The sequence below is a fragment of the Micromonospora sp. LZ37 genome, from assembly GCF_059359015.1.
This window is the reverse complement of the sequence record NZ_JCADBL010000006.1, coordinates 281,024-338,694: the sequence shown is the minus strand read 5'-3', so window position 1 is coordinate 338,694 and position 57,671 is coordinate 281,024. Positions and strand designations below refer to the sequence as shown.

The 57,671-nt window shown below is 66.7% G+C and carries 43 protein-coding genes; 22 read left to right on the top strand and 21 right to left on the bottom strand.

Annotated elements, in window-relative coordinates; all coding sequences use genetic code 11:
- Positions 1 to 496 precede the first annotated feature (496 nt).
- Both AC5L3Z_RS15835 and AC5L3Z_RS15830 read right to left on the bottom strand, forming a co-directional pair.
- Positions 497 to 2,965 (bottom strand): S8 family peptidase, encoded by a 2,469-nt coding sequence (locus tag AC5L3Z_RS15835; protein WP_494842689.1) that lies wholly within the window; start codon positions 2,963 to 2,965, stop codon positions 497 to 499.
- A gap of 95 nt (positions 2,966 to 3,060) precedes the next feature.
- Positions 3,061 to 3,969 carry an AAA family ATPase gene (locus AC5L3Z_RS15830; protein WP_494842733.1) on the bottom strand — a complete coding sequence of 303 codons (909 nt, stop codon included), beginning with the start codon at positions 3,967 to 3,969 and terminating at the stop codon, positions 3,061 to 3,063.
- Between the two features lie 391 nt (positions 3,970 to 4,360).
- Here AC5L3Z_RS15830 and AC5L3Z_RS15825 point away from each other — a divergent pair, with 391 nt between their 5' ends.
- The gene (locus AC5L3Z_RS15825) at positions 4,361 to 4,687 is read left to right on the top strand and encodes a hypothetical protein (RefSeq protein WP_494842687.1); all 327 of its coding nucleotides are present in this window, start codon (positions 4,361 to 4,363) and stop codon (positions 4,685 to 4,687) included.
- A 214-nt stretch (positions 4,688 to 4,901) separates the two neighbouring features.
- Here AC5L3Z_RS15825 and AC5L3Z_RS15820 read toward each other — a convergent pair whose 3' ends face one another.
- The 3 genes from AC5L3Z_RS15820 to AC5L3Z_RS15810 form a co-directional block, all read right to left on the bottom strand.
- Complete coding sequence (locus AC5L3Z_RS15820) at positions 4,902 to 5,780, bottom strand: hypothetical protein (protein ID WP_494842685.1); 879 nt, start codon at positions 5,778 to 5,780, stop codon at positions 4,902 to 4,904.
- Positions 5,781 to 6,075: 295 nt separating this feature from the next.
- Positions 6,076 to 11,412, bottom strand: coding sequence for a sacsin N-terminal ATP-binding-like domain-containing protein (locus AC5L3Z_RS15815; RefSeq protein WP_494842683.1), 5,337 nt, complete (start codon positions 11,410 to 11,412; stop codon positions 6,076 to 6,078).
- A gap of 24 nt (positions 11,413 to 11,436) precedes the next feature.
- Entirely contained in the window at positions 11,437 to 12,099 is a 663-nt protein-coding gene (locus AC5L3Z_RS15810; RefSeq protein WP_494842681.1) for a hypothetical protein, read from the bottom strand.
- A 471-nt stretch (positions 12,100 to 12,570) separates the two neighbouring features.
- Here AC5L3Z_RS15810 and AC5L3Z_RS15805 point away from each other — a divergent pair, with 471 nt between their 5' ends.
- The 3 genes from AC5L3Z_RS15805 to AC5L3Z_RS15795 all read left to right on the top strand — a co-directional run bounded on the left by AC5L3Z_RS15805 (position 12,571) and on the right by AC5L3Z_RS15795 (position 16,914).
- A complete protein-coding gene (locus tag AC5L3Z_RS15805; protein WP_494842679.1) occupies positions 12,571 to 14,331 on the top strand; it encodes an SEL1-like repeat protein in 1,761 nt (586 codons plus the stop codon).
- Positions 14,280 to 15,440: a hypothetical protein gene (locus tag AC5L3Z_RS15800; protein ID WP_494842678.1), complete on the top strand. Its 1,161-nt coding sequence runs from the start codon at positions 14,280 to 14,282 to the stop codon at positions 15,438 to 15,440. The genes AC5L3Z_RS15805 and AC5L3Z_RS15800 overlap by 52 nt, the downstream gene beginning before the upstream one ends.
- Positions 15,441 to 15,573: 133 nt before the next feature.
- Positions 15,574 to 16,914, top strand: coding sequence for a hypothetical protein (locus AC5L3Z_RS15795; protein ID WP_494842676.1), 1,341 nt, complete (start codon positions 15,574 to 15,576; stop codon positions 16,912 to 16,914).
- A 965-nt stretch (positions 16,915 to 17,879) separates the two neighbouring features.
- Here AC5L3Z_RS15795 and AC5L3Z_RS15790 read toward each other — a convergent pair.
- From AC5L3Z_RS15790 to AC5L3Z_RS15770, 5 genes are all read right to left on the bottom strand, one after another.
- A complete protein-coding gene (locus tag AC5L3Z_RS15790; protein WP_494842675.1) occupies positions 17,880 to 19,376 on the bottom strand; it encodes a DNA phosphorothioation-associated putative methyltransferase in 1,497 nt (498 codons plus the stop codon).
- Positions 19,377 to 19,971: 595 nt separating this feature from the next.
- A complete protein-coding gene (locus AC5L3Z_RS15785; protein WP_494842674.1) occupies positions 19,972 to 20,811 on the bottom strand; it encodes a phosphoadenosine phosphosulfate reductase domain-containing protein in 840 nt (279 codons plus the stop codon).
- Positions 20,808 to 24,383: a hypothetical protein gene (locus AC5L3Z_RS15780; protein WP_494842673.1), complete on the bottom strand. Its 3,576-nt coding sequence runs from the start codon at positions 24,381 to 24,383 to the stop codon at positions 20,808 to 20,810. The genes AC5L3Z_RS15785 and AC5L3Z_RS15780 overlap by 4 nt, the downstream gene beginning before the upstream one ends.
- Positions 24,380 to 25,489, bottom strand: coding sequence for a DUF4007 family protein (locus AC5L3Z_RS15775; protein WP_494842672.1), 1,110 nt, complete (start codon positions 25,487 to 25,489; stop codon positions 24,380 to 24,382). Before AC5L3Z_RS15775 ends, AC5L3Z_RS15780 begins: the two co-directional genes overlap by 4 nt.
- Positions 25,482 to 26,702 (bottom strand): cysteine desulfurase family protein, encoded by a 1,221-nt coding sequence (locus AC5L3Z_RS15770; protein WP_494842671.1) that lies wholly within the window; start codon positions 26,700 to 26,702, stop codon positions 25,482 to 25,484. Before AC5L3Z_RS15770 ends, AC5L3Z_RS15775 begins: the two co-directional genes overlap by 8 nt.
- Positions 26,703 to 27,154: 452 nt before the next feature.
- Between AC5L3Z_RS15770 and AC5L3Z_RS15765 the strand changes: the two genes are divergently transcribed.
- Genes AC5L3Z_RS15765 through AC5L3Z_RS15755 form a run of 3 tightly spaced genes read left to right on the top strand, consistent with a single transcriptional unit; the run spans position 27,155 to position 31,589 of the window.
- Positions 27,155 to 28,720 carry a DEAD/DEAH box helicase gene (locus AC5L3Z_RS15765; protein ID WP_494842670.1) on the top strand — a complete coding sequence of 522 codons (1,566 nt, stop codon included), beginning with the start codon at positions 27,155 to 27,157 and terminating at the stop codon, positions 28,718 to 28,720.
- Positions 28,714 to 30,699: an ATP-binding protein gene (locus AC5L3Z_RS15760; protein ID WP_494842669.1), complete on the top strand. Its 1,986-nt coding sequence runs from the start codon at positions 28,714 to 28,716 to the stop codon at positions 30,697 to 30,699. Before AC5L3Z_RS15765 ends, AC5L3Z_RS15760 begins: the two co-directional genes overlap by 7 nt.
- Positions 30,696 to 31,589, top strand: a complete 894-nt coding sequence (locus AC5L3Z_RS15755; protein WP_494842667.1) for a phospholipase D-like domain-containing protein — start codon at positions 30,696 to 30,698, stop codon at positions 31,587 to 31,589. The genes AC5L3Z_RS15760 and AC5L3Z_RS15755 overlap by 4 nt, the downstream gene beginning before the upstream one ends.
- 603 nt (positions 31,590 to 32,192) lie before the next feature.
- Here the strand turns inward: AC5L3Z_RS15755 and AC5L3Z_RS15750 are convergent.
- Positions 32,193 to 32,621, bottom strand: a complete 429-nt coding sequence (locus AC5L3Z_RS15750; RefSeq protein ID WP_494842665.1) for a PadR family transcriptional regulator — start codon at positions 32,619 to 32,621, stop codon at positions 32,193 to 32,195.
- Positions 32,622 to 34,056: 1,435 nt separating this feature from the next.
- Between AC5L3Z_RS15750 and AC5L3Z_RS15745 the strand changes: the two genes are divergently transcribed.
- The 5 genes from AC5L3Z_RS15745 to AC5L3Z_RS15725 all read left to right on the top strand — a co-directional run bounded on the left by AC5L3Z_RS15745 (position 34,057) and on the right by AC5L3Z_RS15725 (position 36,932).
- Entirely contained in the window at positions 34,057 to 34,350 is a 294-nt protein-coding gene (locus tag AC5L3Z_RS15745; RefSeq protein ID WP_494842663.1) for a helix-turn-helix domain-containing protein, read from the top strand.
- A gap of 196 nt (positions 34,351 to 34,546) precedes the next feature.
- On the top strand, positions 34,547 to 36,007 hold the full coding sequence (locus tag AC5L3Z_RS15740; protein ID WP_494842661.1) for a tyrosine-type recombinase/integrase: 1,461 nt from the start codon (positions 34,547 to 34,549) through the stop codon (positions 36,005 to 36,007).
- A gap of 81 nt (positions 36,008 to 36,088) precedes the next feature.
- Positions 36,089 to 36,319, top strand: coding sequence for a hypothetical protein (locus AC5L3Z_RS15735; protein WP_494842659.1), 231 nt, complete (start codon positions 36,089 to 36,091; stop codon positions 36,317 to 36,319).
- Entirely contained in the window at positions 36,271 to 36,693 is a 423-nt protein-coding gene (locus AC5L3Z_RS15730) for a methyltransferase domain-containing protein (protein ID WP_494842657.1), read from the top strand. Before AC5L3Z_RS15735 ends, AC5L3Z_RS15730 begins: the two co-directional genes overlap by 49 nt.
- Positions 36,612 to 36,932 carry a hypothetical protein gene (locus AC5L3Z_RS15725; RefSeq protein ID WP_494842737.1) on the top strand — a complete coding sequence of 107 codons (321 nt, stop codon included), beginning with the start codon at positions 36,612 to 36,614 and terminating at the stop codon, positions 36,930 to 36,932. Before AC5L3Z_RS15730 ends, AC5L3Z_RS15725 begins: the two co-directional genes overlap by 82 nt.
- Before the next feature lie 147 nt (positions 36,933 to 37,079).
- Here AC5L3Z_RS15725 and AC5L3Z_RS15720 read toward each other — a convergent pair whose 3' ends face one another.
- The 7 genes from AC5L3Z_RS15720 to AC5L3Z_RS15690 all read right to left on the bottom strand — a co-directional run bounded on the left by AC5L3Z_RS15720 (position 37,080) and on the right by AC5L3Z_RS15690 (position 43,760).
- The gene (locus tag AC5L3Z_RS15720) at positions 37,080 to 38,111 is read right to left on the bottom strand and encodes a hypothetical protein (protein ID WP_494842655.1); all 1,032 of its coding nucleotides are present in this window, start codon (positions 38,109 to 38,111) and stop codon (positions 37,080 to 37,082) included.
- Positions 38,112 to 38,378: 267 nt separating this feature from the next.
- Complete coding sequence (locus tag AC5L3Z_RS15715; protein WP_494842653.1) at positions 38,379 to 39,029, bottom strand: GNAT family N-acetyltransferase; 651 nt, start codon at positions 39,027 to 39,029, stop codon at positions 38,379 to 38,381.
- Between the two features lie 60 nt (positions 39,030 to 39,089).
- Entirely contained in the window at positions 39,090 to 39,311 is a 222-nt protein-coding gene (locus AC5L3Z_RS15710) for a hypothetical protein (protein WP_494842651.1), read from the bottom strand.
- Positions 39,312 to 40,095: 784 nt separating this feature from the next.
- Positions 40,096 to 40,773, bottom strand: coding sequence for a GOLPH3/VPS74 family protein (locus AC5L3Z_RS15705; RefSeq protein WP_494842649.1), 678 nt, complete (start codon positions 40,771 to 40,773; stop codon positions 40,096 to 40,098).
- Positions 40,774 to 40,785: 12 nt separating this feature from the next.
- Entirely contained in the window at positions 40,786 to 41,802 is a 1,017-nt protein-coding gene (locus AC5L3Z_RS15700; RefSeq protein ID WP_494842647.1) for an acetamidase/formamidase family protein, read from the bottom strand.
- A complete protein-coding gene (locus AC5L3Z_RS15695) occupies positions 41,799 to 43,205 on the bottom strand; it encodes an APC family permease (protein WP_494842645.1) in 1,407 nt (468 codons plus the stop codon). Before AC5L3Z_RS15695 ends, AC5L3Z_RS15700 begins: the two co-directional genes overlap by 4 nt.
- A 207-nt stretch (positions 43,206 to 43,412) precedes the next feature.
- Positions 43,413 to 43,760: a helix-turn-helix domain-containing protein gene (locus tag AC5L3Z_RS15690; protein ID WP_494842643.1), complete on the bottom strand. Its 348-nt coding sequence runs from the start codon at positions 43,758 to 43,760 to the stop codon at positions 43,413 to 43,415.
- Positions 43,761 to 44,150: 390 nt separating this feature from the next.
- Here AC5L3Z_RS15690 and AC5L3Z_RS15685 point away from each other — a divergent pair, with 390 nt between their 5' ends.
- From AC5L3Z_RS15685 to AC5L3Z_RS15675, 3 genes are all read left to right on the top strand, one after another.
- Positions 44,151 to 44,759, top strand: coding sequence for a DUF5919 domain-containing protein (locus AC5L3Z_RS15685; RefSeq protein ID WP_494842641.1), 609 nt, complete (start codon positions 44,151 to 44,153; stop codon positions 44,757 to 44,759).
- Positions 44,760 to 44,762: 3 nt separating this feature from the next.
- Positions 44,763 to 45,233, top strand: a complete 471-nt coding sequence (locus AC5L3Z_RS15680) for an NUDIX hydrolase (protein WP_278149962.1) — start codon at positions 44,763 to 44,765, stop codon at positions 45,231 to 45,233.
- A gap of 92 nt (positions 45,234 to 45,325) precedes the next feature.
- On the top strand, positions 45,326 to 45,880 hold the full coding sequence (locus tag AC5L3Z_RS15675; RefSeq protein WP_494842638.1) for an HD domain-containing protein: 555 nt from the start codon (positions 45,326 to 45,328) through the stop codon (positions 45,878 to 45,880).
- 105 nt (positions 45,881 to 45,985) lie between these two features.
- Here AC5L3Z_RS15675 and AC5L3Z_RS15670 read toward each other — a convergent pair whose 3' ends face one another.
- Complete coding sequence (locus tag AC5L3Z_RS15670) at positions 45,986 to 46,870, bottom strand: phosphotransferase (protein ID WP_494842636.1); 885 nt, start codon at positions 46,868 to 46,870, stop codon at positions 45,986 to 45,988.
- A 7-nt stretch (positions 46,871 to 46,877) separates the two neighbouring features.
- On the bottom strand, positions 46,878 to 48,254 hold the full coding sequence (locus tag AC5L3Z_RS15665) for an NsdA family TPR-like regulatory protein (RefSeq protein ID WP_494842634.1): 1,377 nt from the start codon (positions 48,252 to 48,254) through the stop codon (positions 46,878 to 46,880).
- 95 nt (positions 48,255 to 48,349) lie between these two features.
- On the opposite strand from AC5L3Z_RS15665, the gene AC5L3Z_RS15660 reads away from it, so the two are divergent.
- From AC5L3Z_RS15660 to AC5L3Z_RS15630, 7 genes are all read left to right on the top strand, one after another.
- The gene (locus AC5L3Z_RS15660; RefSeq protein WP_494842632.1) at positions 48,350 to 49,588 is read left to right on the top strand and encodes a phytanoyl-CoA dioxygenase family protein; all 1,239 of its coding nucleotides are present in this window, start codon (positions 48,350 to 48,352) and stop codon (positions 49,586 to 49,588) included.
- A 73-nt stretch (positions 49,589 to 49,661) separates the two neighbouring features.
- The gene (gene serS / locus AC5L3Z_RS15655; protein WP_494842630.1) at positions 49,662 to 50,978 is read left to right on the top strand and encodes a serine--tRNA ligase; all 1,317 of its coding nucleotides are present in this window, start codon (positions 49,662 to 49,664) and stop codon (positions 50,976 to 50,978) included.
- Positions 50,979 to 50,996: 18 nt separating this feature from the next.
- On the top strand, positions 50,997 to 51,827 hold the full coding sequence (locus AC5L3Z_RS15650) for a nucleotidyltransferase domain-containing protein (protein WP_494842628.1): 831 nt from the start codon (positions 50,997 to 50,999) through the stop codon (positions 51,825 to 51,827).
- Positions 51,817 to 52,737, top strand: a complete 921-nt coding sequence (locus AC5L3Z_RS15645) for an NAD-dependent epimerase/dehydratase family protein (protein ID WP_494842626.1) — start codon at positions 51,817 to 51,819, stop codon at positions 52,735 to 52,737. Before AC5L3Z_RS15650 ends, AC5L3Z_RS15645 begins: the two co-directional genes overlap by 11 nt.
- 14 nt (positions 52,738 to 52,751) lie before the next feature.
- Positions 52,752 to 54,341, top strand: a complete 1,590-nt coding sequence (locus AC5L3Z_RS15640) for a B12-binding domain-containing radical SAM protein (protein WP_494842624.1) — start codon at positions 52,752 to 52,754, stop codon at positions 54,339 to 54,341.
- 35 nt (positions 54,342 to 54,376) lie between these two features.
- Positions 54,377 to 55,615 (top strand): aminotransferase class III-fold pyridoxal phosphate-dependent enzyme, encoded by a 1,239-nt coding sequence (locus tag AC5L3Z_RS15635; RefSeq protein ID WP_494842622.1) that lies wholly within the window; start codon positions 54,377 to 54,379, stop codon positions 55,613 to 55,615.
- On the top strand, positions 55,608 to 56,288 hold the full coding sequence (locus AC5L3Z_RS15630; RefSeq protein ID WP_494842620.1) for a TylF/MycF/NovP-related O-methyltransferase: 681 nt from the start codon (positions 55,608 to 55,610) through the stop codon (positions 56,286 to 56,288). The genes AC5L3Z_RS15635 and AC5L3Z_RS15630 overlap by 8 nt, the downstream gene beginning before the upstream one ends.
- On the opposite strand, the gene AC5L3Z_RS15625 is transcribed toward AC5L3Z_RS15630, so the two are convergent.
- Positions 56,236 to 57,051: a hydroxypyruvate isomerase family protein gene (locus AC5L3Z_RS15625; RefSeq protein ID WP_494842618.1), complete on the bottom strand. Its 816-nt coding sequence runs from the start codon at positions 57,049 to 57,051 to the stop codon at positions 56,236 to 56,238. The genes AC5L3Z_RS15630 and AC5L3Z_RS15625 overlap by 53 nt on opposite strands.
- Positions 57,052 to 57,671: the final 620 nt, after the last annotated feature.

The window sequence follows — 57,671 nt, the reverse complement described above, 5'->3', positions numbered from 1 at the left end:
TGCTGATGACCTGCGGGTTCCTATTCGATTTTCACGTTAGTGGGGCGCACACGCGCGTTGCTGTGGTCGCTTGCTGAAGATCAGCAGAGCTGACGTAAGTCCTGCTCAGGCCGTAGTTTGGTCGGTCCGACGCGTTCATGCCGGAATCCGACGAAGTTGCCGCGCCGCGTCAGTCTACGGTGCCGCGAGAGCCGGGGCCAGCAGCGTGACGGGTTTGGCTGCGCGTGCCGGGTGGTGGTGACCGACCCAGAGGGCTCGTCCGGTGAGATATTGGGCGAAGTCGGGGTGGCCGGTCCGGTTCTGCAGGGCGAGGCCGCTCCGGGCGGTTGTTGTGCAGGGCGGCACGGAGTTGGTCGTACTCGTCGCGTGGTGTGGCGGGGCTCGCTCGCTGGCGGTCAGCAATCGAGGCGGTGCGTGCGATTGGCCGCCCTCCTGCTGCGGGCTTGGTCAAGCCCGCGGGCTCTTGCGGGGGACGCGCAGGCAGTAATGAGTCCGATCAGACTTGGATCGCGACGGGAACGCCGATCTGCTGGGCGACGGGTGTCCAAATGTCGACGTCTTGTTCCGGGGTCTCGATGGATACGGCGAGAGCGTAGCGTGCGCCGGAGTCGCTGCCGTCACGCTTGGGGTTCTCCTTCCACCATCCAGTCACGGGGAAGATAGCTATGGCGCCGCATCCGGCGAGATCCGCCGCTGATCCTTCCCAGATATCGGTATGGAGGGAGCCTGCGGTTCGTTGATTACTCCCGAAGATCCACTGCTTGGCGTCATTGGTGCTACTCGGTCGGCGCTCCTCTTCGGCTAGCGCGCGTTGATTAATGCGCTTGCGGAAAAGATCAGTGGACTCTGTAGGCCGTCGGATGTCGAAGCGAAGGCCGTGGGATGCGTAGCTGTATCTCCGTTGCCAACCGCGGCGTCCGGGGTTGGGCTCGATGAAGTACGACAATGTCACGCGCATCCTGACCTGCGCGGCTCCGAGTCCTGTCAGGACGTCAGTGGGCCATGGCAGGTCGTGAAGGTGCATCTCCCTCATGGTTCCGTCGCGGTAAGGGTGGATTGTGTCCTGAACGATAAGGGTGAGTGCGTCGCTTGCGCTGCGGGTCGCACGATCTAGGCTGGGTAGGCCCATTCCGTATCGTCTGTGGAGCTGATGGACCGCGGCCTTGCCTACCCTGCGGGCTCGGTCGACGCGCTGCTGCATGGCAGTGGTCCACTCCGCAGAATGGACGATCAGGGCACGAACCGTCTCAGGCCAAAGTGTCGGGTAGTCAGCAAGGATCGATGCGGCTAGGTGAGCAGCCTGGGCGGTGGCGGCGCTGGTTGCGCAGGTGGTTGTGAGGAGGCGTGCATCGACGCCCGGGTGTCGGGTGGTCAGCACCTGCAGGGCCTCTGGAGTGTCATAGCTCGTTCCCGCGGGCGAGCAGGCGACGTTGCCGCCTTCGAGCACGATGTCGGGCTTGACCGGCCATCTACGGCTGAACGGGACGGAAGTTCGGCTGTGTGGTGATAGCTCACCGCGGGGGGCAAGCGGTATCCAGCCGTCCCACATTTGCCCTGCGGATGCGAGATTATCCAGGCTTGTGTAGGCCCCCACGGTCAACGCGTTCCACGCTTGTCCGGGGTCTTCGACCGGCTCGACATCGTTTCGGGTCAGGTAGTCCTGCTGCTGGAACTTGGTGCGCTCCACGTTCCCGGCGCTAATGAGGAAGAGGCGACGAGCTGCCTCCTCGGCCTGGTCAAGATAGACCAAGCCGTTGTCTGTGACGTCGATGCTTCTTCCGGCCGCGAGCGCATCGACAGCTGCAGACCACGACGTCGGTTCGCCCGTCATGCGACGGCGGCTGCCGTCCTCTTGGACCGGTCCTCCTTTTGCCGTAACAGCCATCGAGAATACCCGGCGACGCGCAGGGGCTTGAACCTCCACAAGGCTCGCCGCTGTGGCGGTAACTGCACCATGCAGCTCGGGTGGATGCGCCTGAGGAGGCGGCGGTACCAGCTTGACAGACTCTAGGCGGTGCCGAAGCCTTACTGGTCCCGCTGATCGTATGACCTTGCCAAGATCGCCATAGAGAGCGAGGCCGGCCATCTCTGTACCATGGCCACCGTGGTCGTCAAGCCGCCAATTCGGATCGCAAGAGTGGCAGTCGGTTAGGTCGAGTGAGTGTGTCAAGAGCGCATGGTTTTTGTGAACACCGGTATCGAGGATGCATACGGTGGGGGCTTCGGCTGAAGCGGCGCTTGTTCGGTCGACGAGTTGGTCTACCCACTCACGCTGTTCGCTGGCGGGCTCAGAGGCAATTTGTTGCGCGAGTTCATGAGGTTGACGTAGCTCAGCGAGGTCATCGAGCACGTCTAGGGCGGTTGCCAGATCCCGGGCGGTCGCTTCGACCAAGACGACCGTTCGGTCCGAGAATCCCAGGGTACGCGGGCCCATCCGGACTCTCGCCCGCTCGGCGAACTGCTGAAGACGGCCGATCTCGTTGCCGTCGCGGCGACGCAGCCACACTTCCCACCAGACACGGGCATCCGGCTCTGGAAATTGCTCTGGCGGATCGGTCCATAGCGCCTCGACTGAAGCTAGCCTAACCGCTGCGATCCGGTCGACGAGGTTGGCGTTCTTCGGCTTGGCGTCATTAGTGGTCTCAGCGTAGCCCTCGAGATTGGAGAAGAAGTGACCAAGTTTGCCGTCTGGGACGAAGACGGTCGCCTGCTCCACCGGTCCTGTTGGCGTTTCGACTTCATGGACCGAGACCAGTTCTGGTTGGAGACCCCTGCGCTGCGATTCCAGCGATTGGAGTGCTAGGCCGACGCCAGGAAAGCTCTCGAACACTAGATACAGGCCGTCGATTGCTCCTTCGACGGTCGCCTCTCGTTCCGCGCGCCTAGCCTGTGCGGCTGTGTCGACTTCTCTCAGTTGCTCGTAGAGCCGTTGCGCGTGAGCCTGACGATCCGAGGGTGCCGCCACGGTGCCGTTGTCGCCCCCGCTTCCGGGGCGGCGGTATGGCTCGGCAGTGGCGGCTCGCGTGAGGAGGAGATGGGGGCGGTTTCGAGGGGCCATCTTTACTGCTTCTCGTGGGCCATGTTCTGCCGATCTCGCAGGGCTGCCGCCAGGGTGGCAGGAGTGACGTGTTGCTGACCAGACAGGATGGCCTCCTTGGCGGCTAGTTCGCAGGCGACTGTGATCTCGGCGTGACTCAGGCCTGCTGCGGCCTCGTCGATAGCACTCCACGCCCACTTTTTGGGCCCCATAGTAGCCAACCGATTGCGGATAACAGCCCTGCTGACCTCGGGCGTGGGTAGCGGATACCCGACAACGAGGTCGAACCTCCGGAACAGCGCGCGGTCGAGCAGTTGAGGGTGGTTCGACGCGGCCACCAAGAGGCTGTCCGAGTCCTGCTGGTCCAAGAACTGCAAGAAGGAGTTCAGCACGCGTCGGATCTCACCAACATCGTTGGTCCTGGAGCGCTCTCCCCCAAGAGCGTCGACCTCATCGAACAGGTAGATTCCCCGGGTCTCCGCTAGCGCGTCGAACACAAGCCGCAGCTTTGCGGCCGTCTCGCCCATCATCTTGGTGATCAGGGCGTCCAGGCGGATGGTGAAGAGTGGTAGTCGAAGCTCGCCGGCGAGGCTGCGCGCCGTCATCGTCTTTCCGGTCCCGGGCGGGCCGACTAGTAGGAGGCGACGCAGAGGGTCGAAGCCGTGTTCTCGGAGTCTGTCTTGCTGTCGCTGCTCAAGCAAGACACGCTCCAACCGTTGCCGAACTTCCGGCTCCAGCGCGAGGTCTGCCAAACGCGTGGTCGGGTAGGCGACGCTCAGGAGGTCAGCTAGCTCACCTCGTGGTCGAGCGACAGGAACCGGGCGACTAACAGGCCTGTCTGCCCTCTCAGAAGTTGCTCGGAGTCCATCGACTAGATTTCGCAGCTCTTGGGCGAAGTGCGCTTGACCGCTTCGAGCGGCCTTCGCGGCCACCTGCAGGGCTACCGAGTAGAAGCGGGCATCGTCACCCTCGCCATGACTTCTGACCAGGGCCTTGACTTGATCAGCTGTCGCCACGTACGCCGCACCTCCCCCAGCCGCCGTGCATGAAGCCGCCGCAGACGCTGACCTGACCCTAGCGTCAACGACTGACTTCCCTGTGCGACATGACCCAAAAATGATCTTGAGTATCGCGACCTTCGCGATTTCCCCACTTGCCGACCAAGCTTAGAGCCAAGACAGGTGGCAGGGCCGCCGCGGTTCGGTCGTAAGGAGCCTGCGGGGCAGAGACTTCATCCGGCCAGCGCCACCATCATTGCGGTGATGCACCGGATCAGCAAGGCCGTCCCCCGCCGAACACCGCATAGGCCCACCACTGGTCCGAGTGCTCCGGCTCATTACGAATCACCTGGCGGCCCTGGAGCACCACTTCGGCCTCGCACGCGAGTCCGACCTGGCCGACGACAACGTGGTCCGCTTTCACGACGACCTCAACATCATCGTCCGCCTGCGCAACGGCGCCGAGGTCGGGGCCGGTGTCCGACCCGACCCGGACAAGAAGGAGACCGGCGACGCCACGCTCCAGTTGCACACCAACCGCCTCGCAAGGGATGTTCTCGGCAGGAGCACGACCGCCTGGGCGCCATTGTCGGACTGCAGGACGCCGCCTTCTTCCAACCTGCCAGGCTCATCGACCCGCAGTCTGGCCTGAAGAGGGCCTTCGTCCGCACCAACCGGCGCCTGCAGTGCTGGAGGCAGCCCAGCTGTTCACCGAGCCCAAAGACCTGGCCCGAGAACCCCAAACGGAAGAAGCCCGAGCCCTACCTCGGCACCAGGTTTTTGGGGCCGGCACGATCCTGCGGGCTTCCGCCTCACCGCCCCGAGTGGGACCGTTGCGCAGCCGTCTCGTATAGCGCTGCGGCGGCTTATGGATACTCGGCCCGGATGAGGGTGGCGAGGTGGTTGCCGGCTTCGGTGGTGTCGACAGGTCCGCCGGCCAACTCGGTGGTGAGTGCATCAATCGGGTAGCGGGCAAGTACGTGGTAGCGGGCCAGGTACGCCGCAACCGCGGAGACCTGGTAACCGCTCACAGCGGCGAGCAGCGTGTAGGTAAGGACCTGGTCGATGAGACCCTCGAACTGGTGGGTCTCGGTGAGGTGGCCGGTCTTGACTTCCACGATCGTGGTGCCGGCGAGTAGGTCGGCGACCCTCAGCCCATCGAGTAGGGCGGGACCGGCGGTTAGGGGGCCGTAACTACGCAGCGCAGCACGGAATCCGCTGAGGTAGCTGGCCCAGAAGGCGGCAAATGCTGGTCGGGCGGCACGGGTCGCGGTCGCGCAGATGGCGATGGTCCGGCGATGCCGCAGCGGACCTTGCAGCGTGGCATGGGCCTCGTCCGGCGTGGTGATGGGAAGCTGTCGCAGGGATTGTTCGAGGATGGTGAGCACGCTGCCCACCGTGAGCAGGCGGGCACCTGGCACTTCAGAGTTGGTCCTGCGCCACGCCGCGTCGCCTCTCCGGTGGTCGGGCCGGTATCCGGCGGTGGTGAGGAGGGTCTGGCGCTCGGTCTTGGGCAGGCTGGCGAACAGGTGTGGGTACGGCGGGGTGTCGCACAGGTCGAGTGCGAAGGTCTTCTCGATAGCGTGGCCGAAGTGTCGCGGATTCGGCGGGCACACGGTGATCGGCGCAGGAGCGCGGCGGATGCGGTGGCTTAGGTCGGCGATCAGCTCCTCGCGGTACGGGAAACGGCGGGCAAGCCACCGTTTCGACGACAACGGCTCGAGGTCGGGGCGGAACACATCCATCGGACACTCCTCGGCAGGAGGGCACACCAGTGCGGCTTCCAACACGGCCTGGTCAATGACCGGCAGGCAGCCTGCGGCGGAAGGACAGCAAGAACGACCGGCTCATGCGTGAGCGCGTGGAAGAGGCGTGAGCGCTGCCGCTGGCGGGGTCTCAGCCCTTCGGCATCATCGGCCGATGTCGGGCTCCGCTACTGCAGGGCGGCGTGGTTAAGAAGCGTTCGGTCACACGAGCCGAAGCCGCTCAGTAACTCTACGCGACAGCGAAGTTCAGGGATACCCGTGTAGATGCCGGCGGTCACGACCAGCGGTACTCCAGACGCAGACCCTGGCCGACGAAGCGATACCGGCCGCGGCTCGCCGGGTCGAACGGGTTCGGGAGCATACGGATTTGGCGGTTCTCATTCATGACGTTGGTGATCACTAGGAGCCGCCACCGCCGGTTCCGGGCGTTCTCCTGCGCCGCGATGACCTGAGTCTCGCCCAGCTCGATTCGACCGCCCTCGGCGAGGGTGGTCTTGACCTCGTAGTACCAGGTGCCGCGCCGGCCGGGGACTTCAAAGTCCCAGCCCAGGCTGTCGTCACCGGTGCCGGGGTAGACCCGCTCACGGTATCCCGACACCCAGCATTCCGGGCTGAAGTCGGCGCCGTACTGCCGCTCCAGCCATCGATAAGCGAACCACTCGCCAGCGAAACCCACCCCCAGCTTTTGCAGGCTTGACAGCTCGGACGCGAACCCACCGCCGCCGAAGCCGCCACCCGCGATCCGGCCGCCGGGGCCGGACCGGGCGTCGGTTTCCTTGAGGCCGGTGAACCTGCGTGGAGTGGCCAGGAACGCGGGTGTTCGGTCCAGCGAATTGTCGAGAGCCGCGCGTAGCGAGGTGAAGCCGTCGTCAAGGTCGAATGGTTTGTCGTCGATGTTCACGGTCCGCCGCTGCCGTTCCCGTTCGGCGCGTTGCTGCCGCTCCTCGGCTTTCTGGCGGTCGAGGTCGTCGGAGGTGAGACCAAGCGCGTCAACGTCATCGGTCGCGGGCATGTCCGTCGGCCAGACGCCGAGAGTTTGCAGCCAGCGGAGCACGTCCGGAAGCGTCAGCATGGCGAAGTCGAGCGCGCCGGCCGCGTCGAGCGTTGCGCGCAGCGCCGGGCCTGCCGACGCCTCGTCTGTCCACGGCGCGGGGACCGGGCGGCTGTGCCGTTCGAGCCAGGCGCGCACGAGCTTGGTCAGCCTGCCGGCGGCGGTATCGACCAACTCGGCGTTGGCCTTGGCGCAGTCGCTGCGGCGCGGCAGAGGGGGGCCGCTGTCTGGCGGCTGTTCGCCCAGCCGCGCCGTGAGTTCTTCCTCGACGCGCGCCGCCATGAGATCGGTCGAAAGAACGTCGACGGTGGTGCCCCACTCCGGGTCCGGGGCGAGTAACTCAACCCGCCGGAGCTGGGGCCAGTCCGGCTGGGGTTCGCCGGCCGCGAAGCGGTCCCACCGGTGCCAGCGCAGCCGGTCAAGCAGCGAGTCGCGATGGTGGCGTACGTAGTCGGCGAAGTCCTCGGAGTGCTGCGCGCCGTAGTCGATGAGCGGATAGCGCCCGCCCATGCCGGACAGGGTGGCGTTGAGTTCGCGTACCGGTATCTTCAGCTGCTGCTGGAGCGCCGCGAGCGTCGGAGCGTCGAGCGCGGTGGCAAACAGCTCGTCCGGCTCGTGGTCGAGTCGGTCGGCCAGCGCAGTAAGCCGGTCTCGGGCCTCCTGCTCGCTTTCCACCGACGGTGAGTCGGGGTCGAACGGCGCGGCCGACTCGGCGTCCAGGTAATGCGCGACGACGGGATGGAGCCTATGTAGTAAGGGTCGCAGGGAAGATTGGATTCGCCGCGCCATCGTCCGGACGTCCTCGGCCGTGACGTCGCATATCTCGGCCACGTCGTCGTCGGCGAGTTGGGCGACGGGGACGCCGACCCGCCGGGTCCGCTCTGAGGCCCACCGGAAGGTGCGGGCGTAGTCCCGCCGGCCGATGAGGTATGCCAGCGGCTCCGCCATCGCCTCCAGCATGTCCCAGTCCAGCTCCGTCTCCGCGCCTTCGACGATCAGGGTGGGATGCGCGGCGTGCGGCATCGGCAGCACCCCGTGCAGCCGGTCCGGGAGCCGCCGGATTTCCTCGCCGAGGCGCACCTCGACCGTGCCAGCGAAGGCGACCCGCACCCGCCGCAACGCGTCGAGCGTGTCGTCGAACGCCCGCTGACCGAGGCGGCTGAACTGGCTGCGTTGGTGTTCGAGCAGCGTCGCCACGAACAGCGGCAGCCACGGCAGGATGCCGACGATCGGTCGGGCGCTGGCGACGGCTGGCGGGCCGAACTCGTGTCCGTCCAGCAGCACGACCGGCGTGACGCCGCTGGCACGTGAAACCCGGTCGCCGAGGCGGCGGCGCAAGATGGCGGTGACCGTCTCGGGATGCGCGTCTACTTCGAGGACCCGCCACCCGAAGTCGGCCATCAGTCGGAGCAGGCTCTGCTCGTCGTCCCGCGACGCGACTACCACGTCGGGCGGCTCCTGGTCGCCACTGGCCGGCTCGAGCGGCAGGGCTGTCGACGAGCCGCCGACGTCGACAACGAGGTAGCCCCGGGTGTCCGGCGGGAACGGCTCCACCTCGGTGCCACGGGCGGCGCAGGCCGCCCACGCCGCCCGGTACGTGTTGTGGAACTGTGCCGCGTGCATCTCGGTAACCGCGCCGGCGTGAAAGAGCGCGCCTAGGTGGCGCACCAAACGCGGGGCATCGGCGTCCCGGCCCCACACGCCCAGACCCAGCTCGGTCAGCCGCCGCAGCGCCACCGGGTCGTCGTCGAGCAGATCCCGCATCGGCTTTGCGAGCAGCGTCGCGAACCGCGGCGGCACGTCGTCACTGCGAACCGGAAACGTCCAGCACTCGGCCGGCGTCGCGAAAGCCCCGCCGCTCTGGCCGGGTCGTTGCGTCGGCAACCAGGCCACCGTCCGCAGGAACGCGCCGAGCGGCGTGCATCGCCGTTGCGGGTTTTTGTCGCCGGGCCGGTCGCGTTCCCAGACGGTTGTCAGGGCGTCGGCCGGCCAGGCGCCCTTGAGTCCGCGCAGGATCTGCCGTGCCAGGTGCAAGCGCACCCGGTCGGTCAGCCGTTCCCAGTCGGCTTGTCCCGGCATCCACCAGAGCGGGCTTTTCACCACGTAGGGGGTGGACGGATACCATGCAGCGGACGTCGTCGGCAGGACCTTCGCCCACTGGTTGCGGACCGGATCGGGCAGCCCGGGCACGGCCGAAAGCCGATCGCGGGTCAGGTTGCTGCCGTAGATCCCGCGACCGTCGGATACAGACTTGAGCGGCACCACCTCGCCAACGCCGATGCGCCGCAGGAAGGCAACCCAGTCGGCAACATGGTCGCCGGCTCGCATGACCTGCGCCGGAGGTGTCAGCAACCGGCCTGCGAGCGAGTACAGCTCGGCCGACCGGTCCTCTGGAGTGGCCGCGATCGCGGACAGCTCCTTGCCGGTGGTACCCGGCCAGTCGGACGAGAACAGACAGTCCTCGGCGGCCATCCAAACGCCGATCGCAGTCGGCAGCAGCAAGCCCAGGGCAGCCAGGTCGGTCTTGATGCGGGCACCGCTGCGGCTCAGGTTGAAGACGAACGTCAGCGCGTCCCGGGCGACCCGCTGCGCGCGGCTGTCGGCGAGCACGGCACGGATGTGTTCGAGGATGCCCCGCGTCTCGAAGCCGCGCACAAGCCGGTTGTCCTGCAGAAACTTGCGCGCCGGGGTCTGTTGCCGGTTGATGTGCCAGGTCAGATCGCCGTGCAGATAGAACAGCCGGTTGGACAGGCTTGCCGGCAGCGACAGGTCGGCGCCGGGGTCGACGTCGTCCTCGTCGGCGATCCGCTGGGTCGTCGGCGGGAAGAACGGCGCGGCCTCCCGGCTCGCGGATGTCTCGCCGGCCCGCCGGCCGGCGCACGGTGCGAGCTCGTCCGAGTCGGTCAGCAGAATGCGCCGCGCCCGCAACGCCTCGGGCGCCTTCTCGAAGAGGCGCGCGATGTCCGCGTAGGCCTGGTCCCAGTCGCTGATCGGGCGGCGGTCGCGCTGCATCACCGCCATCATCTGCTCGACCCAGCCGGCCAGACGCTCCGGCTCCGGCGTCACGTCAAGTCCGAGCCGCGACAGCAGGCTCCTCAGCCGCGCCTGCCGGCGCGGCGGCAATTCCCGCAGGAACTCGGCGCCGCTGGCTGCTGTCGCAAATGCTGCGGTCAGCATGCCTGTGTCGGGTACGGGCCAGCGCCATGCCGCAGCTGGTGTGAGCCAGCGGCCGGCCGCCTGCGCGGGCAACAGCGGGCGTTCGCCCAGCGGTCGGCCCTGCTCCTCCGCGCGAGAGGTGAGCAGCCCCAGGCGGTCGTCGTCCCAGCACAAGAGATCGAGCACAGCCGCAGGGGCGGCGTCGTCCGGCCAGCCGGTGAGCGCCTCGGCCGCGTCGAGGCAGAGTTCCGCCGCCGAGGTGAGCAGCAGCCGGTTCAGCGGGTTCGTCTCGTCGATGTCCGTGCGGGACAGGTCGGTGAAGAACGGCGCGTTGAGGTGCCCCGCGAACGGCGACGGCGCCTTACGGCCCATCGGTAGGAGGGTGTAACACCGGCCGACATGCGCGTCCGCAGCCCCGTACGGCACCGCGACCGAGACTTCGACCGTCGCCGTCGACTCGGCATACCTGGGGTCGAGCTGACGCCGGTCGATCGCTTCCTGCACCGCACGCCGGTAGGCGGCCGGATCGACCCGCCGAGACAGCACAAGATAAGTGCCGTCCTCGTCCAGCGTCACAAGGTCGCTGGTGAAGTCATCGGCCGCCACCGGCGCGCTGCTGCGTACCCGGGTCAGCACCCGCTCTTCGCTGGCGGAACCGTCCTCTCTCCGTATAGTGACCCGTTCCAGCCGCTTCAGGAACAGCATGAGCGGCACCTCTGACGCTTCGAGCTCGTCGAGGCGCTCGGCCACCGCCTCGACGGCGCCCTCGTCGAGCGGCAGCCGCACCACGGTGGCATAGCCGTCGGCCCACAGCGCCGCCACCCGAGCGGGCGTCCCCTCGGCCGGCAACGTGATGCTGTAGAGCGAAACCTCGTCGATGATCTGCCGGGTGAGCACCGGATCTGCGCCAACCAGCCCTGGCACGTCGTCCTCGGTAGCGAACCGGAAGCAAAACCCCGGATCTCCGTTGTCCAGCGTGCTGTAGACCTCCGGAGTCGCGCATATCTGGAGCACGCTCTTGAAGCCGACACCCTTGTTGCCGATACCCTCGCCGATCGGCTTGTCGCTCAGCCCGAGTGAGCGGATCCGCCGGGCGTTGCTGGCGGTGAACCCGCGCCCAGTGTTGGCGACGTAGAGAGTGCCGTGTGTGCCCTCGCCGCGCGCCAACACCACCGCGGTGCGCCCGCTGCCGGCGTCCGGCGGCTGCGCGTCGTACCCGTTCTGGATCAGCTCGAACAGGAAGCGGCCGCCGTACTCCCGCATCGTCTGGCCGATCATGCTCTTCTGGCTGCGCGCGAAGTCCTGATCCTCCCGGGTCATTAGCTGTGCCCGGACGAGGCGCTCGGCCCGGTCACGCAGCTGCGCGTCGGCCTCGGCACGTGAGGCCGGCTCGGTACCTTTCATCTGCTCTGTCTCCCCGGGGTGGAACTACCGCCTCTTGCGTTCCAGGCTGCCGCGGAGGTTCTTCGCGCCCACCTCCGAGACCCCTGCGAGTGCCAGGGCATACCCCACGGCAGTGTCGACGTCGATCAGCCCGCCGCGCAGCACGGCGTCCAATGCCTTGCGGGCGTGCTCACGCTCGTGACTTCCGGTCCAGTTGTTGTGCCCGCCGAAGAACAGGGCCCGGTCGAGGGCCTTCTGCGCCTCGGGATCCAGCGCCGGCACCTGCGGATACACCCCGGACAAGTCCGCTGCCCGGGTCCCGGCAGCCCATCCGGCCAGCGGGGTCATCGCACTCTCCAAGACCACCAGTGCCGATCCGCGCGCCAGGTCAGTCGCCTGGCGCAGCGACCGGGCGTCCGGGTGGAACGCCACTACAGCGCCACGAGGCCGGTTTCGGTCGAGCGGGTAGCTGAACCGGTAGCGGCTCGCCAGCCGGTGGACCGGGCCGGGGCCCCCGTGCGCCTTCGCCCCGTTGTAGAACACCACCGGGGTCACCCCGTCGGCGGCAGCCTGCTCCTCGATCCACTGCACCGCAATCTGCTCGAGTTCCTCCCACCGCTCCAGGTTCTCGTCGATGTCAGGGATCCACGCGGCGACCCGCAGCAGGCTCGGGTGCTGCCGCGAGGGTTCGTCCGGCTGATTGGTCACTCCACGCCTCTTTCGTCAGTCATTGCGGCCAGTGAACCAGCAGGGTCCGACATGGAGCCAACCGCCGAACGACCTGAGGTTCCCCGGGGCCGTCGAGGGCGGCCGAACGGGAAGCTGCAGGCATGTGGACCACGAGTGTCAGAGGCGGTCGTCTACTGGAGCCGCCCTTTGTTACTGCCTCGTTGGACATGTCTGCTGTCCACCGGGGACGCAGCGCGTCAGAGTTTAGGCTCATCATGGTCTTGTGGCATACGAGCTGAGCAGACTCGACGAGCGGCGATTCGAGGAGTTGTGTAGGGCGCTCGCGGTGCGGGTGCTGGGCCCGCGATCCAGGCTTTCGGCGCGGGACCGGACGGTGGCCGCGAGGCCGCCTTCGACGGCGAGGTGTCGTTTCGGCCTGGTTGGTGCGGCTACGGCGTCCTCCAGGCGAAGTGCCGCCGGACCGCTGGCGGTGTCGCCGATGGTCAATGGTTGTGCCAGACCCTCACGAGCGAGTTGGACCAGTGGCTTGATCCGCGACGGCGGCGCGTCACCGATGGCCGGATCCCGCAGTACTTGATCGTTGCCACGAACGTCCGCCTGTCCAGCGTCGCGGGGCGCGGCGGCATCGACCGCGTCAACGACCTACTCAGCGCATACGGGCAGCGCCTCGGCCTCAAGGGCTGGGCCTTGTGGGACGCCAATCAGTTGTCCGCCTACCTGGACGCCTATCCCGAGATCAGCCGACGTTTCGCGGAATTCCTCACGCCGGGGGATGTCCTGGCTCAGGCCCTGGACACCATCAATGATGTCAACGAAGCCCTGCGTGAGCGGCGGAGCGCTGCCGGAGCGCCGGAGCGCCGGGTAGTCGACTGGGAGCCCTTTGACCTGGGCGTGCACCGCTCGATCAGCCCGGCGGAGCAGGTCGCGACGACGCTGCCGGACTACGTCGGTCGAAGCCATGACGCGAACCTGCGCCGCCTGCTGCACCCCATGCCCATTAACGGGGTGTTCGTCGTCCTCGTCGGTGGCTCGTCGACCGGGAAGACGCGCACCGCATACGAGGCGGTCCTGACGTGCCTGCCGGACTGGGCGCTGGAGTTCCCCACTACCGCGCTCGCCTTGCGGGATCGGCCAGCGAGTCCACCCTCAGTCATCTGGCTCGACGAGGCGCAGCGATATTTCAGCTCCCCGCACGGCGAGGCGGCGGCCGTCGCCCTGATGGAGATACTGCGATCGAACGCGCCTGTGGTCGTGATCGGCACCCTGTGGCCGCAGTACTGGCAACGCTTCACCACGCAGCCGAACCCGGGCGACGCCGATCCGCACCATGAGATTCGAACACTGCTGGCCCGAGCCGTCCGCATCGACGTACCGCCGACATTCCTACCCGCCGATGTCGAACTGGCCCGGTCGCGCTCCGATCCACGCCTCCGCGACGCCATCGCGACCGCCGGATCCTCGAATCGGATCACCCAAGCACTGGCAGCCGGCCCGGACCTCATCGCCGCCTACCAGGATGCCGATCCGTACGCCCGAGCGCTCATGCTCGCCGCAGCCGATGCCCGCGCCGCCGGTCGCGCCGCCCCGCTGTCGGCGACGATGCTCGAACACGCGGCGGCAGGTTATCTCGACGAACAGCAACGGGCCCGCACGGCGCCCTGGTTCGCCGCGGCTATCGCCTACGTCACCCGGATGGTCAAGGGCGTCATCGCTCCGCTGACGCCGGTGCGGTCTCAGCCCGACCTCGGCGAGCCCGACGGCTACGTGCTCGCCGACTATCTCCTTCAGCACCTGCGTCCCGAGCAACACATGTATCCGCTGCCCCCACAGTTGTGGGCCGTCCTGCTCGCCGACCAAGGCCCGCTTGAGGACCAGCTACGCCTGGCCAGGGAAGCCGAGGAACGCCACCTCTACCGCGACGCGGTCACGCTCTGCGCGTCGCCGGCCAATCAGGGCTCACCCGGTGCGGCCATGGCCATCGGCGTGCTCCTCAGCAGACTCGGCCGGCACGACGAGAGCGACCCCTGGGTAAGGCGGGCCGCCGACCTCGGCCATAAGGGCGCCATTCAATCGCTCGCCCAGCGGTACGTGTGGGACGCGACCTCGGGTCAGGAGGTGCACGAAGACCCCACCGACGCCGAGCGGCACTTGCGACAGCTCGTCCAAACCCTAACGATCTCGACGCTCATGTTCGGCTCGTGTACCTACTCACCGACAGCGGACGCAGCGACGAGGCCCGCAGCTTGTTGACGGGACGCGCAGAACAAGGCGATCCCCCCGCGCTCGTCGTACTGGCAAACGTGCTGTACGAGCAAGACCAGCATGGCGATCTGGAACCCCTGCTGCACCAGCAGACCGCCAAGGGCAGCCCGATCGCCGCGATCCTGCTCGCCGGCCTCATGGATGAACTCGGCCGCGCAGAGGAGAGCCAGACACTACGCTCGACCATTGTCCAGAGGATCCCCGCGGATGCCCTCCTGCACTGCATCGAACTTCTGATCGAGGCCGACCAGTGGTGCGGAGTGGACGGATTGTTGCGACACGCGGCCGAAGAGGGCCATGCCTGGGCCATGCAGCGGCTCGCCGGACTGCTCATCGAGGACGGCATCGAACTCGACGACGATCCCGAGCTCTTCGAAGAAGGCGAAGGCTGGCTGCGGCGGGCCGCCGACGCCGGCGACGAGCACGCGAATCTGCTGCTGCCCAACATGCTGGACCGCTTGGGCAAGACCGAGGATGCGGCGGATGTCCTACGGCGGCGGGCGGCCACCGACGACCAGGAGGTCCTTCTCGATGTTGCCTACGAACTCATGCACCTCGGGCATCACGACGAGGTGAACGAGGTGCTTCGGCGGTTGACCGCCGCTGGCAAACCCCAGGCGCCGGTTCGGCTCGCGCACTTCCTGCGGCAAGCCGGTCAGCCCGAGCAGGCCGAAGCGCTCCTTCGTCAGACAGCCGCCGAGGACCTGCACGCGCTCGTCGAACTGGCCGGCATGCTCGGCGAAACCGGGCGCACTGCTGAGGCGGAACAACTACTGCGTGGCGTGGCGCAACCAACGACGGAAGTGTTGTCGGCGCTGGCCGATGTACTCGAGAAGGACGGGCGCGCGAAGGAGGCCGATCGAGCGCTTCGCGACGCGTGCCTGGCAGGTGCCGGCCTCGTTGATCTCGAACTCAGCTTGGAAGGGACCGAGGCGGAGCAATTGCGCCGCTACGGGCTAGAGCCTGATGGGCGAACCGCAGCGCCGTGGCGCGCCCCTGAGCCCACCCCCGAGGTGGGCACGGCAGTCAACGAATTTCCACCGTTCGCGGGGTGGTTCGGTCTGCCCTATCCCCATTATTCGGAACGAGGGCCGTAGGCGCCGACGGCCGCTGTTCGCGCGGCGAGCGCGGACGAAGCCTCCAAGCATCAGCCCCAGCCAGCTGGCGACGATGCCCAGCGCACCACCGGCTCTGGCAAGTCAATCGACGAGGTCATCGAGGAACTCGGCCATGCCCATGCCTGAGCATCCGGAGGCGACTCGCTACGGCAATTTGGCCAGCATGAACGCGTCCCGCACAGCGAGTGGGATCGTTAAGGAGACGGTGATGGAGGTGACACCGGAGCTGGTGCTCGACCGGGTGAGAGCGGCGCATGGCCGGCTCAAGCTGGAGGGCTTGGACGAGGAATCCCTGGCCGCGTGGCGACACGCGGCGAAGGTGGCCAAGCTGCGGTTGCTGCGAGCCGGTCCGCACCGGCTGCGCAGCTGGTCGTTTCCGGGTGGCATGTCGCTGCTGCTTGTGGAGGTCGACCGCCGGGGCGTCGAGTCGCCCGCGTTGGCGCCCCCGGATCAGCCAACCCGGCAGTGGGTTCCGCCTCCGCGTCCACGGCCCCGCACGCAGGAGTTCCTCGGCCGGGTCGTCCCGGTCCCCTCGACCGTGCGCCGCCCACACCCGATCGTGCAAGACCTCACCGAGGCGCTGGACTTCCCCGAGCGGGTGATCTACCAGCACCGGCCCTACCTGATGCCGAACAAGCGTCGGCCCGTGCAGCGGATGCGCCAGATCTGGCAGGCCATCATCACCGAGGCCGAGTTCCGCGGGTACGAGACGCTGTTCCGGCACAACCGACGGGACCACTACGACAGCGGCCAGCTGATCCTGCGCATCGACCGGGACGAGTTTCCGCTCCAGCTCTACGGGGAACGCGGCAAGCCGCTACAGCTGACAATCAAGGAAGTGCATCCGGCGCGGCGCCGCGGCTACGACACCTGGACCGACACCGCCGACAAACCCCTGCACAGGCAACTCGGCGAGATCTTCACCCACATCGAGCGGTGGGCCGACCTCCTGATCGCGCGTCGCGAGGCCGAGGAGCGCCGCGAACAGCAGCTCCGACGGGAACGGCAGCGGCGGGAAGATGAGGCCCGACGCCAGTTCACCGAGGACCACCGCCGCAAGACCATCCAGGCTCGTATCGGCGAGCGGCAGTTCACCGACGACGCCCGCGCCTACGCGGCAGCGCTAGCGGCGGTCGCTGACGACTTGGAGCCGGACCGTGCGCAGGAGGTGCGGGCCTGGGCGACGTGGATCCTGCAGCATGCCGACCACGTGATCCCCAGCTCAGCCGGGAGGGCATGCCGAAGACGCCAGCACCCGAGAGGGACGACCTGCGGCCGTACCTACCTCCGGGGCACTGGTACTAGCCGTGGTACCAGCGGCGGTTCGGATGCCACGGCTGATAGGGCGGCGACGCAGAAGCAGTCCTCTCGGCGTGCTGCTGTCTCGGTGTCGGCACGGCCGCCGAAGGCGGCGGTCCGCTGGGGATTCCGGGCGGGTCGGCCAGCGGGTTAAGGTCATCGGCGTAGGTGTGTGCCCATGCCAACCACGGGTCGTCGAGCCGCATGCCGGCGGTGACGAGATCCGTGCAGTAGGAGCGGATGTCCTCGGCCAGCAGCCACGCAGCTACCTGCTGTCGCAGGACCTGGTCGCGGTGCGCCGTCACCGCCCGGTCGCGTTCCTGCTGCAGCCGCGCCTGCTCGGCCCGCGCGGCAGCTTTGCGGCGGTCACGTAGCCGCCGGCCACGCTGGCGCAGGTCCGTCAGGATGGCGGGCAACTCGTCCTCAAGGCGCTTGCGGGCGTAGTCCTTCCACTCGGCCACACCGGCGTCTGCGTCGGTGACCGTGAGCACCAGGCGCAGCGCCCAGCGGGCTCCCTTCTCCTCCCGTACCCGCACCTCGAGAGGCTGATCGTCGACGACCATGCTCAGCAGCGCGTCCGTACCGGACCTGACGGCCCATTCCCGCCTCTCCGCCTTCAGACATAGCGCCTGAAGGATCAGCAGCGTCCGGGAGCGGTTCTCGTCGGACTCCGGTAGGCGGCTGGGCTGCTCACGCAACCGGTCGATGACCGGATGAGGATCCACCAAGAGCTCGGGGACCGGCATCGATGAGCGACTTGCCGGCTGGTACTGCTTGCTCGGGTGGCGGCCCCGCCGTAGCTCAATAACCAGGTCACCGGTGTTGCGGCCGCGGTGAACCAGATGCCAGCCCTTGGGCACGTACCTGCCAGACCGCAAAGCATGGATCAGCCGACGCCAGGCCGCCCTCACCTCTTCCGACGGATCCAGAACCTGCACAGACCCTTTCGCCTCTTCGAGCAGGTTCAACAACCCCTGCACCGAGGCGGGCGGCATTGTGGAGCCGGGCAGGGCATCCATGGCACCATGCTTCCACACCTGCGCGCAACGACGAGAAGGCTGGCCGAGCGCCAGCGAAGACCCTTGGTTCGCGAAGCAGACAGATTGCAAGCGGCGTCGATTACTGGAAGGCCGAAGGGGCGGTCGCCGTCGTGGTGCGGATGATGCGGTGCCCAGCCAGCCGGTAGCCCCGGTCTTGTAGCCTTTTCTCCCACCCGGCATGAGTCCCAATGGTCGCGGTTTCGTGCAGCAGCCCGGCGCGCTCTTCCTGCTTGGTCAGCCGGGCGAACTTGTCACGGCCGGGGTAGTCAAGGGGGACGAACGATTCTTTGCGATGGAGCACGGGCGGGTTAGCTGATCGGCGGAAGTCAGTGAACTTGACATCCAACTTCCTAAGGTCCGCCCTCAGGGATGTCGCCAATGCGGGGTGTGGCGCCTTATCGAAGTCTGGATAGGACAGGTAGGAGACCTTGGTCGTTATCCGCGAAAACTTGATGATGGTACATTCTGTTACCGTCCCAGTGAGCGCTCGGGCGCATCCTTCGTATACACGGAGAAGCGGATCTAGCAGTTGGATCGCAGTAGCGTGTACGTACAGGGCGTCGGCCGTCAGTTTTCCGACATGAGAGAGACTGCACGCATTATTCAAACCTTTTTGGTCGGCTATGCCGTGAAGCAGTTCGTCTGCCTTGGAGCAGGCAGTTCGGTAGGATCCGAATAGCGTTCGTACGTCAAGCGCTATCCCCTTTGGCAGATCCGACGCCTTGGGTCGGCCTCTGAAAGTGGCAAGTGCGAGGTAGACCAGGAGATCCCGCTCTGCCTGACGACGGGCTCGTTCAAGGTCCCTGTCCCAGTCTTGGCTGCCGGTAACATCCCGCAACTTCGCTGCGGCTTGTCTCAGCGAAGAGAAGGCGCTCAGGAGCTGACCTGCTGTTCCGGGCACCTCCTCTGGCTCGGGGAGTCGGCCACGACTGGTGATGAAGGCCGCCAGCGCGCCCATGTCCTCGCGGTGAGCGTCGTAGAGGGCTTGCCGAATCCGTGGCCGGCGCACGGCCGCGGGTCGTTGCCGAGCACGTGACGCTAGAAAGGTCTGGGCGTGTGTGTCCTCGCGGAAGACGTAGAAGATGCCGGGAGCGGCGGCTATGCAGTGGGTGCCCAGCTGAACGTCGATCCAGTTGCGTAGTTCTTCCTGCGAGTAGAACTTCTGGAAGGTGCCGCGTTTGGTGATGAGACCGTCGCCGTGACGGTGGCCGGTGATCGTTCGCGCCTCCCACTCGGGTCGGGCCGCCACGACGAGTACCTGCCGGGCTAGCGCCCAGGCTGATGCAAGCGTTTGCGCCCGCTCGGTGGGATTCTCGATGACGTTGATGACGTACCCGAGGTTGACTACGTCAGCCGCGCGCCGTACGGCGCTGGGGCTATGTCCCGGGTCCCAGCCATGGGCGGTGTAGCCCATGGCCTGGAGGCGGGCGACGTCTCCGCCGCGCCCGCAGCCGTAGTCGAACAAGGTCGACTTATCGCTCAGGATGCCGTCGGCCATTGCCAGCGAGATGGGCTTGGACAGGTGCTGACGGGCAATCGCTGTCTGGTGCCGGGGGATCGCCTGGGCGCTGTCCATGACTCACGATTCTGCCGGTTCAAGTCGAGACCCGAAGCGTACAGGCTGCAAGAGGCGTTCGTCGTCGCTTCGCCAACTCTGCCGACCCGCCCTTAGCGACTCGGTACGCTTACGTAGTTTCTTGTGCAGAAGCCGAAGTCGCATGGCCGACTTGACTAGATCGAATAATTAGCGGTCACTGTCCTACGAAAGGGCTACCCACTGGAGCTACGGTGATTTTGAAGGCGCGCATGACTGATGCAAACCACGTTTCCTTTCTGGTTACGCACTCCGATGGCCGAGAAGCCGAATTTGTGGCAGCCGCAATACCGCCCTCAGACGTTCAGCGGTCGACCGGCACCTTTCGCAACCCAGATCAGCTGGTCCGATTGCCACCGAAGCTAATTTCCGCGTTGTTCGGTGTATCGGAACCGGAACCGGAACCTGCGGGTGGGATGGTGATTGGGCTAATCGTCCATACGGCAAGTCGCCGTGCAGCTGCGGTTGGGGATTTTGCGGACACAGAAGCAGCCAGAGCATGGTGGCACCAGCCGTACAACAGGTTGGCGCGGGACCCCGATGTGTTGTTCCTGCCGGTATCGCTCGACGCGGACACTTAGAGGTGGCAGACGGCGCAGCCCGCCTCGTCGCTTTCCTCGTCGAGGGCGTCGGTGAGCACCTCGATGAGAGGTAAATTAGGACGGGGTTTGGCCGCCGCGCGAGCGAGCGCGGCAGCATGCCGCTCTTCGATCACGTCGCGCCGTCCGAGAAGGTCGCGCAGCGACTCACCTTGAGACCACGTGTACTGGCGGCCGCGCATCGCTGTGGCCTGGTAATTGACCTTGTCCTCGTATTCCACAGCGCGTTCGAACAGGTCGGGGTGTCGGTCGGCGAGGCCAACCCACTCGTGCTTGCGCTGGAAGAAGCAAAAGTAGCAGCCGGAACGGGTGCGCCACTCATAGTAGGCCGGTAGCCCGATCCCGGACTCTTCCAGGATGCGGTTGACTCCGTCCCGGTCGATGCCGTCTTCCCTGAACGGAAATACAGCCTTAATGTTCGGCTTGGTGCTGACGTAGCCGAGACGGTTTTCATCGGCGCGGATGGCGACGTAGGAGATGGCGGGGCTGTCGCCCAGCCACTCCTCTAGCGGCTTGATCTTAAGGTTCTTGGTGCACCACCGCATGGACGCGCTCGGAAGGGTGCCCTGGTAGACCTGCAACCAGTGGTCGAAGTCGCGGGTGGCGTTCAGTCGGACGATCTGCTTGCCGAGGGCCGCTTCGAGCCGGTTGAGGTAGTCGTAGGTCTCGGGAAGCTCGGCGCCGGTGTCGCAGAAGAAGTACTCCATCTGCGGCACCTTGGTGCGCATGTAGATCGCGAGAGCGGAGGAGTCTTTACCGCCTGAGATGCCGAGGACGTGGCGGGTCTCGTCGGACGTACGTTGCCGGGGTGCAGTCATCGGGTCGGCTTCCTTCGCGTGGATGGTGCGTCGTCGCTGCCAGCGTCCTTCTCGACTATGACACTTTCGGCCAGCAGGGCGAGCAGTGCCCGCTCACCGTTCTCGCTGATCTTCTTCCGAGCGAGGGCGATCACCTCCGGCAGCAGGGCCTGCGCGTTGGCGCGTTCGTCCTCGGAGAGGTGGACGACGGTGTGGAGCTCGTGTCCGTCGGCCTGGGTAACGGTGATCGCCCGGGACAGGAACGAAGCGTCGGTCGGTTCCGTAACCGTGGGCTGGTGCAGGTTGGCCAACCGTTCGATAGCGCGAGCGGCAGCGCGGACCTCGTTGGTGAAGGTACTGATGTCACCATCGCGCCAGTCGGAGAGCCCGCGGCCAACGATCCGTACAACGAACGGATCGAGCCATTCGTCGTCGCTGAGCGTGGTCTCTTGAGCGAGCGTGATGACACCACGGAGTTTTGCCTCGACCAGGTTCACGTCGGCAAGGTGTCGGGTGTAGACGGCGAGGCGTTGACGTAGCTTGCCGAGGTTCGTGGGCATGTGGAATGCGGCCGCGATGGCCTTGACCACTTGTGTGCGCAGACGTTCGTCAGCTTGGCCGATCACGGTAAGTGCCTTGCCTAGCGACTCGGCGTACCGACGCGCTGCCTGCTCGTCGATCTCACCAATGGCTGGGATCGGCGCGAGGTCGAGGGCCGACGGCAGGTCGGTGAACAGGAGTGTGTCGGGCTCGCGAGCGGTTTTCAGCACCTGACGTACAGCCCGTGCCTGTTTGGGGATTTGTTGGGTGCGATCGGCGTAAGCTGACAGGCTCCGTGCGCGGTCGAGCAGCTCACGCGTGAGCGCCAGGGGCGCCACGTTGCGGACGTTCATCGGCGGTGCTGCTGGCATCCGCGCACCGATCTGCTGGGCGATCTCGGTCACTACGATCTTGCGCGGACCCGCTTGGGCGCCCATGGCTTTGACTGCGAACCGTTCCGGGCTCTTGATCATGCGTTCGGCGAGAGCCTCGGTGAGTCGGGTCTGGTAGGTGCCCTCCTCGAAGAGGGCGAGTTCTTGGCTGCCGATGATGAGCGCGGTCAGCACGATGACCGGGGTGACGCCCGGCCGTATCCCGAACGGAGGCGCTTCGAGGAGTTCGTAGACGGCATCGAGCCGCAGCGGCTGTTCGGTGGCGGCCCGCATCCGCTGCTGCATGGCGGTCCAAGCCGGGTGCAGCGAGTTGCCGGGCTCCGGCTCGTGAAAGCCGAATGGGAGCAGCTCGGTGTCCTCGTCGGCGCGCTGATCGGTGGGGCGGTGCAGCTGGAGGTACTCCAGGACGCCGCTGTACATCGCGCGTTCCGGCCCGTAGCCCTCAATACCGAGATACTGCTGGGTGGGCGAGGTGATCATGGCGATGATCAGCTCACGCCGTGCCTTGGCTGCTTGGCTGGTCAGCTTATGCCGGCCCAGCATCTCGTTGCGAATGTGCGGAGCGTAGGGGAATACGCTCTCGCACGCCTTGGAGACTAGCTCTGCGAGGCTTCTACCTTTGATGGTCTCGGCGTTAGATGTGAAGACGGCAGCTCCCGCCTTGGCCGGCAGCAGGTACCAGGTGGGGGCCAGCTGGCTTGGCAGGAAGGCTTCTGCGACCCGGGTGGCCAGTTCGGCGCTGGCTTGCGCGATACGTTCGCTGACCTCGGTGCTGGCCACGGCGTCGAGTTCGACGTTGGCCGGTAGCTCGTGCAGAGCGTGGAGGTAGCGGGCGGTACTGAGTACTTTCTCGGCGTGGGCGGTCACGCCGGCGATGACAGGGCGGTCGGCTCGAACGGTGGGGATGGTGTATTCGTCTCCGAAGTGGAACAGCAGGAGTCCGTCTTCGGCGTCAGCGGCGGACGGCCCGATGAGCTCGGGCGAACCTGCGTCGGTGGCCTTAGTGACGAAGTGGCGCAGCATGCCAGTGCGTTGGCTGTGCTTCCCTGCCACGACGGCGGTCGGCAGGTAGGCGGAGATGACCTTGACCGCAGCGTGGTCGTCGCAGGCGCTGATGAGCTGCTCGATGTGGCTGGTGAGATCGACGTCGCTGCCCCGCCATACCCGGTACTCGTCGCTGAACTGTCGGTACACCACGAAGCCGCGGTCGACGAGGCTGGCGACTTGGTCGGCAAGCAGTTGTCGGGCCGCGGTGTCGTTAAGCGCGATGGGGTCGCTCAAGGCGAACAAGATGGTGTCCATGCTGGCGCGCAGGGCGCCAGAGGCGTCGACGAGGTTAAGCATGCCGATGGTCTTGAGAATGACCTGGTCTTGCTCAGGGAGGCCGTTAGCCTCGGCGATGCGATTGTCGATCTCCATCCACCGGCTCGCGTTGGCCGATGCCAAGATGGTGGTGCGGCCTGCGGTGAAGAAGTAGTCGAAGGCATCGGCGATGCGGACGGTGGACGCCGACGAGGGGCGATTCGAGGCGTAGCTGAGCAGGAAGCGTCGCACCGTGTGGGGTTCGTCATTCGCGATGAACCCGGTCATGCTGCGATCATGCTGCCCGATCTGCGCGGCGAGCAGCGGCGCGACCACCGTTGTCAGCGGGTGCAGGGGGTACACGTGGGCGAACGTGTCGTGGCCTGCGGCGAGGATGCCTTGGAGGCCGCGTTCGGTCCAGGCCTGAGCGGACGCGGCAGCATGCTGTGCTATGAGCTTGCGTCCCTTGGGCAACACGCCGTCGTGGTCGAGGGTTCGGCGGATCAGCTCGACGGTGTCGCCGAGGTGGATCGTCATGAGTATGTCCTCGAACCGGCCCTGAACCTTCGCCCATTCCCGGCTCTGCAGCGTACTCGCGCGGGAGGCATAGTCGGCGAACGACAGGTGCTGCAGCGTAAGGAGGTAGAGCGGCACGCCGCGGGAGCCTGCACCGAGTTCAGCGAGTTCCTGCAACAGGAACACGTCGCTGCCGGCATCGCTGAACTCACCATGGGAGGCGAGGTGCTCTAGCGACTTGCCGAACTCGTCGATGACCAGCATGACCGGCGCCTGCTCGCAGAGGACCTTAACGGCGGACACAAGCTCCCGATTGCTGAAACCCGGAGCCTTGAGGGGCGCGAGTGCTTCCTGCACGGGTGCGGGCATGTTGACGTTGTGCCAGGCTCGGGCGGCACCGTCGAGCAGTGCTCGCGTGATGCTGTCGAGGAGGGGTTCTCGTCGCGCCGTGGCGACGCAGGTGATGAATCCGTCGGGCGCGGTGCTGTCACGAGCGGTGGTCAACCTGCGGGCCAGGATCGGGCTCGTTTCGGCGAGGACCTCTTCGGCCTCCGTCCGGCGGTTCCCAGCACGGCCGAGCAGCGATACGACGACCAGGGCCAGTGTGGACTTGCCCGAGCCGTAGGGCCCTGTCAGAGACCAGGCGCGGGTATTTGCTTGGTCCTCCAGGGCGGCGGTGACCCGTTCCAGCATGTCCTGTGCCCGGATGCCAATGTGCACTGGGCCGAGACGCTCGTCGCGGACGTCGCGTTCGATGTTCGTCGACCGCAGTCGGCTGCTGACAATGTTGATCCCGGCCGGCGTCTGCGGGCTGACGCCCGACGGTGCACCATTGGCGGTCATACCAGGGCTCCTGCGAGTCGATCGAGAGTCGGCTGGTCGAGCAGGTCGGTGCGGCCACGTCGCCGCATCTCGCGCAGCAGTCCGGGTGGTTGCATGGCGTACCAAGCTTCCCGATCCGGGAGGCTTGCGCGGGCGCGAACGCCGCCGTAGTAGCCGTCCAGCACGTCCCAGGCCAGTTCCTTGGGATTGCCCTCGAACCGCAGGCTGCGTTGTCCGATGCCCTCCACCAGGGCCATCTGCGGGTACTCGCCGGCGACCTCCTCCAAGGCATGCGCGATCTCCGGCTCTCTGAGCCGGAAGGCCCTCCCCGGGCCACCCGGCTCATTGGTGAGACGAGCCAGAGCGATGGAACCACTCTGCAAGGGCTCGCTGCGCGCTGCGTAGTCCAGACATGCGTAGGCGACCAAGGCCGGCGGCAATGAGGTGCGGGCGTTGCTGGTGAAATGCCAGCGGCTCGCTGCGTTGTTGCGTCCGAACCCGGTGGGCTCTAGCAGCCCGAGCTCCCGGAAGGGGGAATCAAGCAGGTCCTCGAAACTTCCGCCAGAACCCGCGGTGGGTTCACGCCGGCGTGCGTACATCTTGGTGAGGCAATCTGCGTCCTTGGCTACCGATGCCTCTACCGGGGGCTCCCAGCCGGCCAGCCGTACGTGTCGCAGCGTGGTCTCGGTGAGCTCGCTTGTGGTGAATCGGGACGTCGACTGTGCGTGGAAGGCCACCCACCAGGTGGGCGTGTGGCAGGGTTTCGCCAGTAGCCACCAGTGCAGCAGCCACAGACTCGCAGTGTCCTCGAGGTAGGGGTCTGCGCCGTCCTCGTCGAGCAGCCATCGCGCCTCCCAGGTCGGTGAGGCGACGTTCGCCCGGGACGTGAGGTCCTTGGGGTACTCGACGGTGAGTTTGAAGGCGTATGACCAGAACCGGATCGCATTGACCATGTTCTTACCGACACCGAGCGTCACCGTCGCGTTATCGCGCAGAAACACGTCGCTGCCGATGTTGGGGTCAGTCAAGGCGCTGTACGCCTTGTGCAGCCAGCCGAACCGAGGGTGAAAGGTCTCATGGCGGGAGAACGACGGCTCGGCAACGTCCTTGAGCTTGGTTTCAAGCATCGTGTCTCCGCGGTCCTTCCTGCCCCTGGACGGTTCCAGAGGCAGTCGTGGTGGTGTTTGGGTACAGAGCAGCGTGAACCCGGCGCTCAGCGTCGATCACGTGGCGAATGGCGCTATCAATATCATCAACGGTAGTGGCGTAGCCGAGAGAGAAACGGATGGTGCATTCGGCTTCTTCACGGCTCAGGCCCATGGCGAGCAAGACTCGGCTCGGCTCTATGGCACCGGCCGCGCAGGCGCTGCCCTCGGACGCCGCGATGGCGGGCATGGCGGCGAGCATCGCGTCGGCCGGCAGGCCGTCGAAGGTCAGACTCGACACGCCGGGTAGCCGCCGGTCAGGATGACCGTTGCGGCGGGTGCCGGGTAGGGCTGTCATGACAGCAGTCTCGAAGCGATCACGCAGCAACCGGATACGTGCCGCTTCTTGATCGAGGCACCGGGCGGCAGCCTCCGCAGCGGCACCCAGGCCGACGATGCCCGGCACATTCAGGGTTCCCGGCCGCCGTCCCCGCTCATGGCCGCCGCCGTGCATCAACGGCCGGATCGCCGGCACTATGCCGCGGCGCGCGAACAGCGCTCCCACCCCTTGCGGAGCACCGAATTTGTGCCCGGACATGGACAGTAGGTCAAGCTCCAGCCTACGGAGATCGATCGGTAGTCGACCAACGAGCTGCGTCGCGTCCGAGTGCACTAGCGCCCCGGCCTTGTGCGCGATCTTCACCACTAGGCCGAGATCACTTAGGACACCGGTCTCGTTGTTTGCCGCCATGATCGAAACCAGAGCAGGTGAAGTTGCTAGTGCTTCTTCCAGTTCTTCGAGACGAAGTGTGCCGTCCCGGTGGACCCCAATCGTGTGAACCGTGCCCCCAGCAGCGTCGGCGACCGCAACTGCCGCTTCGGTCACCGCCGGGTGCTCCACGGCACTGATCACTAGGCTCTGGCCAGGCGTTGCGGCCGACCGAATGGCCAAGTTGTTGGCCTCGGTCGCACCCGACGTAAAGATCAACTCGCTCGGCGAGCATGCCAACAGCGCCGCAACGCGCTCACGCGCCTGATCGACCGCAAGGGCCGCCTCCCGGCCCCCCGCGTGCACGCTCGAGGCGTTACCAACTGCCGTCAGCGCCTTGGTAGTTGCGGCCAACGCTTCGGGACGAACGGGCGCAGTGGCGTTGTAGTCGAGGTAGATGAGGGGATCAACAGCCGTATGACCCATCCCTCTCCCTCCGTCGCGGTACCCACCTTATGGGCTGGTGGCCTGCAAGGGAACCGCGACGCGTGCCACCAGCCGTGATCATGGGTGGCAAGATTACCGTACGCATGTTCTGTTCCGTCGCCCCCGTAGGCCGCTCGCGGCTGTTCGCCGCATCGAAGTTCAACGCCGCTCCGGACGCCTTCAGGGGAAGGCGCAGCTGCACGAGCACGCCCGTGAGCCGCGGTCCCCTCCGAGCGTGGTGGCGCGATAGAGTGAGCGCCTAAGTCGATGTCGTAGGCATCTTGTTCAATGACCCACGTGACTAGCGACCCCGAGGCGAGTCGCGCGGAGGATGCCGTCGAGATGTTCCACACAGCTGTCTTGATGGCAGATGCCCGGCGCGTCGCAGCAGGTCGCCGGGTGGCCGCCGCGCTGACCCTCCCTCTCCTGATCCCCGCTGCTCGAGCATGCCGATGACATACACATTCTTTGACTTGTTGCGGACGTCGAGCCGGACGTCGAGCTTCGTAGACGAGCGGGTCCTTCGAGCGATCGGGCGCCTCGTCGACGGCGGGCATGTTCTGCAGGCACCCAGTGATGCGGTGATCGCGGCTGCGTGCCTCGGCGATCCCATCACCGCGGTCCGTCGTCTGGCCGAGGCCGGTGTGTTGCCCGGTGAGCTCCCGGATGAACAACGGCGCGATCTGTCCGCCCGCCTGTCGTTAGGCCCGGATCAGCTCGACAGCAAGGCCGTTCTGGCGAATCCGAGTGCCGTGGCGGTATTTCTTGGTCTTCCCGAGGTGCGCGCCAGCACTGCGGCGCAGACACCGACCGACGCGACGCCAGCCTACGGGCTGTTTCCGCACCAACGCCGTGCCGTGGTCCGCGCCCGCAAGCTGCTGCGGCTGGGCCGCACCCGGCTGTTGCTGCACATGCCGACCGGATCCGGCAAGACCCGCACCACGATGAGCATGGTGGCCGACTATCTGCGCGAGAACGAAGGTCGCGTGGTCCTCTGGTTCGCATCCACGCGAGAGCTGCTGGACCAAGCGGCGCGCGAGTTCCACAAGGCGTGGTCTCTGCTGGGCGACCGGCCCGTCCCGATCGTTTCGGCCTGGGGCGGTCAGGACGCCGACCTTACCGACCTCACCGACGGCCTCATCGTGGCCAGTTTGCAGACCGTCCATGCACGTCGCAGCGACCCCGGTTTCATTCCTGCCCTCGGTCGTCGCGTGGGGCTCATCGTGTTCGACGAAGCGCATCAAGCGGTCGCCCGCACCTACCGGTCGGTGGTCGAACAACTCTCCGCCGCCGGGCAACCGGTCACCCCCATCATCGGGCTCAGTGCGACCCCGGGGCGGACTTTCCTCGGAGGGCGGTCCGACGAGGATCTCGCCGAGTTCTTCGAACACATGAAAGTGGAGCTCGACACCGCCGCTGAAGGCGCGGACAACCCGGTCGCTTACCTGATCCGTCAGGGCTATCTCGCCGAGCCCGAATTCCGGCTCCTCGGAGACCTGCCGGAGGACGATGATCCAGATAGCGGCGACGATGACGAACCGGATGACATCGGCCTCAATCAGGATGACTACATGCAGGAGGTTCTCGGCGCCACTCTGCAGCTAGTCAGTGAGTCACATCGCCGCATCATCGTGTTCGCCGCCTCGGTAGAACTGGCGCACTCGCTGGCAGCGTCGCTGCGAGCGGTCGGTGTCCTCGCGGACGCTGTCGACGGAACGACAGCACCCGAACTGCGCGACACCGCAATCCGGATGTACAAGAGCCCGGCACCCATCCCTCGCGTCCTGGTCAACTACGGCGTGCTGACGACCGGCTTCGACGCCCCGCAGACCAGCGCCGTCGTGATCGCGCGCCCGACACGATCCCTCGTGCTGTACAGCCAGATGGTCGGCCGGGGCATCCGGGGCCCGAAGGCCGGCGGCAACAGGAAAGCCGTCGTCGTCACCGTGGTCGACCCCGCAGTCCCCGCATTCGGCTCCATCGCCGCCGCCTTCACCCACTGGGAGGACTTGTGGTAACACCCGACACCCACCAGGAAGCTCCGCTTCTCTCCGGTGAACAGACCGTCAAGTCCATCCGGGACACCGGGTACAAGGGCACCGACTACGCCCTCGCTGAGCTGATTGACAACTCCTTCCAGTGGGGTCAGGCCCGTACAGTCCTGCTAGTCATCGTGCAGCGTATGGTGCAGGGTAAGCGGCGCGCCACCAAACGCGCGGAGGAGATTTGGGTCATCGACGACGGCACCGGCATGACGGATCAGGCCGTCAACCTCGCCTTGTCGTTCGGCGGATCCGGCAAGTACGACGATCGATCGGGCATCGGCCGCTTCGGCATGGGACTGCCGCAGGCCAGCGTCTCACAGTGCAAGAAGACCGATGTCTGGACCTGGCAAAACTCACAACCGGAGAACGCCTCCCACACCTATCTCGATCTGCTGGAAATTTCACACTCCGGTAAGGGATCCACGCTCACCGTCCCGTGGCCGACACACCCCGGTCAGTCGGGCTACGAAGCCATGCCCGACTGGGTCCTCGACGTCTTCAAGCAGCATGCCACTGCGGACACCTCGATGGGACAGCCGCTCTACGGCGGCACGGCCGTTCGATGGTCCACGCTCGACAAGGTCCGCTGGACCACTGCTAGCACCATCCTCAAGCACGCTGAGAACCTACTCGGGCGTATCTACCGCAACTTCCTGACCGCCAACTCCGAGCCGCGCCACATCAAGATCGCCATTGTTGACGCAGACATGATCGGCGGGCTCATCGAGTTCCACGACGTACGCCCCAACGACCCCCTGTACCTGCTGCCGGCGGACCAAAGCACCCTCGAGTACTGGGAGCAGGCCGGCCCGGACGGCGAGAAGGAAAAGTACGTTCCGGTCACCGACACCGCGCCCTTCACCGCCCACCACAACTCTCGGACCTTCGAGATCGCGCGTGCGGACGGCAAAGGCAGCTCCACCGTCCACGCGCGGCTGTCCCTGGCCCGGCCCGAGGCCCGACCGGGGAGAAATCCCGGTAAAGACACCCATCAGGGACGCCATGCCCGCGACAACGCCGGGATCTCGGTCGTGCGCGCCGGCCGCGAGCTCGTCCTCGAACAGACTTTGAACGAGGAAGCCACCGACCGGTGGTGGGGTGTCGAGCTTTCCTACAGCCCCGACCTCGACGAGATCTTCGGGGTGACGAACAACAAGCAGGACGTTCCCAACCTGACGCAGGCACTGCAACTCGCGCGCACCTACGATCTGCCGAAGGAACAAGCCCTGGAAGAGGGCCTATTCGACGAAGAGCACGAGATCGCCGAGCTATACGGGATGGCCCACCAGCTGCTGATCCTCGTCCGTTCTCTGCGCCAAGAAGGCCGAGAAGGACGAGACGCGGCATCGCGAGGCCGCTCCGCCCCACCGAACATCGCGGGCGTCGCCTCCAACATCAAGAAGACACGCTCCACCGTCATCCCCACGCCCGGCGAGAAGAAGTTCGCGGATGATCCGGACCCTGTGAAGGCCGCCGGCGCTATCGAGACGAAACTCAAGGCGGACGACGTCCCCGATCAAACCCGCAAGATAATCATCGAGAACTACAGGCGTGGTGTGACCGTCCAGATCCTGACGCACGCGGAGAAGCACGTTTCGGCGTTCTTCCGGCCCGACGAGGCCATGAACCTAGAGCTGCTGTGCTTAAACAACGCCCACCCCGCTTACCAGGCCATCATCGATCCGTTGCGCGCCTCCGGCGAAGACATCGCCGCGATGAGCGAAGAGGAAGCCAAGAGGCTCCTCACCAAGAGTGCCGATGCCATCACCTGGCTTCTGCTGGCCTATGCTCGCTGCGAGAACGAGTACCAGGGACACCCCCTCGCGGGCACGTGGAAGCAGATCCGTGACCAGTGGGGCCAACGCCTCGCCGAGACGGTGCAAGACTCCGCATTCAAGGCTGCCGAACTGTTCGGTGAAAGCGCCGAAGAGGACGGCGAGGGTAGTGCATGACGCAGGAACACGTCGACCCTCAACGCTGCGGCGTCAGGGTCCTCGAACTTGCTGCCGCGGCCACCTCCTTTACGATCGTCGCACCGTTCATCACCACGGCCGGTCTCAGCCCCATTCTCTCGGCGCTACCGCAAGACGCTCTACTCGACGTGTACACCCGGTGGCGACCCGACGAGGTTGCCGCCGGAGCGAGTGACCCGCATATCCTGGATCTGGTGAACGCTCGCGGTGGGACGGTGTCGCTGCACCCGATCGTCCACGCCAAGGTTTACCTGGCCGATTCCTCTGCCCTGGTCGGCTCAGCCAACGTCACCGGGAATGGTCTGGGTTGGAGCCGGCCTGGCGCCGTGGAAATCCTTGTCGGGGCGTCAGTTAACGATCCGGCCCTAACTGCGCTGGTTTCCGTGCTGCGGGCGACGTCGTCGACGGCCACGGAAGCGGACCGCGACGCCGTTCTAGCAGCAGCCGCCGCGCTCCCTCCGGCACGTTTGCAGGCCGCCAAGGAGCCAACCGACCACGCGGATTGGCTGCCCTCTTATCGGATGCCAGAGGTGCTCTGGCTTGTCTACACCGGGCAGCGCGAGCAGGAGCTCGCAGACTTTGTGCAGCCCGAGCTGCAAGCGTTAGGAGTGCCCCACGGCATCGAGAATGAGGCAGCTTTCAATGCCTACGTCGGAGCTATCTTACGGCAGGGCTTCACGGGTCGTATCGCGCAGGAGTGCAGCAACCTGACCACCATCAAGGCAGTAGAGCGGCTGGTCGAGCTTTGCGCGGCAAGGGGGATCACCGTCGAGGACCCAGGCCTGCTGTGGGAGGTCCTGGCGGCTTGGATAGCGCGTTTTCTGCCTGGCTTCCAGCGGGTTCCGGGCGGAACGCGGCTGATTCGTTGAATTAACGCCACAAGCCTATCGGCCTGCCCGTATCCGGGTCGAGGACTCGTAGCGGCTGAGGAAACTCGGGCTTCATGGAGGGCCGCGACGGCTGCTGCGGTATGACCGTGCACCGGCCGAGAGCTGAGCGCAGCAACTCGGCCGCCGCGGTCATCCCGGACGCCTCCGCGGCGGCAAGCAGGGTTCGCGCAGCCTTGGTCGCTTCCGCCTCTATGGCTCCACCTGCCCTGCCTAGGCCATCGGGGGCAAGGCCCTGCAACCCGTCCAGGCTGCCGCGCAAGCGGTCCAACTCGCGGGCCAGGCAAGCATCGAACTCCGTAGATGAAGACTCTCCGTCGCATCTCGGTTCTTGCACGACGGCGAGTAGACGAGCTACTGGATCCGGCAAGTAATTCCGACGGGCGCGCTCAACAATCTCGGCACGCCGCTCCTCGAAACGCCTGCTAGCCACGCCACCCCTCTATCCTGGTCCGCATCGCCGCCGGTCGTGGTTCCACGCGTCGAGACGGGAGGCCGGTCGGACGCTGTCGTGGAACAAGAGCCGGAGTGACGTCCATCAGCGTAGCGGAAACTGCACGAAGCATGAGTGCACCGAACGGCCGGTCAGCGGCCCTCGGAACCTCGGCCAGCGACTGCAGCGTTCGTCGTGCTGATGGCCGTTCGAGCGAGGCGCCCGCGTGACGCGGGGTCGACGGCGAGGATTCCCGCGGGCCTGGCACGTAGCCGTTGGGTGGCGGCCTCGACGTTGCGGCGCAACCGCTCGGTCTCGGCGACGAGCACAGACCTGCCTGCTTCGGTGAGCCGGTAGTAACGGCGAAGCCGTCCCTCCACGACCTCCTCGCGGTCTCGCTCGACCAGACCCTCGTCGGTGAGGCGGTCGAGCGCGCCGTAGAGGGTGCCGGGCCGCAGCGCCATTCGCCCACCGGAGAGCGCAGCGACGTCGCTGATGATGCCGTAACCGTGCATGGACTCCCGTGCGAGCGCGGTCAGGATCAGAAAGGTCGGTTCCCGCAACGGCGTGGGTGTGGCCATAGCCTCAATATATCGGCGATGAAGCTATAACGGCGAGGAAGCGGTGAAGTAGTTCGACAGGAAGTGAGGTTGCTGGGTCGGCCACCGGCAGGGGCGGACAGCGCATGGCAGACCCTTCGTCACTCAGACCATGGGGTGCGCGCCTGCGGCCAGGGGGAAGGCGCCTGCTCGACGACGCATGGGGTGAACGGTCCGGACGGTCGGTACATCCACGCACAGCAGGCCGCGCCGCAGCAGAGATTCGCGGGGGACAGCGCTTACTCCTACGCGGGTAGGCCAGCGGACGACGCCGGCGTGGCGCGAACCCCAACCATCTGCCGCGTCCCCGTCCCCGGGCATCATGCCCGGCGCCTCACCCATGTCGGTCGCCGGAGTATGAGCACCAGTGGTGGGAACCCTCGGTCCCGGCTGCCTCGCCCGGGAAGCGCGCGAACCGGTGTCAACGAGGGCAGTCGATTGACAGGTTGTCCGTGCGGGCGGCGGCGACCGCGTCCGCGAGGACAGGAACGTCGGCATGAGCGCCGGGTCACTTTGTCCGGACACGCGTTCAGCGGCGGTCAGATGGAATCGAGAAGTGGCGATCGGCGTCGTGCGCGCGGCCAAGACATCGAGGTGGGCACAACGTGTCCTCCGTGTCCGGCCCGGTGTCCGCCACGTCGCGCCTGTCATCGATGTCCGTCGTTGACAAAGTGTCCGGCGGAATCGCTGAGCAGGCCCGGGACAACGCAGCCTCGCGCGTGTCGCTGGCCTGAAATGGCACTGGCGTCGACGACGGAAGTCCGTCCCGCGGCGGCGATGGCCAAACCGGCATGACATCACCGCGTCGCCTGGACCGGTTTGTCAACCGCCCGCAAGCTATGTCGGCACCCGTCGGCCGCGGACATGTCCGCGGACAACTTGTCATCGACGTGCATGAGTGTCCGATCAGGTGCCGCCGAGGCGGTGTGTGACATGTTGGCACCGCTGTCGAGCCGACGGCGGACACGAGGTCGGAGCGCCCGTGGACCGTCACACCATCCGTCATGTAATCGACTTGTGTCACTGTCCGGGGGTGGCGTCGAGGCGGTGGCACGTCCGCGCGCTGGCCCGGCGAGCGGCCGGACGGGCAGCCTGTGAGCCCTCGTGAGTGGCGGTGAGTCAGGCAGGCGTTCGCCAGAGCACACAGACGCCGGTTTACAGATGTCAGCGCCCCACCGATCCGGCGCGGAGCCGACATCGACATGGGCGAGCACCGAGGTAAGCGCCGCTTGAGTCGTACCGGCCGGCCGTGCTGGATGTCGCCGGACCAGATCGAGCACCCATCGGATCTGCTCCTGCGAGGGCTGAGCCCGTCTCCGGCATCCAGCCTCACCCGCCGCGCACCCCGGGCCTGACCTGTACGCCCGTGCCTACCGCCGAGGAGATGACCATGAGATCGTCCAGACGCAATGGAACCGTGCCACCTCAATCCGGGGAGAGGCCGGCTGCCGGTGAGCAGAAGCCGGCGTGGACGGCCGAGCGAATCCACGGCCTGGGCGTCAGCACGGACCTGGCCACCGCCGCGGCGGTGCTCGGCATGTCCCGCTCCGCCGCCTACAAGCTGATCCGCCGCGACGCGTTCCCCGTGCCGCACTTCCGCGTCGGCGCCCACTACCGGATACCGACGGCGCCGCTGCTCGCCGCCCTGCACCTGCACGAACCGGGGACCACGCCGGAGCGCGCCGCCGGTGCCACGAGTGCCCCACCGTAGGCGCCTTCCGCGTTGGCGGGAGCCAACCCCGGCCCAGCCCTCACGCCGCGCCAACGCGCGCGGTTCTCTTCCAGCCCCGACCTTGCGCCGGGACCGTCGTACGACGGTCCCGGCGACTTGATCGTGTCCGCGGATCACGCGTGGATGTCGATCGACGAAACCGATGCGCCCCACCTGATCGAGGAGCACCACTGCCATGCCTGACGGAAGCATCTTCAAACGCTGCGGCTGCCGCCACCCGGAAACCGGCAAGCCACTCGGAAACGACTGTCCCAAGCTGCGCCGCCCCAACCGCGCCTGGAGTTCCGAGCACGGGCACTGGACCTATCAACTCGAAGTCCCACCCACCGCCGACGGCGGGCGCCGGCAACTACGCCGCTCCGGCCTACCCACCCAACGAGCCGCCGCCGACGAACTCGACCACGCCCGCGAACTGCTCGCTCTCGCCAAGGGCGACCGGCGCCGCCGCACCGAGATCGGCGACCTGCTCCAGAACGCCTCACGCGCCAAACGGCCCCTGCCCGAGGTCGACCGGATCCGCCAGCGGCTACGCGGCGACGGCCCCCTCGCGGACGCGCCCACCGTCGCCGACTACCTCACCGGCTGGCTGACCCACCTCAGCGTGGACGACAACACCCTGCACGGCTACGAGTCCATCGTGCGAGTGCACCTGATCCCACACCTCGGCGAGGTCCCGCTGGACAAGCTGCGCACCAGCCACGTCCGGGCCATGTTCGCCGCGATCGAACGCCGCAACGACGACATCCGCGCCGCGAAGACCAGCCCCGACCCGGCGGTGCGCAGGTCCGCAGCCGGGGTGCGGCCCACCGGCCCCACGACCCGGCAGCGCATCCGCGCCTGCCTGCGCAAGGCCATCAACGACGCCCTCGCCGACGAACTGATCGTCGGCTCCAACCCGGCCGCGCTGGTCAAAACCCCGGGTGACCGGCCGCTGCCGATCGTGTGGGAGGACGAACGCGTGCAGCGCTGGAAGGACACCGGCCAGGTGCCCGGACCGGTGATGGTGTGGACTGATGCCCAGGTCGTTGACTTCCTCGACCACGTCGCCCGGCACGCCCCGGACCTGCATCCCATGTGGCACTACATGGCCTACCGGGGGCCCCGCCGCGGCGAGGCCTGCGGACTGCGCGACAGCGAGGTCCGCCTGCACCGCCGGGAAACCACCATCAACAACCAGATCGCCACCCACGGCTACACACCCGTGCAGAAACCCCCGAAGAGTAGGTCCGGAAACCGCGACGTCGCCCTCGACGCCGACACCGTCAAGGTCCTCACCGCCTACAAGGCCCGCCGCGCCGAGTGGCAACTCGCCGCCGGCCCGGCGTGGCCCGACACCGGCCTGTTCTTCGTCCGCCCCGACGGGCAGCCCTGGCACCCCAACGCCGTCACCCAACGCTTCCGCCGGCTCGTTCGCAAAGCCGGCCTACCGCCGATCCGGCTACACGACCTGCGCCACAGCGCCGCCACCATCGCCCTCGACGCCGGCGTCGACATCAAGGTCCTCTCCGACCAACTCGGTCACTCCACCACGACCCTGACTCGCGACACCTACCAGAGCGTCACCAAGCAGCTGCACCAGGACGCCGCCGACGCCGTCGCGAAGAAGATCAACCAGAGACGCCGCAAGGCGGGGTGAAACTCGCCCTCACCGGAGCGGCAGCGGATGACCGCGTGCGGCCGGGCCGGTGCCGGTTACCCGAGCGAATACGCTCGCGACGTGGGCGGTGACGACCAGCGGCTGAGCCGGCGGGGCAGCTTCGACGAGGATCCGGACAGCTACCAGGCGGCTCGGCCGGGGTACCCGCGGCGGGTGTACGAGGTGCTTGCCGACTGTGGGCTGCGGCCCTGTGCCCGCGTCTTGGAGATCCTGCCCGGGACCGGGCAGGTGACCCGTCCCTCGTGGCCGCCGGAGCGTCGGTGCTGGCGGTGGAACTCGGTGGCCGCCTAGCAGCCCGGCTGCGGACGAACCTGGCGGGCTACGACGTGACCGCCATTGAGGGTGACTCCGCCATCGTGCCGCTGCCCGCCCACCCGTTCGACCTGGCAGTCTGCGCCACCGCCTTCCACTGGCTGGACCGGCTGCGGCGGTGCGGCGGCTGGCCAGCCTGGTCCGGCCGGGCGGAGGACTGGCGGTGTGGTGGACCGTCTTCGGTGACCCTGACCGCAGCCCGCCCTGGCGCGCGGACCTGGACGCGCCCTACCGACGGTGGCTACCGGCGCACGGGCGCGGCCCGGCAGGCGTGCCAGCGCCCCTGCGGGTCGCCGAACGCACAGCGGAGCTGGAGGCAGGTGGCTGGTTCGGCCCCGTCCGGGTCGAGATAATCCGCTGGGAGCACCAGCTGACCCCGCACGGTGCGCGCGGGCTGTGGGGGACCTTCTCGTACGTGCGCGAGTTGAGTGCTGACCGGCGAGAGGCGTTCCTCGACGGCGTCGCCGAGGTGGTCGCCAGCCAGCCCGGCGGGACGGTGGTCGACCACTACGTCACCGCGCTGTACACGGCGCCGCGCCGGAACGACTCTTCCCTCGTGACCGGTCGCACAAATCGGGCAGCGGACGCCTGAAGAGTGCCAGCGGGAGTCACATTCGACAGGGCTCGGGCTAGCCAGGACTGCTGGAGCGGGGCGCCCACCGCCGAGCCCCTCGGTTGGCCTGGGGCAATGTCTGATCGCTGGTTCGACCGTTCTGAGCTGGCTGCGTACCGACATCTGTCATCCCGCGTCCGGGTGGTGGTGTCGCTGCTCGGCGCAGTGCTGCCACATCCGGGCCAGGTGCCCGACCATCCGGTCGCTGGCGGGGTGCCCAGGATGTGCGTGTCGGTGGGCGGTGATGGTGTCGGCGAGCAGCGTCCGCGCGCGGGCGCAGTGGCCGAGCTGGTGCAGAACGACGGCGAGGGACGCCTGCGCGGCGAGGGTGCGATGCGCCTCGGGCCCGGTGGTGGTGACGAGTTGCTCGGTGAGGTGGCGGTAGAGGTGATACGCGCGCTGGTGGTGCCCGACCAGGCGGTGCGCGGTGGCGAGAGTGTGCAGGGCCGTCAGGGTGGTACCGGCGGCGGGGCCGTGCAGGTGGGTGCCAGCGTGGTGGGCGTAGGTGGCCCAGCGGATCGCCGCACCGGGGTGGCCGAGACGGATGAGCACCTCGCCGAGGATGCAGGCGGCGTCCGCGTGCAGCGGGTCGGCCGGCGCGGTGATGGGGTCGACGGCGGCCAGCGCGGCGTGCAGGAGTTCCCGGGCGTGAGCGGGATTGCTGGCGGCAAGGCTGCGGGCGAGTTCGACGTATTCGGTGACCGGAACGAGACCGGCGACGACGGGCCGCCAGGTGATGCGCAGGTCGGTGCAGGTGCGCCCGGCACTCACGCGGCTGATGACCCGTCCGGCGCAGGCCGCGCCCATCAGTGGGCTGCGCGGGTGAGCCAGAGTCGTGGGCACGATGCGGGGTGCGTGACGCAGCACGGCCCGGCCGATGGCCTCCACCACGAGCACAGCGGGTAGGCAGGGGCGGCAACACCCGGGTGGGCAGTCGTAGACGAGGTCCTCGTCGCAGTCCATGACCGCGGTCATGGGCTGGGCGCAGAGGCGACACCACAGCAGCCCCGGCGGCAGCACCACCTCCCACAGGTCGGCGTCGTCGGCCCGATAGAGAGCGGGTCCCTCCTGCGCGGCAGTTGACGCTTCGGCCGCCCCACGGGCGCCGCTGACCCACTTCTGCACGAGCCGGCGCTGCAGGTTCAACTCTTGGGCCACAGCGGTGACGGCACGGTGGTCGCCCGCCGCGCGCTGCTGATGTACGCGGGAAACCGCGGCGTCGATGAGATCTTGCGGGTACTTGCGGGGGTGAGGCATATCGGATCGGTCCCGGGCTTGAGTTCTGAGATCAGCGGGGCGCGAGGGCGTCGCGGCGGGCAGACGACGCTCGCCGCGTTCGTCCGGGAACGGCACGGTCTCGTCCAGGACCACGTGTGACGTGGCGCAGGATCGGCCACGGTTCGGTTCGTGAGGCCATCGCGCGGATCAGACGCCCAGACCGCTGACCTGCGAGCCACCGGCCGCGCTGACGGTGTCCAGGGGAGCAGGGCCCGACGTAGGGGTGCGGCGCATCGGGGTGAGAACCGGGCCCGCGGGAAGCCGGATGGCTTCCCGCGGGGTGTATCCGTAGCGGGTGTAGACGTCCTGGCACTCGCCGGTGGTGTCGGTCCACGAGGGTGGGTCGACGCGGTCGAGTCTGTCGCGATGGTGAGCGAGCATCGCCGCGCCGACACCTCGCCGCTGGGCGGCGGGCGCGACGGCGAGGAACGCCAGGTGGTAGTGCGGTTCGGTGGGCCGACGTGCGCTGAGCAACCCGTCGAGGATCTCGAAGCGCTCAGCATGGTCGCCGGCTGCGTCGGTGAGGCGGCTGCGGTAGTTCGCCGGTGGCGGGATGCTGCGGTAGCGGTGGAAACCGACCGCGGCGGCGATCAGGTCGTCGGTGACGTAGGTGTCGCCGTAGAACATGGCGTGTTCCACCCAGATCGCCGTCACCTCGGTGAGGATGCGGCGCCGGTGGGTCGCCTCGGGCACCAGCCAGGCGGCCAGCGGGTCGGGGTGCAGGGCGTCGGCGATGAGCGCGGCGACCTTGTCCTTCTCGGCCCAGCGGCCGGCGCGTATGCGAGCAGTGCCGTCCAAGAGGATCCCTTCAACAGTCTGCAAGCGGATGGGAGCTGCCGCGTGATTGGCGGCGCGGTGTCAGGGCGTGTTGGTAGTGCTCGTGCGGGTGTGGATGCTGAACAGCAGGTAGTCCTCGACGTCGCCGGTGCGGGTGTGGCCGCGCTTTGATGGCGTGAAGTGGGCGCGTTCGTAGGCGAAGACCTCGCCGGTGCTGGGGTGCAGGATGAGCAGGCTGCGGGTGGTGCCGTCGTCGCTGGTGGCGCTTACGCCGGCACCTGTGCGCCCGGCGCGGTCGCGCACGGCGGGGTGGTAGGTAAGCCCGTCGGTGCGCGCCAGCAGGGTGAGGATCGCGGTGCGGGCGTCGCGGCTGGGTGTGCGCCACGACGTCAGGCCGGCGACGGCGTGCAGGACCGCCGGTGCACCGAGGAACGGCGGCGCGATGCTGGTGATCTGTGCCCTGAGGCCAGCGGAGTCGACGGCGATCGGGCCGATGGCTCCGTCGAGCGTGCCCGGCGGGTAGATTTCGTCGATGGTGGGCTGTGGGCGGGGCGGGTGGCGCAGGCTGGTGGCCCGTCCCGAGCCGTTGTCGGCGCGTCAGTGCCGATGTTCGAAGACCACGACGGTGCTGGTCGCACGTCCTGCCTCGATGCGGGTGTCGGCTGCCCATTGCCGTATCAGCACGAACGAGAACCGTCCCGGGACGTCGCAGTGCGCCTCGGCGGCGACCTGGGGGAGCACGTGGGCGGCTGGCTGCGGTGCGGATAGAGCGGTGGGTGGCGCCGCGGCGGTCCGCGCGGCGAGGGCGCGCAGTTCGGCGGCGGTCAGTGGCGCGGGGATCTCACACGGTGCGGTGCTCGTTCGGGCGGGCGGCGTGACCCGCCAGCCGCCGGTGTCCTGCGCGGGAGGTCGCGTCGCGGCCCAAGCGGGGACGAGGGCGGCTACGACGAGCAGGGATAGCACGGACAGCGCGGCAGTGATCCGGACGGCGGGCCGCCGACGCCATCGGGCCGGCAGATCCGTGGGCGTTGAGGGTGAGTGAGGTGGGTGGATCACGGTCGATGGCTCCGGAAGTCTGTGGTGGGGGTCAGCGGTATGCGGCGGTGGCGAGGTCACCGACGGCGGCGTCGACCGCGGCGGTGATGTCGCGTACGGGCCGGTAGTGCTGCTCGGCGACCGCCCGCAGCTGAGCGGTCACGACGTTGGTGTCGTCGAGGTACAGGTGGGCGGCGAGGCCGAGGACAGCGACGAGACCGGCGAGGGCAGCGGTGTGGTTATCCGGCGGCTCCCGGCCGGCGGCGAGGTACCGCAGCCGGGACCTCGCCACGACCGCCCATTTGCTGTCGGTGGCTAGATAGACCTCGGTGCGGGCGAGCCCGCCGAGGCGGCGTCGGCTGGTGCGGTGCAGGATCCCGCCGGCGTGCAGGCCGGCGCGGGTGCGTTCGTACAGGTCCTCGGCGAACCATGACAGCCATCCCCGCAGCGTCGGGGCGGAATTGGCGTAGCGGACCGAGGTGATGGCGGTGTCGGCGATGAGGTCGCCGACGGGCCGGTCAAGGTGCAGCCACAGCCGTCGCCCGCCAGGGCGGGTGTCCTCGGTGTCGTCGAGGGCGATCCGCCCGGCCAGGAACAGGTCGGTCAGGACCGCGCCGGCCATGCCGAGGGCGAGGGCTTGGCGGTGGATGTGGGGGTGGCCGGTGTCGTCGTTGTGGCCGAGCAGGAACAGCTCGTCCCGCAGCGGCAGCTGAGGGATCGACGCGGTCATCGCACCGGCCGCCTATCCCAGCCCAGCCGCGCCGCGCTGCTGCAGGCGGGCGTGCACCCCGTCGTAGGCGGCGGTCGGGTCTGGAAGCATCGTCTTGTCGACGGCGGCGAGGACCGTGTAGTTCGGGTCGCACACGTTGCCGATCGGCGCCCTGCCGGCTTGCGAGATCAGTTGGTAGGCGTCGAGCTCTTCCAAACCGGTGAGCGTGCTGGTCCAGCCGACCAGGTCGCGGTGGGCGATCCGGTAGGCGTCCTCCAGGGGCCGAGCACAGCCGACCGACATGATCGAAGTGTCGGTCTCCAGGCGGGGCCACACCGTCGGGGTGCCCTTGATGACCTCGATGGCCAGGGTGGTGGTCGTGGCGATCTCCACCCCGACCCCGCACGCCTCACCCTCGCCCTGGCGGGCGTGCCCGTCACCGAGGGCGAGCATCGCGCCGTGCACGTTCACCCCGAGGTAGAGGGTGGTGCCGGCGCGCAGCTGCGGGGTGTCCAGGTTCCCGCCATGCGTGTCCGGGACGATCGTGGAGCGAGCCTCGAACCCGCCAGGGGCAACCCCGATGGTGCCGATCATTGGGTCCAGGGGCAGGTCGGCGGAGTGGTCGCTGGCCGTGGCGTGGAAGCGGATTGTGCCGGCGTGCGGGTCGATGTCGTACACCCACACCCGCTCCTGTAGCGGTGGCTGTAGGGTGGCGGTGTGGGAGGTGGAGGTTAGTGCCCCGAAGTGCGGGAACGTCGAGGACACTCCCCAGTCGCGGGCGGGTGTGATGATGGCGAGGTGGATGGCGAGGGTGTCGCCGGGTTCGGCGTCCTCGACGAAGAACGGTCCGGACACCGGGTTCAGGTACGGCATCCGGCACACCCGCGACGGCAGGTCCGCCGGCCCTCGCACGAGGCCGCCGAAGCAGTCCTCGGTGTGCACCTGCAGGATGTCGCCGGAGCGGACGTGGGCCACCGGCATTCGCCCGCCGAAGGTGTAGGCGAGCTCGTCGCGGGCGGGTCGGTAGGTGATCGTGTCCATGGCGGTCACACCCGTTCCATGTGACGGGCCTGCGGCTGCGCGGGGGCCAGGCCCGACAGGGCGGGCCGGCGGCCGGTCAGATAGAGGCCGGCGAGCACGACCATGCCGAGGGCGAGCCAGGCCAGGCCGAGGCGCTGCGCGGCGATGTTGGCGTTGACCACCACGTAGGCGAGGATCGCGAATCCGATCCCGGGCATGACCAGGTGCGCCCACCAGTTGCGGCTGCCCTGGCGGATGAGGTGATGTACGACCACGGAGACGTGCAGCACGAGGAACGCGACCATCGCCCCGAAGTTGATCAGCGACGAAAGCAGCGTGATCCCGTCCGCCCGGGTCGCCATGTACAGGCCGAGCACCAGGGACACGGCGCCGGTGAGCAGGGTCGCGTTGATCGGCACGTTCCGGCGGATCGACACCTTCGCCAAGAACGCCGGGAGTTGCCGGTCCCGGGCCATCGCGTACAGCAGGCGTGAGGTGGCGACCTGGGCGACCATCGAGTTCGGCAGGCCCCACGCGATCGCGGTCGCTACCGCGCACATGGTCGCCAGCCACCCTCCGCCAGCGACCTGCGCGGCGTCGTAGAAGGCGGTGCCGTTCGGATCCCCGTCGCTGAGCAGCGAGGCCGGGTCGGGGACGAGCATCGCGGCCAGCCAGGTCTGGGCGATGAACAGCACCCCGGCCAGGACGAGCACGGCGGTCATGGCCCGGCCGATCTGCCGGGAACCGCCCTTGGTCTCCTCGGCCAGCATGGAGATGCCGTCGAAGCCCAGGAACGACAGCACCGCGATCGACACCGCCCCGGCCACGAGGGACCAGGTGAACGTGTCGGAGTTGTAGAAGGCGTCCCAACTGAACCGACCCCTGCCCGAGGCGAGAGCCCAACCTGCGACGGCCAGGAAGATCGCCAGGACGATCAACTCGCCGACGAGCATCACCCGGGTCACCATCGCGGTCATCCGGATCCCGACCGAGTTGACGACCGTGTTCACAGCGACGAACCCGAGCAGCCACAACCACACCGGCACCGGCGGGACCGTGGCGTGCATCGCCACCGACGCCACCAGATACAGCAGACCCGGCACGAGCACGTAGTCGAGCAGGATCACCCAACCGGCCAGGAACCCGACCGGCGCGCTGATGCCCCGACCGGCGTAGTTGTAGACGCTGCCCGACATCGGGAACGCCTTCACCATCTGCGCGTACGGGAACGCGGTGAACACCAACGCCACCACACCCACCGCGTACGCCAAGGCCACCATCCCGCCGGAGCCGGCGTACACGCTGCCGAAGATCGCCATCGGCGCGATCGGCACCATGTACACCAGCCCGTACGCGACCAGGTCTCGGAACCGCAGCCCCCGGGCCAACTCCTGGCGATAGCCGTAACGCTCAAGCTCGCTCTGTTCGTACACCTAGGAACCTTCCCAAGCACAATAGTTTGATGAATTCCGTCGACCCGAAAAAGAAGCGCCGACAGGTCATCGTCGATAGTTGTGACCATCGACAATCGCGTGCTTCCCGAGTCAGAGCCAGCCCCACGGTGGCCGGCCACCATGAGTTCCCTCAGCCGTGGGGGCCGCGATGCGCCCCAGATCTTCGGCGCCACCGTTCGGCGCGCATCACTTCTCGTACGCGAGCCCCATCAGACCCCGTGGAATGTCGAGTCTTTCGGCGATCCGTTCGAGCACGTCATAAGAGGTAACTCGCTGGCGCCCCTGAATGACCGCTCGAACCTGGTTCTCGGTGGTTCCGGTGACTGCGGCGATCGCCGCCTGGCTCCACCCCCGCGATTTCAGGAAGCGGAACAAGGAGCCGATGTCACGCTGACGCAGCAGTTCGGCAAGCGACCGGCCCCCGAGATGCCCGTCGATCCACCAGCTCGGATCGGTCTGGCCGTAGGCTCGCCACTCGGGATACCTCGTGGTCTGCGCCCCGATCGCAGCGGTCGTGGTGGTGCTGGTGTTCATGGCCCTCGTGGTCAAGGCGTCCTCCCCGAACGTGCTGTGATGCCAACGCGAGAGCTGCTGCAAGTCGGCTTCTGGGATGACAGAAGTGCGGCTTACTTGCGTTCAACCGCGCCCCACAATCCGATCGCTGATCGTGGGGATCCGGCCACCGCCGGTCAGGGACTTTCGCGGACGTCTCGACGGGGGTATAAACGCCCCTATGCGTCCCTCGTCGAGTCTCGGCCTCTGATGCCGAACGAGCGTCTACGGGGGGCTGTGTCAGCAAGAGAGCTGACTACTCAGCGTTGCGCAGAGCTGCTCGGGGTTGATCCGAAGACCGTTGAGCGCTGGATCACCCGTGATCGCGTCCCGCACCGCGCTCACCGCGTTGCGGCTGCCGACCTGCTGGGCGTGAGCGAGACATATCTGTGGCCGTCGGTGGTGGACGATCCCAGGACGGTGTCCGCAGGGCGTGCCGAGATGGTCGAGTTCTATCCGTCCAGGTCGGCGGTGCCGTTGGAGCTGTGGAGGTCGCTGATCCAGCAGGCGCGGGAGTCAGTCGACATCCTCGTCTTTGCCGGGCTGTTTCTGCCTGAGCTCCACGACATCACCCAACTCGGTGAGCGAGCCCGCCAGGGCTGCCGGATACGGGTCCTGCTGGCCGATCCGAACGGTGCTGCAGTGCGTCGCCGGGGAGACGAAGAGGGCTTCGGGATTGGCCTCGCCCACCGGGTGCTGCTGAGCCTGCGCTACTACGAGCCCATCCTGGCGATCCCTGGCGTGGAGGTCCGGCTGCACGACACGACGTTGTACGCGTCCATCTTCCGAGTGGACGAAACCATGCTGGTCAACACCCACGTGTATGGATCTACTGCCGCTCATAACCCGGTGTTACACCTCCGGCGCGTGCCTGGCGGCCGGGTCGTTGACCATTACCTCACCAGCTTCGACCGGGTCTGGACCCAGGCGGAGCGCACTTCGGACATCAACGCGGTGATCGCCACGTTCGACGGGAGATGACGGATGCCACGCCGCGACTTCTTCAACGATCCGAACGCCCCCGAAGCCAACAGTGTGGTGCCGTCGGTGGTTGCGGCGGTGCGTAACGAACAAGGTGAGTTGTTGATGATCCACCGGACGGACAACAACCTGTGGGCTCTACCTGGTGGTGGGCATGACATCGGAGAGTCGATCTCCGACACAGTGGTGCGGGAAGTGCACGAGGAGACGGGCATCGAGGTGGAGGTCACGGGTTTGGTCGGCACCTACACCAATCCCCACCACGTGATGGCCTACGACGACGGTGAAGTGCGCCAGCAGTTCTCGCTGTGCTTCACGGCGAGACCGGTTGGAGGGGTCCTGACGACGTCCAGCGAGTCACGCCAGGTTCGCTGGGTGGATCCCGCCGAGCTCCCACTGTTGGAAATCCACCCCTCGATGCGTCTCCGCATCGACCACGCACTCGAGGCTCGGGCCGTGCCGTACATCGGCTGATGCCGAAAGGGGCGTTCCTCGATATGAACACGTCCCGACCGATCCGCCGAGCCAGTGAGGCGGCGAGCCGCCGGGCGACTACCGTTCGGGGGGTGTCTGACCTCACAGCCAACGCCGCGGAACTTGCTGCTGTGCTGCTCGACTCTCCACCGCTGGCCCGCCGCTGGGCTCACGTCCAGGGTGTGGGCCAGCGGGCAACGGAACTGGCGGTCACGGTTGCACCGGCCGATCGTGACCTGCTGGTGGCAGCCGCCTGGCTACACGACATCGGCTATGCGCCCGAGGTCGTGGACACTGGTCTGCACTCCCTCGACGGTGCGCGATACCTGCGGCGCCACGGCTACCCGCTGCGGCTTGTCGCGCTGGTCGCCCATCACACCTGCGCCCGCATCGAAGCTGCCGAGCGCGGCTTGGCGGATCAGCTCGCGCCATTTCCGTTCGAAGAAGGGCCTCTGATGGACGCGCTCGTCACCGCCGACCTAACGGTCGGACCGCGGGGACAGCGCATCGAGGTCGCCGAGCGTATCGAGGAGATCCTTCAGCGGTACTCACCGCAGAGCCCCGTTCACCGGGCGATCCAGCAGGCAAAGCCGCTTCTCATCGCGCACGCCCGCCGGACTTTGGAGCGCCTCGACGTCGGTGTTTGACTCGTTCCATGACTTCTCGGTCAGGGTCAGCCGGGTTGGTTCAGCACGTGACCCGTATCGCTGGCCGGCAGGTACGGACCGGCCGGCCGCTCGACGCTGAAACGGTCAGAGAATGTGCCATTTGGTCACGTCCTGGTCGCTCCGCCTCAGGGCACCGATTCGGTGCAGCACCTCAGCCTCGGCTTCCGTCCCGGGTCGCGCCTTGCGGGCGTTGGTGGCGATCATCTGCAGCTCGCGGAATTCACACACCGCCTCGAACCCGGGCCACGAGGTGACATCCCAGCCGTATGCGACGGTGAAGTCCGAGAAGGCCGCAGGGCCCGGTGGGGTGAACCGGCGACAGTGCACCGCGACGGTGGCAAGGTCCCACTCCCGAGGACCGAGTACGGCGCCGTCCCAGTCGGCAAGCACCGGCGTACCATCGAAGCGGCGCAGGGCGTTACGTGTCTGGGGATCAGATTGGATCAGGCTCGCGCCTCGGGGAAAGCTCGTCTCGAGCCAGCGGGTGGCGAGCGGCTCGAGACGCTCCAGCAGCAGGTCGCGATCCCGCACGGTGAGGATCGTCGACCTGGCAAGTGAACGGCGAATGCTGTCGACCGGCTCCAGTGTCGGCAAGCTCACCGGCGGAGCAGGCAGCGCGTGCAGCCGCCGAAGCAGACCGCCCAATTCCGCCGTCGTGACCGGCGCGTCGTGCGCCGGGTCAAGCCGCTGCCAGACGGTCACGGCATGCTCGCCCACCAGCAGAGGTTGTGGCAGACGCGAGCTGAGGTTGACCGTCGGAAACCCCTGACCAGCCAGCCACCGCACGACGGCCACTACGGCACGTGCGCGCTCCAACCCGAACTCCGCCGGAGCGATCTTGACCACCACGTCACCGACGGCGTACACCGCGTTGGTGTGATGCCGGAGCAGAACGGCGTCAGCGTCGGACATGTCCAAGCGACGACACACCTCGGCGAGCGCCGGACGTGTCCGCGCTTCGACGAACATGGGGCTCCTATGAATCGAGCGCGGCAGTTCCGACCGCAAGCGTACGGCTGCGCTCACGACAAGCTCGCACATAGTCCACCAGCGCGGCTACCTCGCTGCCGCGGTTTCTCACCGGAACTTCCGAGATCACGTCGTCGGCCCTCGCGAGGACGATCTCCGTACGCTGCGCCTCTGGCAGCGTCGCGACAGCGTCAAGCGCCGATACTGCGGCTTCAGCGGCTCGCCGATCCCGCACGAGACACATCGATCGGTCGAGCGCGATGAGCGCCGGATCAATCGGCACCGAAGGCGATGGCCCATAGAGCCGCAGCGCCTCCTCTTGGACCTGGTATGCCTCGCTCGTGTCGCCCAGCCAGGTGCTCGCTCCGGAGAGGTAGAACAGCATGCGCTTCATCGGGAACTGGAACGCCGTATCGCTGTCGTCATCGCCGACCCGATCGAACATCCGCCGGGCCTGGAGGACTGCTCTTCGTGCCCGACCATCTGCTCCGAGGCGGGCCAGCGCCCGAGCCCGCCCAGCCGCAGCAAGGGCCGCCGAGGATGATGGTGCGGCGGTGACCGCTAGCGCTGCCTCCGTCAGCACGACCGTCTGCTGTGGGTCACCGAAGTAGTAAGGCAGCATCGCCGATTGAGCTCGGACCAGCACCTGAAGCCGACCGTCGGAACTGTCGTCTGCCGCGTGAATCGCCGTCCGATACCACAGGCGTGCTTCACAGACGTGCCCAAGCCGCATAAGCGCATCGGCGCACATGGTCGCCAACAAAGCCGCCGAGCCGGAGAGCCGCGCCTGAACCGCCGCCGGCTGCCGGCGCTGGGACAGAATCTGGACCTCGGCACACTCGGCGACGAGCCGCGACAACATCACGCTCGGCGGGGCTGCGGGATAGACGCGCATGTGCTCGCCGGCTGATGCCTCAATAAGATCGAGTTGTCGCGGAGCGACCGTCGAGGAGGCCAGCGCCTCGTCCAGCTCGATACGGAGCCGAGCGAGCATGGCTATCGCCTGGTGGGGCCGGTTCGCTGTTCGCTCGGCAGAAGGAAGATCGGCTGAGGCTCCTGCCTGCCGACCGAGCGGGCGACGCGCTTCCACCTCCGCCATCTCGCCCTGGCCCAAGCCCATCTCGGCTCGGGGAATACCCAGTCCGACAGCGATGCGTTCGAGCACCTCGTAGGCCGTCACCTGGCGCCTGCCCTTGGTGATCTCGGCGGCTCGATTAGCGGACACACCGACCAGCGCGGCGATGGTGCCGTATGACACCCCACGAGCGTGCAAGAACCGGAAGGTGGCAGCGATATCACGACGTTTGAGGAAAACGCGGATCGGTTGCCCTTCCCAAACCCCGGACGTCCACCAGGACGGGTCAACTTGGGTGCCCACGATCACCTCCTTCCAACCACAGCGGCTGTAGTCGATATGTAGTCGTCTCGCGTTCCGCTGACAAGCCGATTGGCATCCGTTGACGGGCGGTGTCCCCTCTGATGATCCCCGCTGGCGCGGCGGCCTCCACCCCCACCGTGACCCCCCACCGTGGCGTCGACAGGCGATCACAGCTCGTGGAGTCTGGAACAACTTCCATCGATAAATCAAGGAGTGGCACGGTGAGACGTACTGCGGTCATCGCCGGAGCGCGGGCCGCTCATCTTGGGCCGGCAGGCCCCTCTGCGGTTGGATGGTCACGCATTGAGGACCCTGCCCACGGTAACCGCGCAAATCCCCGGATCAGCCATGACCATGCTTCTGGTAAGGCATTAGGTGCGCAGATCGGAGCAGGGATGGATCCCGACATCTTGAGCCGCTTTCGTCGAGATGGATACGTCGTATGCAGAGACATCCTCCGTCCCGTCGAAGTCGCTGCGCTTAGGGCCGCCATTCCCAAAGTCTTGGACGATAACCGCTTGACTCTGGGATTGCCTGGGACGGACGCAGTCCCCAGCCCGGAGCGTCTGCTAGATCAGGTCCTTTGCGTACACCACGTACACAAGATCAGCGCGATGTTCCACTCCCTGGCAAAGCATCCCGGGATTATAGAGAAGCTTGCTCAGATCATCGGGCCGCAGGTTAAGTGTCTTCAGTCGCAACTCTTCGTGAAACCTCCAGGGTTTCCAGGAAATGCGTGGCACCAAGATGAAGGCCCTATACCGACGAGAGACCGCAGTCTGGTCGCGGTATGGATTGCTATTGATGACGCGACCGCAGAAAATGGCTGCCTTCGCATAATTCCGGCGAGCCATCAGTCTGGCTACCTGTATCCGACACGTGAGCATCATCGGCCAGATGAGTACGACTTCACCACGGAGTCGTATGGGTTCGACGAGAGCGCCGCCAGGTTGGTGGAGTTGACCGCCGGGTCTGCGATCTTCTTTCACGGCTACCTTGTCCATGGCTCGAGCCGCAACCGCTCCAGCGGCATGAGGCGGGCACTCACCTACCACTACATGGACTCCTACTCGCTGCTGCCCTGGCAGGGGGGACGAGGCGACTACCGCGATGTCTTCCCGGTCCTGGGCGCCGATCCGTACGAGTGGAAGGGCTACGCGGACCAGAGCGTCCCGCACCTGCGCTTATGGCCGGATCCGGGCCGTCCGCCAGAACCCGGACTGTTGGACTACGCGCTGCGGACCAAGGTGGCGGCGGCAATCCGCACGTGGGGACACGACGAACGAGCTGCCATCCGCCAGTTCCGAGAGGCCCTACGCGAGGCGCCTCGTGACCTCTGACGGCGCCGCAAAGTCACCAGCGCCTACGCGGGTGCCACGGGTGGGCACTTCCCGTACGGTAAAATCCCCCACCGTGATCAATGTCCAGCTATTACGGGATCCCGCTTTCGTCGACCAGCTCGGCCGCGCAGCGCAGCTGAAGCGAATGAATTTCGACGCGAATCAGTTGTCTGCGGCCTTCGAAGATAGGCGCAAAATCGTCGGCCTTGTCGATGATGTCCGCGCCCGGCAGAAGTCACTGTCAAAAGGTTTCCGAGACGCTGACGACGCGACTCGCGCATCTTTGCAGGCTCAGCTCACCCAGATCTCCGACGAGGTGAAGAGCCTTACCGTTCAGCTGAACGCTGCCGAGGAACGACTTCGAGAGCTGGCGCTGCGCGCGCCGAGCATCCCCGACGCAGCGGCGCCCGTGGGCGTGACCGACGAGGATAATGAGGTGATCCGTCATTGGGGTGAACCCAGGCGGATGGATCCGGACATGGTCGATCACGTTGAACTTGCCCGCCAGCTCGGACTTGTCGAGTTCGACCGTGCGCAGAAGTTCGCCGGGTCTCGCAGCATCGCACTTACCGGCAACGGTGCGCTTCTGACGCGGGCGGTACTCGCCATGGCGCTGGACCTGCTCACAGTCCGCGGCTTCCGACCTGTCATGCCGCCCGTCCTGGTCAGGGAAGAGGCGATGGTCGGCACCGGGTACTTCCCGCTCGGGGTGGAAGACGCCTACAAGGCCGACCGCGAGGACCGTTACCTCGTCGGCACGTCCGAGGTTTCGCTGGTCTCCCTGCACCGCGACGAGCTTCTCTCCCTGTCTGACCTGCCGATTCGCTACGCCGGAATTTCCTCCTGTTTCCGGCGGGAAGCCGGATCTCACGGTCGGGACACGCGCGGGCTCTATCGGGTGCACCAGTTCGACAAGGTCGAGCAGGTTTCCATCATCGAAGCTGACGATGAGCTGTCCGCGCGGGAGCAGTTGGCACTGCTGGACAACTCCGAGACGGTGCTCAAGGCGCTGGAACTGCCGCATCGGGTAGCTATCGCCTGCACGGGAGAGATGGGGCAAGGACAGCGACTGAAGTACGAGGTCGAGACATGGATGCCCAGTCGTGGCGCCTACTCGGAGACGCACTCTTGCTCCAGCTTCGGTGACTTCCAGTCACGCCGATCAAACATCAAGTACCGCACCTCCACCGGCGAGACCGCGTTCGCCTACACCCTGAACAACACCGCAGTGGCCGCGCCACGGATTCTTATCCCCCTGCTCGAGCACCACCAGCAGTCGGACGGATCCGTCCGCATCCCGACGGCCCTCCGGCCATACCTGAACGGCCTGTCGACTCTCACCGCGGAAACGCCCTCTTCAGAGCTGGTGCCGACATACACACCAGCATGACCCCGTGAAGGGAGACTCGTGGAGCGTCTCGCGACAACCGCACTGAAGACGATCCATCAAGACACCTGCAAGGCGCTTCACGAGCCAACCGCTACCTACCTGATCGGCAGCCATGCCCGAGGCAACGCTGACCAGGCAAGCGACCTGGACGTCGTCATCTTGACCCGGGGCGACGTCCAGACCGCACAGAAGCTCGCCACGTCGCTCTATCAAGAGCGTTGTCCCGCCGGCCCTCCGCTTGACCTAACCGTCCTCGCCTACGACGACCTCGGGCACCCAGCCACCACGGACCTCGCTCGGATCCAACGGCGCGAAGTCCTGTATCCCCTCGCCGACCACGGCCGGCACGTCGGCGGGCCCGACCTCGCCGGCCACCTCAACAGTCGACTGATCATGGGGGCCGCTCCCACCAGGGCGATGCCGTGGGTCTTCACTCGCAGGGTCCGCGGGCTACCAGAGCAGCTACAACCAACAGCCGTGTCCGGGCCGCCCGTACCCGACGATGACTTCCTCGGGTACCCCCGTGACGGCCGAGTCAAGATCATCGTGTCGCTGGCCTCTTGGATCGGCGCCGGTATCGTCTCGATGACGACGGGCTGGGACCGGGTCGCGGCCAAAGAGCACGTAGTAACGGGCCTCAACGACGTCGATCCAGCCCTCGCGCAGTGGCTACGTGAGGTCATCACGACATGTCGCACCACCTGGGGCTACCAGATGCCACGAGATTCACGCGGCAGGGCGCTGCTGCGCAGCATGTGTCAGCTTCTGCACCAGCTTGAGTGCGACTACGCCAAGCGATACCGCAACTGCGGGCAGGATCGGCTGAAAGGCGATCCCGATGCCAGGTAGCAATCCTCAGCCCGTTGCCCTGGTAACCGGGGCGAGTGGCTTTCTCGGCGGCATGCTGACGGCAAAACTAAGGTCCCACGACTGGGTGGTGGTCGGCGTCGACCGTGTCCCGCAGCCGAGCCTCGGTGTGGTCACCGCTGACATCCGCGACGTCGCCACGCTCGGACGAGCCTTGCCACGGCACATCGACATTGTCATCCACATGGCGTCCCTGCTCTCGGCCTTCTGCGAGAAGAACCCTGCCGCAGCATTCGACGTCAACGTCGCGGGCACAGCGAAGTTGCTCGAGGTCCTTGCCGACAGGGGGCAACCAGCCCTGCTGATGGCGTCATCCATCGCGGTCTTCGATGGGGTGCGGGCGACTGACGACACGCCTGTCCGACCCCGGTCCGCCTACGGCACGAGCAAGGTGATGGCGGAACTCCTCATCGCCGACGCCACGCGCCGCAGCATCGTTCGTGGCCACGCAGCCCGCCTGCCGACGGTCGCCGTACGACCGGGGCCACCGAGCGGCGCGGCCTCGGCCTTCGCCAGCACCATGGTGAAGAACGCCTTCGACGGCACGGACATCAGCGTTCCTGTCCCTGCGGGACAGCAGATCGTGCTCACGTCGCCGACAGCGGCTGTGGAGAACCTTTACCGACTGGCCGAGACCATAGTCCGTGAACGAGCCAGCGTTCCGAACACGATCAACGTTCCCGGCATCCCAGTGGACGTCGATGACATCGCTCAGCAGTGCCGCGCTGCCGCGCCAGCCACCGTCAGAATCCGGCGGGAGATCGATCCCGAGGTTGCGGCCGTCGTCACGTCCTGGCCGGCGGGGTGGGACTGCCCATCTGCCGTCCGGTTGGGGCTCCAACAGGACACATCTTTCGCCGACATCTTGGCCGACTACAGGCTTCGCGGTTAGTGGAGGAGACACCCATGTGGGACCTGACCCCAATACAGGCGGTAGGAGCCGACCGAGACACTCGTGACGTTCGCATCGCGTTCGTACACCTCAGCTTCCGCAAGGTCGCGCGCAGCCGAGCGGTCCGCAGTAAGGCCCTCTTCAGCGCCCACTTTCCCGCCCTCGGCCTGCTGAACCTGGCGCAACAGCTACGCGACCACTTCCCGGATCGCGACCTACGCGACTGGGTGCGCTACTTCGATGAAGAGGCATACGAAGACCGGGAGGCGATGGAGGTCGCAATCCGCGCCTGGTTGGCCCCCGCAACCCTGGCAATCCTCGGGATGAGCACCTATACCTCCAGCATCGACCACGTCTCGGACTACTGCCGGCGCTTCGCCGGAGACAACGTCCTCGTCATTCTCGGCGGCGCTCACGTCACCGTCGTTCCCGACGACCTCCCGTGCCACATCATCGTGCGCGGCGAGGGCCGCAACGCCCTCGTAACGATCATCGAGAGACTCGGCACACCCGACTTTCTCACCTACGCACGGCTCGCAGGGATCTGCTGCCAACTCGGAGACACGCGCATCGACGGGCGAGCGGCCACGGATGATTCCATCGAGACGACCTCCGTACCCAGCTTCGCATACGACCTGCTCAGCGACCTCGATGCCGGCGTCTACGCGACCAGCTACACCCGCCTGCTCGGCGTCAATCCGCAAATATACGTCTGCACCCAAAGCTGCCGCGCCCGCTGCTCTTTCTGCTCCACCTACCTCATCCACCGCCGCATGCAGGCGCGCCCCGTCGAACGGATCAGGCAGGATCTCACCCATCTGCGAGACCAGGGCTACGACTCCATCGAGTTCCACGACGACGACCTCCTGCAGCACCCCGAGTTCGACGCGCTGCTCGACGTCCTGCATGAGGTTCAGCTGCCGTGGTTCTGCTACGCCCGATCCGAAATCCTCGACGACAAGGTCGCGGAGCGTATGGCGGAAGCCGGCTGTCGTCGGGTCTTCCTGGGCCTCGAAGCCATGACGCAGCGCAGCCTCGACTACCTCAACAAGGCGACGACCGTCGCCCAGAACCGCACGGCGGCAACTGCGCTCGACCGGCACGGCATCGGAGCTGTCAGTGGATTCATCGTCGGGCTTCCGCACCACACGGTCTCGGACATACTCGCCGAGCTGGATGCCTTCCTGTCCCTCCCGCTCTTCGCCATCAGCTGCAACGTTCTGACGCCCGACCCTCGGACCCGAGAGTTCATGCGGGCACGCCGCCGCGGCGGCGACCTTCAACTGAGCCTCGGCGGTGAGACCGGCCTCAGCGTCATCCCGGACATCGAACGGTGGGGTCTCGACCAACCCGTCGGGCTGCCGTCGGTATGCGAAGCCATCGACAAGCGCACCCTCAACGACCTCGTCGCCGTCATCGAGCACTCCTTCTACCTACGCCCGCACATCACCGACGCGCTCTACTCCTCGGCATGCACGCCCCAACAGCGTGAGGTCATCACCGCCTACCTCGACTTCGTACGCGCCCGACTCGCGGAACGCGAACCCGGCGTCACCCATGACCTCGTCCGGGAGCGCATCACCGACCTGACGGCACGCCGATGACTCGCTTGGCCGGCGGGGTGAACTACAACTTCCGCATGCCCGGGCACGAGCCGCACCTGGTGGTCGCCGGAGGTGCCGGAGCCTGGATCACCACCATCGACGGGCGCCGCGTGTTCGACCTGTTCTCCGCGTTCGGGGCACGAGCGTTCCCACATGGCTGCCGTGCTTATGAACGGGCCTTGGCGGTCGGCGCCAAGGTGGTCTCAGGCTCTCTGCCCTCCGCCGCGGTGGAGCACGCGGCAGACGCAGTCCTGCAGCTCTTCCCGCAGCACTCCGCAATCCGTTTCTGCACCAGCGGAACCGAGGCAGCGCAGCTCGCCATCAGGCTGGCCCGCGCAGCGACCGGCCGCACCCGGATCCTGCGCTTCGCAGATCACTACCACGGTCACCTGGACGCGCTCCTCGGCGGCGCGTACTCGCCACACACCTTCCCCGAACCTGCGGTGTTACCAGGCGATCCGCGGGTCACTGAAGGCTCGGCGCCTGGGCAGTTGGAGGCACAGAACTACCTTGCTCGGTGGAACAACGTGGGCGACCTCGAAGCCGTCTTCCGCGGCTTCGGGGACAGCCTCGCCGCCGTTGTGCTGGAGCCCTACCCCATCAACGCCGGAGCGGTAGCGCCCGCGCCGGGCTTCCTCGAACTGATACGCCAGCACTGCGACCGCCACCATGCTGTCCTGATCTTCGATGAGATCATCACCGGCTTCCGCGCCGGGCTGGGCGGCTGGCAGGCGGCCAGCTCGGTGACACCAGACATCACCCTGCTCGGAAAGATGCTCGGCGGGGGAGCGGTACCGGTCAGCGCTGTCCTGTCCTCCGACGCCCTCCTGCAACTGTGCGCCGATCACCGTGTCGTCCACGGAGGCACTTTCAACGGCTCGCCACTCGCCGCTGCCGCCGTTACCCACACGATCGAACTGCTGCAAACACCCGGCGCCTTGTCCATGCACTCCCTACTGCAAGCGGGCGAATTCCTGATCAACTCAGTCTCCGCCCAGATCCAGCGGGAAGGGCTTAGCGTGTCGGTCTCGGGTCTGCCCGGCGGATTCTGGATCAAACCCATCGGAAAGCCGCCAGCGTCCCTCACCGCAGCGCTGCGGCAGCACCTCCTCGACGCCGGTGTCTTGCCCGCCATGCCGACCAGGTTCTACCCCACAGCAGGCATGACCGAATTCGATCTTGACGAAGGCGCCCAACGCATCATCTCGGCAATCCGAAGGTACTCACAGCACGCCTGTGCCATCCCATCCGGAGGACCATATGCACGTGCCTGAGGAGCTCTGGCCACTCCGCCACGAAGCCCTGAACTCAATCGACGGGATTGCCTTGCTCTACAACCTTGCCACACAGGCCTGCGCCAGGCAGCTTCCCGGCGACATCGTCGAGTGCGGCGTCTACAACGGCGGCTCCGCCGCCGCGATCGGTCTCGCCATCCGGCATCACCCGAAACGACTGTGGCTCTACGACTCCTTCCAGGGTTTGCCCACCCCCACCACGTCTGACGACCGCGACGCCGCACGGTTCGCCGGCGAGCTGATCGGCGATCCAAGCCGCGTGCGTGCCCGACTTGCCGAGGCAGGCGTACGCACCGACGCCACCATCCTTCGCGAAGGATGGTTCGACGAAACCTTCGCGCAACCCGGGCCAGACGCCGTCGCCTTCCTTCACATCGACGCGGACTTCTACGACGGGGTTCGAGCCGTGTTACGACACTTCTACGACCGCGTAGTAGCCGGTGGAGTCATCATCATGGACGACTTCGCCTGGTGGGAAGGAACGCGACGAGCTTTCTATGAGTTCTGCGTCGAACGAGACATTGCACCCATCGTCCATCGACACGGAGTTACCGGCGCACTCTATTGGTTCAAGGACGAGACCTACGTGCGATCGCACGCTACCCGCCCGCTGAACCGTCCCTCATCAGTCGAATCACATCCCGAGGCTTGATTTTGTCCGCCCCGTGGCATTCCACGCCAACGTAACCGGCGTACCCTGTCGTTCTCAGCGCCGCAAACAGTTCCGGGAAGCGGATCGACCCACTGCCTGGGATGCCACGCCCGGGGAAGTCCGCCACCTGAACATGCCGGACGTAGGCACCGAAGTCTCGAACCACGGTGGCAGGCTCGATTCCCATGCTGGCCAGATGGTAGACATCGCACAAATAACCCGGCTCTACGGCACCCGCGTCCCGGACTTCTTCAATCAGTTCCACCACGGCCTCATGAGTGTTCAGTGGATAAGCTGGACAGTCCTTGCTGTTCAATGCCTCCACCACGATTTCCGCGCCGATGTCGGACGCCGCCCGGGATGCCGCTGTCAGATGGCGGACCGCCAGAGCATCCGCTACTTCCTGATCCAAGCCGGGAAGCCGATTCCCATACAACGCGTTCAAAGCCCGACAACCGGTCTCCTCGGCCAGCCATAGAGCACATTGCAGGTTGGCGCGGAAGCGCTCAGCGGCGTGAGGGTGCGACAGAATTCCTCGCTCACCAGAGCCCAGGTCGCCTCCGTCCAGGTTTAACAGTGCCAACTGCAGGCCAGCTGAGCGGATCTCTGACGCCAGGCCTGCGAGGTCCTCGCGAGGGGGGTCCGGCTGTTCGAACGGCCACCACATCTCGACCGCGTCAAAACCCGCGGATGCGGCCCATTTCAGGCGATCGACAAGAGACACGCCGATGTGAGAAATCGAGACGTTGAGGCTCAAATGCAAGGTACCCTCCTAGTGGTCTGCATCGCGCCTGGCATAAGCCGCGCCCCAATTACTACTGCGGACCTCCCGGCGGCTCCCCCAGCCATGCCACTCAAGATCACGACCAGTGTCGCCAACAACGCTCCATAAGCACGTCAGGAACTTCGAGCCGAGTCGCCAGGAACTCCTCACGATCGGGGAAAGTTCAGCGAACACGAGGTCAAGTAGACCACACCGCAGCTAACAGGAGTAGGTGCTACACCAAGGCAGTTTCCACGATATGCGTAAACGACCGACGTCTACACCGGTGCCTGATGGCCGCCCACCAGTCCTGAATTGCCGACAGCATCCCTGGGCACCTCTACTCCACCTTTTCGCTGCGCCACAACTGTTCAGCGACCGGCTCGGCGAGTTCCACAGCGCCCTGCGTGCCACCCTTGCCCGAGACAGCGACATCGGCACCTTCGTCAGGACAACGGATTACTCATCTGCATTGGCCAGCGAGAACGGGCTTGAACCGTCGGTACGGATCGCTCTCGGTGCCGGAGATCACTACGCAGCTAACCGAGAGATCAGTCCTATGCTTGCCGGTGGCATCCACCGCATCAGCACCGCGCGGCAATCTCTGTGCACTGGCGCTG

Bases quoted from the DNA above. Each gene is read 5' to 3' on its own strand.
- AC5L3Z_RS15820 (WP_494842685.1), bottom strand. From the start codon at position 5,780: ATGGATGTGTTCCGCCCCGACCTCGAGCCGTTGTCGTCGAAACGGTGG.
- AC5L3Z_RS15815 (WP_494842683.1), bottom strand. From the start codon at position 11,412: ATGAAAGGTACCGAGCCGGCCTCACGTGCCGAGGCCGACGCGCAGCTG.
- AC5L3Z_RS15795 (WP_494842676.1), top strand. From the start codon at position 15,574: ATGCCCATGCCTGAGCATCCGGAGGCGACTCGCTACGGCAATTTGGCC.
- AC5L3Z_RS15790 (WP_494842675.1), bottom strand. From the start codon at position 19,376: ATGGACAGCGCCCAGGCGATCCCCCGGCACCAGACAGCGATTGCCCGT.
- AC5L3Z_RS15785 (WP_494842674.1), bottom strand. From the start codon at position 20,811: ATGACTGCACCCCGGCAACGTACGTCCGACGAGACCCGCCACGTCCTC.
- AC5L3Z_RS15780 (WP_494842673.1), bottom strand. From the start codon at position 24,383: ATGACCGCCAATGGTGCACCGTCGGGCGTCAGCCCGCAGACGCCGGCC.
- AC5L3Z_RS15775 (WP_494842672.1), bottom strand. From the start codon at position 25,489: ATGCTTGAAACCAAGCTCAAGGACGTTGCCGAGCCGTCGTTCTCCCGC.
- AC5L3Z_RS15770 (WP_494842671.1), bottom strand. From the start codon at position 26,702: ATGGGTCATACGGCTGTTGATCCCCTCATCTACCTCGACTACAACGCC.
- AC5L3Z_RS15765 (WP_494842670.1), top strand. From the start codon at position 27,155: ATGACATACACATTCTTTGACTTGTTGCGGACGTCGAGCCGGACGTCG.
- AC5L3Z_RS15755 (WP_494842667.1), top strand. From the start codon at position 30,696: ATGACGCAGGAACACGTCGACCCTCAACGCTGCGGCGTCAGGGTCCTC.
- AC5L3Z_RS15750 (WP_494842665.1), bottom strand. From the start codon at position 32,621: ATGGCCACACCCACGCCGTTGCGGGAACCGACCTTTCTGATCCTGACC.
- AC5L3Z_RS15740 (WP_494842661.1), top strand. From the start codon at position 34,547: ATGCCTGACGGAAGCATCTTCAAACGCTGCGGCTGCCGCCACCCGGAA.
- AC5L3Z_RS15705 (WP_494842649.1), bottom strand. From the start codon at position 40,773: ATGACCGCGTCGATCCCTCAGCTGCCGCTGCGGGACGAGCTGTTCCTG.
- AC5L3Z_RS15690 (WP_494842643.1), bottom strand. From the start codon at position 43,760: ATGAACACCAGCACCACCACGACCGCTGCGATCGGGGCGCAGACCACG.
- AC5L3Z_RS15680 (WP_278149962.1), top strand. From the start codon at position 44,763: ATGCCACGCCGCGACTTCTTCAACGATCCGAACGCCCCCGAAGCCAAC.
- AC5L3Z_RS15670 (WP_494842636.1), bottom strand. From the start codon at position 46,870: ATGTTCGTCGAAGCGCGGACACGTCCGGCGCTCGCCGAGGTGTGTCGT.
- AC5L3Z_RS15660 (WP_494842632.1), top strand. From the start codon at position 48,350: ATGATCCCCGCTGGCGCGGCGGCCTCCACCCCCACCGTGACCCCCCAC.
- AC5L3Z_RS15645 (WP_494842626.1), top strand. From the start codon at position 51,817: ATGCCAGGTAGCAATCCTCAGCCCGTTGCCCTGGTAACCGGGGCGAGT.
- AC5L3Z_RS15640 (WP_494842624.1), top strand. From the start codon at position 52,752: ATGTGGGACCTGACCCCAATACAGGCGGTAGGAGCCGACCGAGACACT.
- AC5L3Z_RS15635 (WP_494842622.1), top strand. From the start codon at position 54,377: ATGCCCGGGCACGAGCCGCACCTGGTGGTCGCCGGAGGTGCCGGAGCC.